General features: G+C 60.0%; 57 protein-coding genes (2 of these 57 only partly in view). 31 read left to right on the top strand and 26 right to left on the bottom strand.

Features of this window, described 5'->3' with window-relative positions; translation table 11 throughout:
- From ACMG4N_RS04835 to ACMG4N_RS04810, 6 genes are all read right to left on the bottom strand, one after another.
- Nucleotides 1-776, bottom strand: the 5' portion of a protein-coding gene (locus ACMG4N_RS04835; protein ID WP_297765195.1) for a uroporphyrinogen-III C-methyltransferase. It extends 190 nt beyond the left edge of the window; only the first 776 of its 966 coding nucleotides appear in the window; its start codon is at nt 774-776; the stop codon falls past the left edge of the window.
- Nucleotides 777-1,269: 493 nt separating this feature from the next.
- Entirely contained in the window at nt 1,270-1,968 is a 699-nt protein-coding gene (locus ACMG4N_RS04830) for a uroporphyrinogen-III synthase (RefSeq protein WP_414433019.1), read from the bottom strand.
- A 5-nt stretch (nt 1,969-1,973) separates the two neighbouring features.
- Nucleotides 1,974-2,906 (bottom strand): hydroxymethylbilane synthase, encoded by a 933-nt coding sequence (hemC, locus tag ACMG4N_RS04825; protein ID WP_297765189.1) that lies wholly within the window; start codon nt 2,904-2,906, stop codon nt 1,974-1,976.
- A 216-nt stretch (nt 2,907-3,122) separates the two neighbouring features.
- Entirely contained in the window at nt 3,123-3,434 is a 312-nt protein-coding gene (locus tag ACMG4N_RS04820) for a TRL-like family protein (RefSeq protein ID WP_035245269.1), read from the bottom strand.
- Between the two features lie 83 nt (nt 3,435-3,517).
- Nucleotides 3,518-4,258, bottom strand: a complete 741-nt coding sequence (locus ACMG4N_RS04815) for a LytR/AlgR family response regulator transcription factor (RefSeq protein WP_297765186.1) — start codon at nt 4,256-4,258, stop codon at nt 3,518-3,520.
- 15 nt (nt 4,259-4,273) lie between these two features.
- Nucleotides 4,274-5,311: a sensor histidine kinase gene (locus tag ACMG4N_RS04810; protein ID WP_297765182.1), complete on the bottom strand. Its 1,038-nt coding sequence runs from the start codon at nt 5,309-5,311 to the stop codon at nt 4,274-4,276.
- 149 nt (nt 5,312-5,460) lie between these two features.
- On the opposite strand from ACMG4N_RS04810, the gene argH reads away from it, so the two are divergent.
- From argH to lysA, 3 genes are all read left to right on the top strand, one after another.
- On the top strand, nt 5,461-6,861 hold the full coding sequence (gene argH, locus ACMG4N_RS04805; protein ID WP_414433018.1) for an argininosuccinate lyase: 1,401 nt from the start codon (nt 5,461-5,463) through the stop codon (nt 6,859-6,861).
- 95 nt (nt 6,862-6,956) lie between these two features.
- Entirely contained in the window at nt 6,957-7,124 is a 168-nt protein-coding gene (gene lptM, locus ACMG4N_RS04800; protein ID WP_297765177.1) for an LPS translocon maturation chaperone LptM, read from the top strand.
- 2 nt (nt 7,125-7,126) lie between these two features.
- Nucleotides 7,127-8,368, top strand: coding sequence for a diaminopimelate decarboxylase (gene lysA, locus ACMG4N_RS04795; RefSeq protein WP_297765175.1), 1,242 nt, complete (start codon nt 7,127-7,129; stop codon nt 8,366-8,368).
- A gap of 174 nt (nt 8,369-8,542) precedes the next feature.
- On the opposite strand, the gene nhaC is transcribed toward lysA, so the two are convergent.
- Together nhaC and ACMG4N_RS04785 are read right to left on the bottom strand one after the other, a co-directional pair.
- Entirely contained in the window at nt 8,543-10,036 is a 1,494-nt protein-coding gene (gene nhaC / locus ACMG4N_RS04790; protein ID WP_297765172.1) for a Na+/H+ antiporter NhaC, read from the bottom strand.
- Between the two features lie 214 nt (nt 10,037-10,250).
- The gene (locus ACMG4N_RS04785) at nt 10,251-11,093 is read right to left on the bottom strand and encodes a 23S rRNA (adenine(2030)-N(6))-methyltransferase RlmJ (protein ID WP_297765169.1); all 843 of its coding nucleotides are present in this window, start codon (nt 11,091-11,093) and stop codon (nt 10,251-10,253) included.
- A gap of 359 nt (nt 11,094-11,452) precedes the next feature.
- Here ACMG4N_RS04785 and dapF point away from each other — a divergent pair, with 359 nt between their 5' ends.
- From dapF to ACMG4N_RS04760, 5 genes are all read left to right on the top strand, one after another.
- Nucleotides 11,453-12,307: a diaminopimelate epimerase gene (gene dapF / locus ACMG4N_RS04780; protein WP_366516905.1), complete on the top strand. Its 855-nt coding sequence runs from the start codon at nt 11,453-11,455 to the stop codon at nt 12,305-12,307.
- Between the two features lie 10 nt (nt 12,308-12,317).
- Entirely contained in the window at nt 12,318-13,040 is a 723-nt protein-coding gene (locus tag ACMG4N_RS04775) for a DUF484 family protein (protein WP_297765166.1), read from the top strand.
- Nucleotides 13,037-13,966 (top strand): tyrosine recombinase XerC, encoded by a 930-nt coding sequence (xerC, locus tag ACMG4N_RS04770; protein WP_297765163.1) that lies wholly within the window; start codon nt 13,037-13,039, stop codon nt 13,964-13,966. Before ACMG4N_RS04775 ends, xerC begins: the two co-directional genes overlap by 4 nt.
- A 220-nt stretch (nt 13,967-14,186) precedes the next feature.
- Complete coding sequence (locus ACMG4N_RS04765) at nt 14,187-14,894, top strand: HAD family hydrolase (protein ID WP_297765161.1); 708 nt, start codon at nt 14,187-14,189, stop codon at nt 14,892-14,894.
- Nucleotides 14,887-15,201 carry a YqcC family protein gene (locus ACMG4N_RS04760; protein WP_297765158.1) on the top strand — a complete coding sequence of 105 codons (315 nt, stop codon included), beginning with the start codon at nt 14,887-14,889 and terminating at the stop codon, nt 15,199-15,201. The genes ACMG4N_RS04765 and ACMG4N_RS04760 overlap by 8 nt, the downstream gene beginning before the upstream one ends.
- Before the next feature lie 409 nt (nt 15,202-15,610).
- Here the strand turns inward: ACMG4N_RS04760 and ACMG4N_RS04755 are convergent, their stop codons facing one another.
- Both ACMG4N_RS04755 and hemP read right to left on the bottom strand, forming a co-directional pair.
- A complete protein-coding gene (locus tag ACMG4N_RS04755) occupies nt 15,611-16,573 on the bottom strand; it encodes a ChuX/HutX family heme-like substrate-binding protein (protein WP_297765155.1) in 963 nt (320 codons plus the stop codon).
- 296 nt (nt 16,574-16,869) lie between these two features.
- Entirely contained in the window at nt 16,870-17,046 is a 177-nt protein-coding gene (gene hemP, locus ACMG4N_RS04750) for a hemin uptake protein HemP (RefSeq protein WP_035245286.1), read from the bottom strand.
- Nucleotides 17,047-17,328: 282 nt separating this feature from the next.
- On the opposite strand from hemP, the gene ACMG4N_RS04745 reads away from it, so the two are divergent.
- The 3 genes from ACMG4N_RS04745 to ACMG4N_RS04735 all read left to right on the top strand — a co-directional run bounded on the left by ACMG4N_RS04745 (nt 17,329) and on the right by ACMG4N_RS04735 (nt 19,421).
- On the top strand, nt 17,329-17,823 hold the full coding sequence (locus ACMG4N_RS04745; RefSeq protein ID WP_232221997.1) for a DUF6231 family protein: 495 nt from the start codon (nt 17,329-17,331) through the stop codon (nt 17,821-17,823).
- 296 nt (nt 17,824-18,119) lie between these two features.
- Nucleotides 18,120-18,800: a hypothetical protein gene (locus ACMG4N_RS04740; RefSeq protein ID WP_297765150.1), complete on the top strand. Its 681-nt coding sequence runs from the start codon at nt 18,120-18,122 to the stop codon at nt 18,798-18,800.
- Nucleotides 18,801-19,001: 201 nt separating this feature from the next.
- Nucleotides 19,002-19,421 carry an OsmC family protein gene (locus ACMG4N_RS04735; protein WP_297765147.1) on the top strand — a complete coding sequence of 140 codons (420 nt, stop codon included), beginning with the start codon at nt 19,002-19,004 and terminating at the stop codon, nt 19,419-19,421.
- Nucleotides 19,422-19,641: 220 nt separating this feature from the next.
- Here the strand turns inward: ACMG4N_RS04735 and ACMG4N_RS04730 are convergent, their stop codons facing one another.
- The 4 genes from ACMG4N_RS04730 to ACMG4N_RS04715 form a co-directional block, all read right to left on the bottom strand.
- Nucleotides 19,642-20,151: a dihydrofolate reductase gene (locus ACMG4N_RS04730; RefSeq protein ID WP_297765144.1), complete on the bottom strand. Its 510-nt coding sequence runs from the start codon at nt 20,149-20,151 to the stop codon at nt 19,642-19,644.
- 77 nt (nt 20,152-20,228) lie between these two features.
- Nucleotides 20,229-21,062, bottom strand: coding sequence for a thymidylate synthase (locus ACMG4N_RS04725; protein ID WP_297765141.1), 834 nt, complete (start codon nt 21,060-21,062; stop codon nt 20,229-20,231).
- Nucleotides 21,059-21,871, bottom strand: a complete 813-nt coding sequence (gene lgt / locus ACMG4N_RS04720; protein ID WP_297765139.1) for a prolipoprotein diacylglyceryl transferase — start codon at nt 21,869-21,871, stop codon at nt 21,059-21,061. The genes ACMG4N_RS04725 and lgt overlap by 4 nt, the downstream gene beginning before the upstream one ends.
- A gap of 5 nt (nt 21,872-21,876) precedes the next feature.
- The gene (locus ACMG4N_RS04715; protein WP_297765137.1) at nt 21,877-22,680 is read right to left on the bottom strand and encodes a sulfite exporter TauE/SafE family protein; all 804 of its coding nucleotides are present in this window, start codon (nt 22,678-22,680) and stop codon (nt 21,877-21,879) included.
- Nucleotides 22,681-22,872: 192 nt separating this feature from the next.
- On the opposite strand from ACMG4N_RS04715, the gene ACMG4N_RS04710 reads away from it, so the two are divergent.
- The 8 genes from ACMG4N_RS04710 to ACMG4N_RS04675 all read left to right on the top strand — a co-directional run bounded on the left by ACMG4N_RS04710 (nt 22,873) and on the right by ACMG4N_RS04675 (nt 31,236).
- Complete coding sequence (locus ACMG4N_RS04710) at nt 22,873-23,616, top strand: NRDE family protein (protein ID WP_297765135.1); 744 nt, start codon at nt 22,873-22,875, stop codon at nt 23,614-23,616.
- Nucleotides 23,617-23,729: 113 nt separating this feature from the next.
- Nucleotides 23,730-24,170: a hypothetical protein gene (locus tag ACMG4N_RS04705; protein ID WP_297765133.1), complete on the top strand. Its 441-nt coding sequence runs from the start codon at nt 23,730-23,732 to the stop codon at nt 24,168-24,170.
- 6 nt (nt 24,171-24,176) lie between these two features.
- Nucleotides 24,177-25,304, top strand: a complete 1,128-nt coding sequence (locus ACMG4N_RS04700; RefSeq protein ID WP_297765130.1) for a hypothetical protein — start codon at nt 24,177-24,179, stop codon at nt 25,302-25,304.
- Nucleotides 25,297-25,824: a DUF4150 domain-containing protein gene (locus tag ACMG4N_RS04695; RefSeq protein WP_414433017.1), complete on the top strand. Its 528-nt coding sequence runs from the start codon at nt 25,297-25,299 to the stop codon at nt 25,822-25,824. Before ACMG4N_RS04700 ends, ACMG4N_RS04695 begins: the two co-directional genes overlap by 8 nt.
- The gene (locus ACMG4N_RS04690; RefSeq protein ID WP_414433016.1) at nt 25,821-27,470 is read left to right on the top strand and encodes a hypothetical protein; all 1,650 of its coding nucleotides are present in this window, start codon (nt 25,821-25,823) and stop codon (nt 27,468-27,470) included. Before ACMG4N_RS04695 ends, ACMG4N_RS04690 begins: the two co-directional genes overlap by 4 nt.
- Complete coding sequence (locus ACMG4N_RS04685; protein WP_414433015.1) at nt 27,385-29,163, top strand: hypothetical protein; 1,779 nt, start codon at nt 27,385-27,387, stop codon at nt 29,161-29,163. The genes ACMG4N_RS04690 and ACMG4N_RS04685 overlap by 86 nt, the downstream gene beginning before the upstream one ends.
- Nucleotides 29,164-29,197: 34 nt before the next feature.
- A complete protein-coding gene (locus tag ACMG4N_RS04680) occupies nt 29,198-30,199 on the top strand; it encodes a hypothetical protein (RefSeq protein WP_297765122.1) in 1,002 nt (333 codons plus the stop codon).
- Nucleotides 30,196-31,236, top strand: a complete 1,041-nt coding sequence (locus ACMG4N_RS04675) for a hypothetical protein (protein WP_297765121.1) — start codon at nt 30,196-30,198, stop codon at nt 31,234-31,236. Before ACMG4N_RS04680 ends, ACMG4N_RS04675 begins: the two co-directional genes overlap by 4 nt.
- Before the next feature lie 290 nt (nt 31,237-31,526).
- On the opposite strand, the gene ACMG4N_RS04670 is transcribed toward ACMG4N_RS04675, so the two are convergent.
- Genes ACMG4N_RS04670 through ACMG4N_RS04655 form a run of 4 tightly spaced genes read right to left on the bottom strand, consistent with a single transcriptional unit; the run spans nt 31,527 to nt 36,301 of the window.
- On the bottom strand, nt 31,527-32,957 hold the full coding sequence (locus tag ACMG4N_RS04670) for a M20/M25/M40 family metallo-hydrolase (protein WP_297765119.1): 1,431 nt from the start codon (nt 32,955-32,957) through the stop codon (nt 31,527-31,529).
- Between the two features lie 33 nt (nt 32,958-32,990).
- Complete coding sequence (locus tag ACMG4N_RS04665) at nt 32,991-33,491, bottom strand: AAA family ATPase (RefSeq protein WP_297765115.1); 501 nt, start codon at nt 33,489-33,491, stop codon at nt 32,991-32,993.
- 7 nt (nt 33,492-33,498) lie between these two features.
- Entirely contained in the window at nt 33,499-35,775 is a 2,277-nt protein-coding gene (ptsP, locus tag ACMG4N_RS04660) for a phosphoenolpyruvate--protein phosphotransferase (protein WP_297765112.1), read from the bottom strand.
- Nucleotides 35,768-36,301 carry an RNA pyrophosphohydrolase gene (locus ACMG4N_RS04655; RefSeq protein WP_297765231.1) on the bottom strand — a complete coding sequence of 178 codons (534 nt, stop codon included), beginning with the start codon at nt 36,299-36,301 and terminating at the stop codon, nt 35,768-35,770. The genes ptsP and ACMG4N_RS04655 overlap by 8 nt, the downstream gene beginning before the upstream one ends.
- A 200-nt stretch (nt 36,302-36,501) precedes the next feature.
- Here ACMG4N_RS04655 and ACMG4N_RS04650 point away from each other — a divergent pair, with 200 nt between their 5' ends.
- Nucleotides 36,502-37,155 (top strand): HAD family hydrolase, encoded by a 654-nt coding sequence (locus tag ACMG4N_RS04650; RefSeq protein ID WP_272975546.1) that lies wholly within the window; start codon nt 36,502-36,504, stop codon nt 37,153-37,155.
- A gap of 26 nt (nt 37,156-37,181) precedes the next feature.
- On the top strand, nt 37,182-38,090 hold the full coding sequence (locus tag ACMG4N_RS04645) for a hypothetical protein (protein ID WP_297765105.1): 909 nt from the start codon (nt 37,182-37,184) through the stop codon (nt 38,088-38,090).
- Between the two features lie 213 nt (nt 38,091-38,303).
- Here the strand turns inward: ACMG4N_RS04645 and ACMG4N_RS04640 are convergent, their stop codons facing one another.
- Nucleotides 38,304-38,915, bottom strand: coding sequence for an outer membrane beta-barrel protein (locus ACMG4N_RS04640; RefSeq protein WP_297765102.1), 612 nt, complete (start codon nt 38,913-38,915; stop codon nt 38,304-38,306).
- 291 nt (nt 38,916-39,206) lie between these two features.
- Between ACMG4N_RS04640 and ACMG4N_RS04635 the strand changes: the two genes are divergently transcribed.
- The 8 genes from ACMG4N_RS04635 (at nt 39,207) to ACMG4N_RS04600 (ending at nt 47,164) form a co-directional block, all read left to right on the top strand.
- Nucleotides 39,207-41,663, top strand: coding sequence for a heavy metal translocating P-type ATPase (locus ACMG4N_RS04635; RefSeq protein ID WP_297765098.1), 2,457 nt, complete (start codon nt 39,207-39,209; stop codon nt 41,661-41,663).
- Nucleotides 41,660-42,310 carry a class I SAM-dependent methyltransferase gene (locus ACMG4N_RS04630; protein WP_297765095.1) on the top strand — a complete coding sequence of 217 codons (651 nt, stop codon included), beginning with the start codon at nt 41,660-41,662 and terminating at the stop codon, nt 42,308-42,310. Before ACMG4N_RS04635 ends, ACMG4N_RS04630 begins: the two co-directional genes overlap by 4 nt.
- A complete protein-coding gene (locus tag ACMG4N_RS04625; RefSeq protein WP_297765092.1) occupies nt 42,307-42,669 on the top strand; it encodes a cupredoxin domain-containing protein in 363 nt (120 codons plus the stop codon). The genes ACMG4N_RS04630 and ACMG4N_RS04625 overlap by 4 nt, the downstream gene beginning before the upstream one ends.
- 47 nt (nt 42,670-42,716) lie before the next feature.
- Nucleotides 42,717-43,220 carry a DUF411 domain-containing protein gene (locus ACMG4N_RS04620; protein ID WP_297765089.1) on the top strand — a complete coding sequence of 168 codons (504 nt, stop codon included), beginning with the start codon at nt 42,717-42,719 and terminating at the stop codon, nt 43,218-43,220.
- Between the two features lie 265 nt (nt 43,221-43,485).
- Nucleotides 43,486-44,109: a LysE family translocator gene (locus ACMG4N_RS04615; RefSeq protein WP_297765086.1), complete on the top strand. Its 624-nt coding sequence runs from the start codon at nt 43,486-43,488 to the stop codon at nt 44,107-44,109.
- 62 nt (nt 44,110-44,171) lie between these two features.
- Nucleotides 44,172-44,534, top strand: coding sequence for a hypothetical protein (locus tag ACMG4N_RS04610; protein WP_297765083.1), 363 nt, complete (start codon nt 44,172-44,174; stop codon nt 44,532-44,534).
- 36 nt (nt 44,535-44,570) lie between these two features.
- On the top strand, nt 44,571-46,430 hold the full coding sequence (locus ACMG4N_RS04605) for a copper resistance system multicopper oxidase (RefSeq protein WP_297765081.1): 1,860 nt from the start codon (nt 44,571-44,573) through the stop codon (nt 46,428-46,430).
- Nucleotides 46,427-47,164, top strand: coding sequence for a copper resistance protein B (locus tag ACMG4N_RS04600; RefSeq protein WP_297765078.1), 738 nt, complete (start codon nt 46,427-46,429; stop codon nt 47,162-47,164). The genes ACMG4N_RS04605 and ACMG4N_RS04600 overlap by 4 nt, the downstream gene beginning before the upstream one ends.
- A 128-nt stretch (nt 47,165-47,292) precedes the next feature.
- Here ACMG4N_RS04600 and can read toward each other — a convergent pair whose 3' ends face one another.
- Both can and moaA read right to left on the bottom strand, forming a co-directional pair.
- The gene (can, locus tag ACMG4N_RS04595; RefSeq protein WP_297765075.1) at nt 47,293-47,940 is read right to left on the bottom strand and encodes a carbonate dehydratase; all 648 of its coding nucleotides are present in this window, start codon (nt 47,938-47,940) and stop codon (nt 47,293-47,295) included.
- 51 nt (nt 47,941-47,991) lie between these two features.
- Complete coding sequence (gene moaA, locus ACMG4N_RS04590; protein ID WP_297765073.1) at nt 47,992-49,005, bottom strand: GTP 3',8-cyclase MoaA; 1,014 nt, start codon at nt 49,003-49,005, stop codon at nt 47,992-47,994.
- Nucleotides 49,006-49,276: 271 nt separating this feature from the next.
- On the opposite strand from moaA, the gene ACMG4N_RS04585 reads away from it, so the two are divergent.
- Together ACMG4N_RS04585 and ACMG4N_RS04580 are read left to right on the top strand one after the other, a co-directional pair.
- Complete coding sequence (locus tag ACMG4N_RS04585; RefSeq protein ID WP_297765071.1) at nt 49,277-49,765, top strand: FKBP-type peptidyl-prolyl cis-trans isomerase; 489 nt, start codon at nt 49,277-49,279, stop codon at nt 49,763-49,765.
- A 273-nt stretch (nt 49,766-50,038) separates the two neighbouring features.
- The gene (locus ACMG4N_RS04580; protein WP_297765068.1) at nt 50,039-51,046 is read left to right on the top strand and encodes a putative solute-binding protein; all 1,008 of its coding nucleotides are present in this window, start codon (nt 50,039-50,041) and stop codon (nt 51,044-51,046) included.
- Nucleotides 51,047-51,109: 63 nt separating this feature from the next.
- Here ACMG4N_RS04580 and ACMG4N_RS04575 read toward each other — a convergent pair whose 3' ends face one another.
- From ACMG4N_RS04575 to ACMG4N_RS04555, 5 genes are all read right to left on the bottom strand, one after another.
- Nucleotides 51,110-51,766, bottom strand: a complete 657-nt coding sequence (locus ACMG4N_RS04575; RefSeq protein ID WP_414433014.1) for a class I SAM-dependent methyltransferase — start codon at nt 51,764-51,766, stop codon at nt 51,110-51,112.
- Between the two features lie 47 nt (nt 51,767-51,813).
- Nucleotides 51,814-53,241 carry a cobyric acid synthase gene (locus ACMG4N_RS04570; protein ID WP_414433013.1) on the bottom strand — a complete coding sequence of 476 codons (1,428 nt, stop codon included), beginning with the start codon at nt 53,239-53,241 and terminating at the stop codon, nt 51,814-51,816.
- Nucleotides 53,242-53,309: 68 nt separating this feature from the next.
- Nucleotides 53,310-53,921 (bottom strand): cob(I)yrinic acid a,c-diamide adenosyltransferase, encoded by a 612-nt coding sequence (cobO, locus tag ACMG4N_RS04565; protein ID WP_272975444.1) that lies wholly within the window; start codon nt 53,919-53,921, stop codon nt 53,310-53,312.
- Nucleotides 53,922-54,000: 79 nt separating this feature from the next.
- A complete protein-coding gene (locus ACMG4N_RS04560) occupies nt 54,001-54,765 on the bottom strand; it encodes an ABC transporter ATP-binding protein (protein ID WP_335626897.1) in 765 nt (254 codons plus the stop codon).
- Nucleotides 54,765-55,550, bottom strand: partial view of a FecCD family ABC transporter permease gene (locus tag ACMG4N_RS04555; protein WP_297765226.1) — the 3' portion only. It continues 156 nt past the right edge of the window; 786 of the gene's 942 nt are visible here — the last part of the coding sequence; its start codon lies beyond the right edge, outside the window; it ends in the stop codon at nt 54,765-54,767. Before ACMG4N_RS04555 ends, ACMG4N_RS04560 begins: the two co-directional genes overlap by 1 nt.

Raw genomic sequence — 55,550 nt, 5'->3', positions numbered from 1 at the left:
GCCTTGGCACGTCCTTGCATCAGCGCCAGCTGCGCCTGCTGCAGACTGCCATCAAGGGTCAGCCGCACCAGCGACGCCTGCTCGGCAGACAACGGCAAGGGCACGGCCCCTTCGTGATGACGCACGTTGATCGGCAGGCGGTCGAGCACGTCTTGCCACCAGGGCTGATTCACTTCAGGTAAATCCCGCTCGGGAGGGGCTTCCTCCACCGGCACCGCCAGCTCAGCGGTAATCTGACGCAGGGCGCCCAGGCGCAGCACCATGCCTTGCACATCCACCTGACCGGCACCGCTGAGTTTTTCCATGTCCATGGCCAGCGCCTGACGGGCCGGCAGTACTTTGGGATCATCAAGACGGGCCAGGGTTTCATCCGCGGCTTTCAACAGTCGCCGCGCGGCAGAGGCATCCTGGGTCAGCAGCAGTCGCTGGCTGGCCAGGCTGGCCAGTGCCCGGGCTTCATTAACCAGCCACAGTGTCTGCCCACCACTCTGCATATCGCTGAGCACGGCGCGATCCTTGACCATACGGGCGGACAGCTCCGCCTGTTTTTTCTCGAAGGAAGACAACGCGCCCTGCACGTCACTGCGTTGGCTGGCCATGGCCGCTTTCAATTCGCTGATCTGACCGGCAAGACCGGCTTTTTCTTTCTGCATCTGCTGGAACTGTTGCCAGCCCCACCAGCCACCGGCCCCCAGGGCCGCCAGAACCACCAACACCACAAGTACAACCCAGACGCTCTTGCCTGTCTGGCGGGAATAAAGACGTTCCTGCGTCATGTCAGCTCCATGTTCTGATTATCTGGCACCCCCAAACGGGCGATCCGTAGAGCCTATTTAAGATCTATACGCAGCCGCGTTGCCGCTGAAAATGGCGCCAGGCAAGGCGTGAACCGCAGGGCCTGACGGGTCAAGTTCAAGGTTCACAACACCGCATGGCGCCATTTTCAGCGGCAACCCGAAGGGCCGCGCCCTTTAACCGTCAGCCCGTGAATGCGCTTGCTTATATCAAACGATTGCACCACACAATCGCATTCACGGCCCGCCCAAAAAAAACAGATTCCGGCGCGGCTGCGTATAGATCTTAAATAGGCTCTCAGCGAAAACCTTAATTGGGGCTGCGCTGAGTGTCCATTAAACAATGTAATAGGAGGGGCAAACAGGGCATGAAATCGCGAGATGGATTACAAAACACTACCTTCGCGATATGAAAGGTCCGTTCTTTGCTCCGCCCCCGCAAGGGAACGAAAAAGAGATCGACTATGCACGTTCTTCAAACGGAGGTCAGCGCGGCCAGCATGTCTTCATCGTGGGCACTGACCGCCACTCGCATTGGTCCGGTATGTTGCGCACGAATATGTGCAGCCACTCGCTCTCCTGCAGCCACTATTCCAGCGCCAGCGGGGATTTTTCCGCTGATCGCCTGCCAGCTTTCCACACTGGTCACCATGATCCAGTCACATTGCGCCGGGCAATGAAACGCCGGGTTGGGCAAACGACGGTAGAACGGCAGGGTGACAACTTCCGCTCCTCGCTCGGCAAGAGTCTGTGCCAGCAATTCCCGACCGCTTTCGCCACGGCACAGCAACACTTTCTTTTCCGTCAGTTGCTGCAGACAGGCCAGCGATAGCACCGCTTCGGAATTGAAACCACCGTCGGGAACGGTGGGCTGCAGATGCCAGCGGGTAATTTCTGCCGCAGTGGCCTTGCCCACCGCCAGCCAGTTGACGCCCACCGGCCATTGGGGCCAGATATCCGCCATGGCAGCCAGGGCCAGGCGGGCGGCATTACTGCTGGCGAAGAAAACGGCGTGGAACAGGTCCAGATCCATGAGAACCCGGCGGCTGGCATCGCTGACCGGCAGCGGCTCGATATGCAGGGCCGGGCTGTGGAGCGGCTGATACCCGGCATCATGCAGAGCATCCATTAACGCCTGCTGCTGCCCCAGGGGACGGGTGACCAGCACCTGCATGATAATCAGCCCCGCTCGTAGAGCGCCTTGAGAATGACATCCGCCCCCTGGGCCAGCAGTTGCTCGGCAATCTCCACACCCAGTTCGGCACCGCGCTCGCGCGGGGCGCGCCCTTCTGCGCGGAGCACCTGTTTGCCGTTTTCCTCGGCGACCAGACCACGCAACCAGAGCTGATCATCTTCCAGCAGGGCAAAGCCGGCGATGGGCACCTGGCAGCCGCCTTCCAGGCGCCGATTCATGGCCCGTTCCGCCACTACCCGGTCCCAGGTATCCACATCGCTGAGCGGACTCAGCAGTGCGATGGTGCGCTCATCGCCTTCGCGGCATTCGATGCCGACCGCACCCTGCCCCACCGCCGGCAGGGATTCCTCCGGCGGCATTTCATAACGGATCCGCTCGTGCATCTCCAGCCGCTTGAGACCGGCAGCGGCGAGGATAATGGCGTCGAACTCGCCGGCATCCAGCTTACCCAGGCGGGTCTGCACATTACCGCGCAGGCTTTTCACCACCAGGTCCGGACGATTGGCCTGTACCTGGGCTTGACGGCGCAGGCTCGACGTCCCCACACAGGCACCATGTGGCAGAGCAGACAGGCTGTCATGGTGATTGGAAACGAAGGCATCACGAGGATCTTCCCGCTCACAGATCACCGGCAGCGCAAAGCCTTCCGGTAATTCCATGGGCACATCCTTCATGGAATGCACGGCAATATCCGCACGGCCGTCCATGATCGCCTCTTCCAGCTCCTTCACGAACAGGCCCTTGCCGCCAATCTTGGCCAGCGGGGTATCGAGAATCTTGTCCCCCTGGGTCTTGATCCGCACCAGCTCCACGCTCAGCCCCTCGTGTAAACCTTCCAGACGCTGCTGAACGTATTCCGCCTGCCAGATGGCAAGGGGGCTGGAACGGGTGGCTATACGCAAGACTTCGCGGGACATGGGGCATCCTGTTTTCGTTAGGTCAATGTGGGGCCTAGTCTACAGGAAATGGAGCTGCAAGCCTCAAGCTGCAAGCTACAACACGCCGGAAAGGCTGTTGTGATTTTAAACGACCGGGGCCGCGCCCAGACTATGGACGCGGCCCCGATACTTGCAGAGCATTCAAACCGTTAAGCCGCGTTGTAGCTTGCAGCTTGAAGCTTGTAGCTGGTCTTTTCAGTTGCCGTAAACCACCACGGTAAACTCCGCCAGCACGCCGAAGAAGTTCTGGGACTCGTAGTCCACATGATGGATTTCGGTGATGCCGCCGTTACGGGCGGCGGTCTGGATGCTGGCATCGCCGGAGGCAATGATGCCGAGAATCGAACGGGTACTGGCTCGGCCAACCCGGGTGGGTTTCTCGGTGGAAGCGGTGGCGGTGAGCGGCGCCTTCACGTTGCCGTAAAGCAGACCGGTGACCGGCATGGTAGCGGAGGCACAGCCGCTCAGCGCTGCGGCGCTGACCAGCAGAAGAAGAAGCTTTTTCATGGCAGGTTTCCTGTTCTTGTTATTGGATTGCTGGGAACATAGAGAGATCCAAGGCTAGCATGCCGATGAACCTCTGTTAACGACTACAGATTCTGCAGCACCCGGCGCAAGCCGGCCACATGACGGCGGCTGACAGTGAGCCTTTCATCAATGCCGCGCAGGCGTACCTGGTGGTGGCCGGCGGTGGCCATCTCCATACCCTCGATAAACTTCAACGCCACTAGGGCATTGCGGTGAATACGCACGAACTGGTCACCGAATTCGGTCTCCAGCTCCTTGAGAGTTTCATCGATCAGCACTTCGCCCTCGCCGGAGCAGACGGTGACGTATTTCTGGTCAGCCAGGAAATAACGCACCTCATCCACCGGCACCAGCTCCAGACCCCGGTGGGTACGAGCACTGATATGCCCACGCCGGCGCGGTTTTTCTTCACTAACGTCCCTGCCGATTTCCGCCAGCTGCACCCGATTCAGGGTCCGGGCCTTGCCCAGTGCCGTGGCCAGATCATCGGCACTGACCGGCTTGAGCAGATAATCCACCGCATGGACCTTGAAAGCCTGCAGGGCATGTTCGTCATAGGCGGTACAGAAGATCAGCGCCGGGGGATTATCCATCTTGCTGAGATGCTCGGCGGCTTCCATACCGTCCATTTCCGGCATGCGAATATCCATCAGGATCACGTCTGGTCTGCTGATTTGAGCCTGATCCACAGCCTCGCGGCCGTTGGCCGCTTCTGCCACCACTTCAACACCCTCGGTTTTCTCTACCAGCCGCTTCAGCCGGTCCCGAGCCAGTTGTTCGTCGTCGCACACAAGCACCCGCATAATTCCCATCCTTTTTTATTGCAGCGGATATCGGATTTCGATTTCGTATTCTTTTTGTTGCGGCCGTGATTCCACCGCCACCTCGTCACCATACAACGCTTCCAGTCGATGACGAATATTCTCCAGCGCCATTCGGTTGCCGTTGTGGTGCCCGTCGCCTTCCGGCTTGGGGTTACTCACCGATAATACCAGCTCGCCATGTTCTGCCAGGGCCCGGATCGTCACCACGCCGCCCGCAGCTAATGGCTGTATGCCATGATAAATGGCATTTTCGAGCAAGGGTTGCAAGGTTAACAGCGGAATCATCACGCTTTTTGCCTCTACGCGGATGTCCCATTCCACCTGCAGACGCTCGCCCATGCGCAATTGCTCAATATGAATATAGCGTCGACACAGCTCCAGTTCCTCATCCAGAGAGACCTCATTGCCGATATTCTTCAGGCTGGCCCTGAACAGCACAGAGAGATCCTCCACCACTTTCTCGGCCGTATCCGGATCCACCGCAATGAGGCTGGCAATGATGTTCATGGAATTAAACAGGAAATGCGGGCGAATCCGCGATTGCAGGGCCTGTATTCGCGCCTGCAATTCCGCCTGCCCCTTCTGGCGAAGCTGCTCCTGCACATAGAAATAGCGCATCACCAGGCCGGCAATAATGGCAGCGATCAGGCCGTTGACCAGAATTTCCATGGACCACAGGGAGCCCGGCATCAGGGTCCCGGTCACCCAGCTCATCACCAGGGCAGCCACCACGCTGAACACCAGGGTGTCGACCACCACCAGCAAGACCACTGCCACGGCTGCCACGGATGGCGCCAGGCGATTTAGCCTGGGACGTAGTTGGCAGACCAGCGCCGCCGAGGTGAGCCCCACCCATTGCACAAACAGTGAGGTGATCGCCAGCCTGCCCATGCTGAAATCGCTGTAATAGGTGGCCACCAGGTTGATCACCAGAGCCATTAGCTCTGCCACGACAACCACTACCAGCACCGCGCGGGTGCTGCACAAGTCGGGCAGGAAGCTTGAATTGGGCTGGTCGTCCGTGGCCGCCATTGAATCTCCGGTCAGTAAAAATCACTAGTTACAAGCAGTTATACATTAAGCGAGCAGATCACCCAAGCAATACCGATTGTTCAGGGGCTCCCCGGTCCCTGCTATACTGCGCGCCTCGCAAATCCGGCTTTATGCATGGGAACCGTACGATGACCGACAAGCAGCAGAACAAACTCTGGGGCGGCCGCTTCAGCGAATCCACCGATCAGTTCGTTCAGGAATTCACCGCCAGCGTGAATTTCGACCGGCGCATGTACCGCCAGGACATCTTCGGCTCCCAGGCTCATGCCACCATGCTGGCAGAAGTGGGCGTGCTCACCGATGAGGAACGCGACGCTATCATCAACGGCTTGGCGGAAATCCAGAAGGAAATCGAAGCCGGTGAATTCCAGTGGTCCGTGGCCCTGGAAGACGTGCACATGAACATCGAGGCGCGGCTCACCGACAAGATCGGCATCACCGGCAAGAAGCTGCACACCGGCCGCAGCCGCAACGACCAGGTGGCCACGGATATCCGCCTGTGGCTGCGTGATGAAATGCTGATCATGGAAGAGCAGTATCTGCACCTGATGACCGGCCTTCTGAACCTGGCCGAGCGTGAAGCCGCCACTATCATGCCCGGCTTCACCCACCTGCAGACCGCTCAGCCGGTGACCTTCGGCCACCACCTGCTGGCCTGGTTCGAGATGCTCAAGCGCGACCGCGAACGCCTGCTGGACTGCAAGAAGCGCGTCAACCGCATGCCCCTGGGCGCCGCTGCCCTGGCCGGCACCACCTACCCGATCAACCGGGAACGGACCTGCGAATTGCTGGGCTTCGACGGCGTCTGCGAAAACTCCCTTGATGCCGTCAGCGACCGGGACTTCGCCATCGAATTCTGCGCCCTGGCGGCCCTGACCATGACTCACCTGTCACGGATCAGCGAAGAGCTGGTGTTGTGGACCAGCGCCCAGTTCAACTTTATCAACCTGCCCGACCGCTTCTGCACCGGCAGCTCCATCATGCCGCAGAAGAAAAACCCGGACGTGCCGGAGCTGGTGCGCGGCAAGACCGGCCGCGTCAACGGCCACCTGATCAGCCTGCTGACCCTGATGAAGAGCCAGCCGCTGGCCTACAACAAGGACAACCAGGAAGACAAAGAGCCGCTCTATGACGCCGTGGACACCATCAAAGGCAGCCTGCGCGCCTTCGGCGACATGATCCCGGCCCTGGAACCCAATCGCGAGGTGATGCGCGAAGCGGCCCGTCGCGGTTTCGCCACCGCCACCGACCTGGCCGATTATCTGGTGCGCAAGGGCATTGCCTTCCGCGACTCCCACGAAATCGTTGGCAAGGCCGTGGCCTACGGCGTAGAAAAGAAGAAGGACCTGAGCGACATGTCCCTGTCGGAACTGAAGCAATTCAGTGACCAGATCGAAGACGACGTGTTCGACGTGCTGACCCTGGAAGGCTCGGTGAGCGCCCGTAACCATATCGGTGGCACCGCCCCGGATCAGGTGCGTGCCGCAGTTGCCCGTGCCCGGCAAGCGCTGGACAATACCGGAAACTGATCAACCTCGGGCGGACAGGGCACGGCCCTTTCCGCCACCCTTCGTCGAGGGGGAAGCACCACGCTATCCGCCTTCGCTCGCACATTCGGAGCTTGATGATGCGCATCATCGCCCTGCTATTTGTCGTTCTGCTGGCTGGCTGCGGCCAGAAAGGCCCGCTGTACTTTGCCCCCCAGGAACCCGCCGCCGAGCCCACAGAGGTGCAGGACGACAACGCCGACCAACCCGCCGCATCCGACCAGGATGACGGTGAACAGGAATAATCATGGACCACTTTCAGTACCGCGATGGCGAGCTGTTCGCCGAAGAATTGCCGGTAGAACAACTGGCTGACCGTTTCGGCACACCGCTGTATCTCTATTCCCGCGCCACCCTGGAGCGTCACTTCCAGGCCTTCGATGAGGCCTTCGGTGATCACCCTCACCAGGTCTGTTATGCGGTGAAAGCCAACTCCAACCTGGCGGTACTGAACGTGCTGGCCCGTTGCGGCGCCGGCTTTGATATCGTCTCCGGCGGCGAGCTGGAGCGAGTACTGCGGGCCGGCGGCGATCCCGACAAGATCGTATTTTCCGGCGTCGGCAAGACCGCCGATGAAATGGCCGCCGCACTGAAAGCCAACATCCATTGCTTCAACGTGGAGTCCGCCGCCGAGCTGGAACTGCTGAACCTGGTGGCCGGCGAACTGGATCGGGAAGCGCCCATCGCCATCCGCGTAAATCCGGATGTGGACGCCCAGACCCACCCCTATATTTCCACCGGCCTGAAGGACAACAAGTTCGGGGTGGATATCGCCAAGGCACCCGCACTTTATCAACGCGCCGCCGAACTGCCGCACATCAAGGTACTGGGTATCGACTGCCACATCGGCAGCCAGCTCACCAAGCTGTCGCCCTTTGAAGATGCGCTGGAGCGCGTGCTCAAGCTGCTGGAGCAACTGCAGCATCTGGGTATCGAGATTCACCACCTGGATCTGGGCGGCGGCCTGGGCGTGACCTATAACGACGAAGTGCCACCGGCTCCGGAAGATTATGTGCAGGCCCTGCTCAAGCACATCCCCGGCGACCTGCCGGTACACATCGAGCCGGGCCGGGCCATTGCCGCCAACGCCGGCATCTTTGTTACCCAGGTGTTGTTCCTCAAGCCCACCGAGCACAAGAACTTCGCCATCGTCGACGGCGCCATGAACGATCTGATCCGCCCCAGCCTGTATTCGGCCTGGCAGAATATCGTGCCGGTGAAACCCCATGATGCGGATTGTCGGGACTGGGATATCGTCGGCCCGGTCTGCGAGACCGGTGACTTCCTCGGCAAGGACCGGGCCCTGTCCCTGGAGACCGGCGACCTGCTGGCGATTCGCAGCGCCGGTGCCTACGGCTTTGCCATGGCCAGCAACTACAACAGCCGCAACCGCCCCGCTGAAGTGATGGTGGATGGCGACCAGGCCTTTGTGGTGCGCCAACGGGAAACCGTTGAGGACCAACTGAAACTGGAGTCGCTGCTGCCCTGACACCCGCGGGTAGCAATGAAATCAAAAGGCGGACATACCAGACAGGTATCTCCGCCTTTTTTTATCACCGCGTTTTGGTAGGGCCGCTGCCAGCATTAACGCACGAGTTACGACAAGGCCAGAGAGGCTGGATTCTCCTGCAGACGCTCCGCGCTTGCACGCGGTTCGCGGCGCCTACAGGGATTTCGAAGAAGGCCCGTGGGCCACATCCCCTGCCGCCGGCGGGGTCAGGCGCAGCACCTTGATCCCCAGCCAGGCATAGACCAGCGCCAGCAGCGGGTTGATCAGATTGAAAAACGCGTAGAACAGATAGTCCGTCACCGGCACCAGCAACACCGACTGCATGTACGCCCCGCAGGTATTCCAGGGAATCAGCGGGCTGGTGATGGTGCCGCCGTCTTCCAGGGCCCGGGACAGATTCACCGGCGCCAGCCCTTCCTTTTCATAGGCCTCGCGGAACATGCGCCCGGGCATGATGATGGAAATATACTGGTCTGCAGTGAGGATGTTGCTGCCCAGACAGGTGGCCAGGGTGGCCGTAATCAACCCCGCCGCGCCCTTCACCATCGCCAGCAGCCCTTCGATCAGCTTCGCCAGCAAACCGGCATGCTCCATCACCGCCCCGAAGGTCATGGCGCAGAGAATCAGCCAGACCGTGTTGAGCATGGAGGCCATACCGCCACCGGACAGCAGATCATTGAGCGCCGCATCGCCGGTTTCCACGGTGATACCGCCATAGAAGGTCTGCCACACCACTTTCAGTGACGCCACCAGATCCGCCTGTGCCACGCCCGCCTGGGCGGCAATGGCCTCGGGCTGGAACAGCAATGCCCAGACGCCACCCAGCAAGGCTCCCAGAAAGATCGCCGGCAGCGCCGGCATGCGTTTGAGCGCCAGCACCAGCAGCACCAACAGGGGAATCAGGTGCAGAAAGGAAATATGAAACTGGTTATCCAGACCGGCCAGTAACGGGCGGATGCGGTTCACCGTGTCACCGGCCACTTCCGCATTGAGCCCCATAAACAGGAAAATCAGCAGAGCAATGACAATGGAAGGCACCGTGGTCCACAGCATCAGGCGGATATGTTCGAACAGATCCGAGCCGGCCACCGCCGGTGCCAGATTGGTGGTTTCCGACAGCGGCGAAATCTTGTCGCCGAAATAGGCCCCGGACACCACCGCCCCGGCAGCCACCGGCAACGACAACCCCAGACCGTTGGCCACCCCGATCAGCGCCACCCCCACGGTGGCCGCTACCGTCCAGCTGGAACCGATACTCAGGGCGATAATGGCGCAGATCAGGCAGGCCGCTGCATAGAACAGGGCCGGGTTCATCAGCTCCAGTCCGAAATAGATCAGCGACGGCACAATGCCGGCCAGCCGCCAGGTACCAATTAATGCCCCTACACTGAGCAGAATCAGCACCGCGCCCAGGGCCACGGCAATGCCCTTGATCATGGCGGTCTCGATCTCCCGCCAGGACATACCATTCTTGAAAGCAATCAGCGAGGCCAGCCCGGCACAAAGCAACAGGGCAATCTGGTTGGGCCCGGAAGAAGCACTGTCGCCGAACAGGTACACCGCCGCCGCCAACAGCGCCACCAGCACGACTATAGGCAGCAGGGCATCGAACAGGCTGGGGCGACGATGTGAAGAGGACTGTGTCATGGCAGGCTTACCGACGGCTGTCTGTCCGGTTGCTCTCTTTCCCGTTATGGGCCTTCGCCGGCGAGTAAACACTTACCGGCGGCGCGAAAAGCGGCGCAGTCTACCAGCACCCTGGCGAAGGCGCATTGCCGGTGGTCGGCCTGACAGGCGAGTGCCTGATTCTCCCGCCCAGTGCGATTCACGTGCCCCATCGCACCCTATTTTGTTAAGGCTGTCAGGCCTCGCCGGTCAGCTCTCTTACCAGAGTGTGGCCGTTGGGCTCGCACAGGGCATTCTTGAGCACAGGCATGGCCTGGGCCATATGCTGGGCCAGCGTGTAAGGCGGATTGACGATCAGCATGCCGGAGCCGGTCATGCCACGGCCAGAGGCATCCGGGCGCGGGCAACACTCCACTCGCAGCATATTGGGAATCTCTGCCTTGACGAAACGGCGGATGAAACTCTCGGTGCGGTTACGGTCCAGCACCGGATACCAGATGGCATAGGTAGCGGTGGAGAAGCGATCCATGGCCATCTGCAACGCCGGCAACAGGCCAAGGTAATCCGCTTCCATTTCATAGGAAGGATCGATCAGCACCAAGCCACGGCGATGCTGGGGCGGCAACATGGCCTTGAATCCCTGCCAGGCATCCAGTTTTTCCACGCGCACCCGCTTGTCATCGGCAAAGCGACGCTGCAGCAACTCGAAATCGGTACTGTGCAGCTCGGAACACTGCAGCCGGTCCTGCTCGCGCAACAGGCTGGCGCTGATCAGCGGCGAACCCGGATACTCGGTGAGCTTGCCCACCGGGTTGAGTTTTTTCACCAGCGCCACGTACTGGTCAATCACCCCCACACCGGTGCGGTTATCCAACAATCGGGCAATGCCGTCCCGGTATTCCCCGGTCTTCTGCATGTGATCACTGGCAATGGCATAGCTGCCGGCCCCGGCATGGGTATCGTGCACCGTGAAGGGCTTATCCTTCTTTTTCAGGTACTCGATGATCGCCACCTGGACGATGTGCTTGAGAACATCGGCAAAGTTGCCGGCGTGGTAGCTGTGGCGATAGGAAAGCATGGTGACAACCTGAAGAAGTGTAAGGGCGCATTGTACACCGAATGCCCCCCACCATAGGAACGTCGCTGGCTGAACGATATGGATGTTTCTACAGGGCTCACTGTAGGAGCGCCTCTTGAGGCGCGAATCCGAGCTTAGGCGAAAGAAAAATCGCTAGGCACACCCCAAAGTTTGTAGATGGTTTGTTGCCACCCGGAACCCCATCCCTCGCTTGGGCTCAGGTTCGCGCCTCAAGAGGCGCTCCTACAGTGGCTTCGTGGCCAAGCCTGAACGCTTCTGCAACATCGCTAATACGCCATCACCTGACGTCGCTCGCATCCCGGAGTACAATGGCCTTTTACCCGTACCGGACACCTCGCATGAACCTGCGCTTTACCAAAATGCACGGCCTGGGCAACGATTTCATGGTCATCGACGGCATCAGCCAGTCGCTGCCGGAAACCGGTGTGCCGTTTGCCGTCGACGAGATCCGCCGCCTGGGCGACCGGCATTTCGGCGTGGGCTTTGACCAGATGCTGATCGTTCAACCGGCCCGTGCCGCCGGTGCGGATTTCCGTTACCGCATCCTCAATGCAGACGGTTCCGAGGTCAGCCAGTGTGGCAACGGCGCCCGTTGCTTTGCCCGCTTCGTGCGCGATCACGGGCTTACCGACAAGGCCGAAATCGTGGTGGAAACCGCCGCCGGGCAGATGACCCTGGCAGTGACCGACGACGAGCAGGTCACCGTGGACATGGGCGCGCCGCGCTGGGCGCCGGAAGCGATCCCCCTGAGCGCCAAGGGCGAGCAGGACACCTACTTCCTGATGGCTGACAGCAATGCCTACGAAGTCGGTGCCGTCGGCCTGGGCAATCCGCACTGCACCCTGCTGGTGGAGAATGTGGACACGGCACCAGTCGAGACCGTGGGACCGCTGCTGGAAAGCCACGAGCAGTTCCCGGAGCGGGTCAACGTGGGCTTCATGCAGATCGTCAGCCGCAATGAAATCCGCCTGCGCGTCTATGAACGGGGCGCCGGGGAAACCCTGGCCTGTGGCTCCGGTGCCTGCGCCGCCGTGGTGATCGGCCAGCGCCGGGGATTTCTGGATCAGGACGTCACCGTGCACCTGCCCGGTGGCACCTTGCAGATTCGCTATACCGGCCAGGGTGGCATCCGGATGACAGGCCCTGCCAGCCATGTCTATGATGGCAGCATTGATGTAACAGCGGCCGTATAAGGACGGACTCATGACGGAGAACACCAAAGCCAGCGCCGACCAGGTTGCCGCCTACCTGCGCGACAACCCGGATTATTTCCAGCACCGCCCGGAGCTGCTGGAGTTGCTGCGCCTGCCAGACTCCAAAGGGGAAGCCGTCTCACTGCTGGAACGCCAGGCCTCCATTCTCCGCGACCGTAATAACGAGCTGCGTGACCGCCTCAACGGCCTGTTGGACGTGGCCCGGGAAAACGATCACCTGTTCGACAAGACCCGCCGCCTGACCCTGTCTCTGCTGGAAGCGCGGGGGGCGGAAAAACTGTTCCGCAACCTGCTCGGCAGCCTCGGTGACGATTTTCACTGCGACCGGGTGGCGCTGATGCTCTACGACCGGGAACTGCCCATCCTTGGCGATCTGCGCAATCAGATTCGTTGCGTGGACAGCGATGCTCTGCCCAGCGCCCTCAACCATCTGCTGCGCAACGGCAAGGCGGTCTGCGGCGCCATGCGCGAAGAGGAAATGCAGGCCCTGTTCCAGGAACATGCCACCGACATCCGCTCCGCCGCCATGGTGCCGCTGGAATACCAGGGCAAGCTGGGCCTGCTGGCCATCGGCAGCAAAAGCGCCATGCACTTCCGCAGCTCTCTGGGCACCCTGTTCATCACCCACATCGGCCAGGTACTCAGCCGCCGCCTGCACGAAGTCCTGCGGCAATACCCGCATCAGGCAGCCAAAAAGATCAATGAACAGTGAACAGCGGAAGCCGCGATAAAGACACCGTTACTGCCTTCCTGCAACATCTGGAGTTCGAGCGCCGCCTCTCCCCCCACACCGTCAGCAATTACCAGCGTGACCTGAAAGAAGCCTTCCGCCTCACCGGGCAGCGGGACTGGGCCACGCTCACCGTGCACGACATGCGCTCGCTGGTGGCCACCCTGCATCGGCAGGGAAAAGGCGGCAAGACCATTGCCCGGCTGCTGTCCACACTGCGCACCTTTTACAGTTATCTGATGCGGGAAGGGCTGGCCCGGGATAACCCGGCGGTGGATGTGCGGCCACCGAAAAGTGGCAAGCGCCTGCCCAAGGCCCTGGATGCGGATCAGGTGGGCCAGCTGCTGGACGCAGGCATGAAAAAAGGCGACCCACTGAGCCTGCGCGACCAGGCCATCATGGAACTGTTTTACGCCTGCGGCCTGCGCCTGGCAGAACTGCTGAGCCTGAACCTGGACAGCCTGGACCTGAGCGCCGGCCAGTTGCTGGTCACCGGTAAAGGCAACAAGACCCGCCAGCTCCCCATCGGCAAACCGGCCCTCACTGCCGTGCGCCGCTGGCTCAAGGCCCGCACCCTGTTTATCAAGGACAGCGAAGAGAAAGCGCTATTTCTGAGCAAGAATGGCCGGCGACTGTCCCCCTCCAGCGTGCAACAACGGCTGAAACGTCACGCCCTGGAACGGGGCCTGGATGACCACCTGCACCCCCACAAGCTGCGCCATTCCTTCGCCACCCATTTACTGGAATCCTCCGGCGACCTGCGCGCGGTACAGGAACTGCTGGGCCACGCGGACCTGGCTACCACCCAGGTCTACACCCATCTGGATTTCCAGCACCTGGCGCAGGTTTATGATGGCGCTCACCCCAGAGCGCAACGCCGCAACAGGGATGACGAGGAATCGTCCTGACGTCTGCCGCTTCCTGTAGGCGTTCCCTTCCAGGGGACGAACCTCGCGCAGCGAGGCACCCAAAGGGGGCCATTTTCAAGGACCTATGGAGTCTGGAGATCCCAGATCGCCCTATGGCCGATTCCGTGCTGCGCACGGTTCGCCCCCTGGAAGGGAGCTCCTACAGCAGGGTCGTAGCCATCGCCGGGCCTCAGCCCCTGCCATGCGTTACAATAGCGCCATGAGCCGACTCAAACTGATTACCTTTGATCTGGACAATACCCTCTGGCCGGTGGACGAAGTGATTCGCCGGGCGGAGAAGGCATGCAGTGACTGGATCATCGACCGCCATCCGGAAGCCGCCCAGGCGCTGAGCGCCGAGCGAGTCCGCGCGGTACGCACTGCCCTACTGCGGGAGCGGCCGGATTATCTGGATAACCTGACCGCACTGCGCCAGGACGCCATGGCACGGGCCTTTACCGAGCATGGCTACAGCACCGGCGAGGCGCGCAAGATTGCCGAACAAGCCTTTCTGGTTTTCCACCGCGCCCGTAATCAGGTGACGTTTTTCCCCGGCGCCCTGGAGGTTCTCGAACAGCTGGCCGACAGCTATCAGCTGGGCGCCCTGACCAATGGCAACGCGGACCTGCAGCAAATCGGCATCGCCGAGCTGTTCACCTTCCACCATTCCGCGGAAACCATCGGCAAGCGCAAACCCGCACCGGACATGTTCCTGGCGGCACTGACCTCTGCCGGGGTCGATGCCAGCCAGGCCGTCCATGTGGGCGACCACCCCCTGGAGGATGTGCATGCTGCTCGCGAACACGGCATGCATGCCATCTGGGCCAACCTGATTGATCTGGACTGGCCGGTTGATCTGGCTCACCCCCGTCACCATATTCACAACCTTCACGAACTCCCGGACCTGGTACCTCTTTTCGATGACTAAGCGCGCACAACTTATCTGTCTTCTGGACAACCTGCAGACCGAGATGGACCAGCAGGGCCTGTGGGAACAGCAAGCCCCGGCGCCCTCTGCCTTCGACAGCAGCACCCCCTTCTTTGCCGACACCATGGCGTTCAGCCAGTGGCTGCAGTGGGTTTTTATCGCCCGCTTCCGCGCCATTCTCGACGCCGACCATCCCCTGCCCGGCCAGTGCGACGTGAGCCCCATGGCGGAAGAAGCACTAAAAGGAATGGAGCAGGATGTCAGCGAGATCATTGATCTGCTCAAGCAGTTCGACGAGCACTTTTGAGGGGAGTGGCAAGCGGAGCCAGATGCACATATCTGTAGGAGGCTGCCTGCAGGCGAACCGACACACTGTAGAAGCGTCGCTGGCGGCGTGATTCAGGCCTTGCCAAAGGACTGTGGCTTTTATGTAGGAGCTATGCTTGCATGGCGAACCGAGCGTAGCGAGACAACAGACCCCCAGATCTGCCCGTCTTTTCTGAAAACCTGTCGAGCTCTGATATCCCTGATCGCCCTACGGTCGATTTCCGCGCAAGCGCGGTTCGCACCTCAAGAGGTGTTATTCGCTGCGCTCACCCTTCGGGCCGCACTGCAAAACGTGCGTTACTCCGCTACGCTCCGTTTCTACAGCGGCTTCGTAGAAATGCCGAGGTCCGAGGAACTTTCCACCCTTTCCAATCGAGCGTAGCTCGTAGCTAGCGAATCACGCTATCCCTCAATAACGCCCGCCAGTCTGACTCTGCTTCCCCTGCCGAGAGCGTCCACAGCCAGTTGCCGTTTTCATCCAGCGCTTCCAGAGCCGTCAACACCTGACCATCACCGGGCTTACGCAGGCGCCACAGGCTGTGCATCTTTGCCATGTCCAGGGACACCAGCGCGCCGTTGTGGGCCAGATGGCAATGACTGCCCTGCCAGCGCGGCGACGACCAGGGTGCGGTCATGCACAAACGCACCCCCTGATTACCCACACACAAGGTGGTCGCCTTATCGCAACGCGACGCATCCGCCAGCACCGCCGGCAAGGTTTCCGGGCGCACCCGGCAGGCAAAGCTGTCACGCACCGACCGATACAGCACATCTCTCTGATTGTGGCAGCGCTGCAACAGCTGGGAAAAATCCTCCTCATCGACACTGGCGGCCCAGTCGCGTTCCAGCTGCGATAGTGACCCCAACTCACCCGCCACAATGTGCGGCAGGCCGGCAGGCGGCGTTAGCGTCTGCTGATCCGGATGCAGCATGGCACAGACCAGTTCCTCAAAGGCAAGGCCGCCACTGTCCGGGGCCACTGCCATCTGTTGCAGCGGTTGCCCCTGACGATCGAAAAACACCAGGCTGCGGGCCGGCAAGGCGCCGGTAGGTTCCAGTACAGCCAGCACGGAATGCCACTGGGATACCTGCAGACTTTGTCGTAATCGACAACGGTCGCCGACTGACTCCAGCCACCACTCACCCTCATGGAACGCCGGGTAGTGCATGTTCTGGGAAACCCGGGAACCACTGGTAAAGGTGGTCACCACCAGGGAGCCGAGTCGATAGAGGGCCTTGAGAATGGCCAGCGGCTCGTCCTGCAATCGCAAAACCCGATCACCGAGTGCAGCGCCGCACTGCCGAAGCAGAGGAGATGCCGCCGGCGCCGGGGACCACGCCATCACTGACATGCTACCTCCAGATCGCCGCACCAACGGTCAAGGAACCGCTGAATAACCCTGTGCATGTTCAGCAAGGTGTTATTCAGAAGCGCCTTAATGGTCGATGGTGCTTGTTGTTAGGTGTGGAAAGCTGGCGGCGGCTGGCGATCCACGTCAGGGAGAAAAGAAAGCGCGGTATGCAACACGTCCCGGACAACAACGCGAAACAAGAATCCCGGGAGTTGGCGTAACTGACTCCGCGCTGGACCGCTTGGCGCAGCGCAAAGGCGTTAAATGTTGTTGCGTAAAGCGTGTTGCGTACCGCGTTATTTTGTCAGAATCAGCCGGTTATTGGAGGTGCGTCGCAACTGGTAACGCTCACCGGCATGCTCAATCCAGAGCTTGCCCTGATGATTGAGCAGCAAGCTGCTGGCAACACTGCTTTCTGCATTGATGGCAACCCGGCGGGTCGTCGTGGTGACGTTCTTCTTGAGCTGAGTCATGCTGGCCTCCTTGTCTGTATATGAGAATCATTATCATTACTGATTGAGGGTCCGTCAATCCTCTTCCCGAATTTTCTGACGGGAATCACAAAGCAGGCCTGAGTGTGTCTTTTTACGTGAACCCTTTACCTTGTCTGGCGTCCGCGATCAGACGTCTGCGCGCGTTGCTTTTCTTCGTCCGCCGTCCAGCATTCCCACCGGCAAGTGTTTTTACGTTCCCCTATCGAAAGCCCTGCACAACCGCGCTAGACTGAATTCATGAATACCGCGATGGCACACCCCATGACTGAATCCCCCCAGGAACGTCTGGCCGCTATCCTGGATAGCCACCAGCCTTCCTCCATTGTTACCGTCAGCCTCAACCCCATCCCCGTCGTCAGCCAATGGTGCAAAGACCATGACTGCAATCTGGTGGAAATCCAGGAGCAGGATCCCTTTGCGGCACTGGATGATATCGAGCGGGTAGATATGGCGATTGTGGCCGACCAGCTGGAGTACATGAGCCAGCGGGACGGCGAGGCGCTGATGGGCCTGCTGCGAAACCTGCACACCGATTCCATGGTGGCGGTGTACCAGCCCACCCTGGCCCCGCAGAAACTGCGCTGGCCCAGCAATGGATTTCTGGCACTGGGTTGCCGGGAACAGGGGCACTTTGCCCAGGATGGCCGCGAGCTGAACATCTACAGCTACGACCTGGACAACTACAACTTCGAGCGCAAATGGAACAACCCGCGTTTCTGGGCCAACCCGGAAAACTGGGGCAAATACTGGTGGTGAACACCCCCAAGCCCGACTGTAACGTAGGGTGGATTAGCCGAAGGCGTAATCCACAACCCTCCCTCTGCCGTTGACTCCAAAGCTATGGAGGCGCGACATCAACTCGCTGGCGAGTTAAAGGGAGGCCTGGATTTATCTCCACTGTGGGCAGGTGGATTACGCCTGCGGCTAATCCACCCTACTGGCCACCAAACGTCCCACCTGCAACGACCGACACGAATATTGCCGCCTTTCCCTGTGCACATCCCGCCCGCTGTGGTGAAATAGCGCCTTTCCGGCTACACCTTACAACCGACATGATCAGCCAACGTTTTCGCGAAATCCTCTATTTCTGGTGGCGCAACCTGGGGCCCATTTTCCTGGTCACGGCCCCCTTTGCGCTGCTCACCGAAGCCAGCCAGTGGCTGTTTGGGCCCAGCTTTGTGTTTCCGGAAGAAGCCGGCGGCGCCCTGCAGTTCAGCGGCATCAGCCTGGCTATCGTGCTACTCAGCCGGCCCCTGGCGGAAGGCGCGTTGATCGCCCAGCTCGCTGCCGCGCGCACCGGCAAACCGGCAGGGCTGCTGCAGTGTCTGGCCGCCGCCTTGCTGGTCTATCCGATGCTGTTGGCCACCTATGCCATCATGGCCGTGGGTGTCTCACTGGGCTGGCTGGCGTTTTTCTTCCCTGCGCTGTGGGTCTACACCCGCCTATGTTTCGCGCCTTTCCTGGTCGTCCTGAAGCGCCGCAACCCCATCGATGCGCTGCGTCAGTCCTTCGCCATGACAGAAGCCCAGCAGTGGCCGCTACTGCTGATACTGGTGCTGGTATTCCTTGCCTATCTGCTGATGAGCAGCATCCTGGCCAGCCTGGTCACGTCCATCATCAGCCAGCCCCAGGCTACCGCTCTGCTGGTGGGTTTGCCGATCAGCCTGATGAGCGCACTGGTGAATGTAGCCGTATTCCGCTATTGGGAAATGGCACAGGACAGTGCCACGTAGAACCGGTAAGAGGTGACGGTAATGTTTTGACTTTCCCGCCACCACCATTGCCCGCTTTTTGGCCATGCCGACGCTCGCCCTTGCGGATACACCCGACACCGCCCACTGACGTTTTGTCACCGACTTCGACCAAAGCCGCCATGGCAAGTGGCTGTTTTGATGGCATACTGCCCTGAAGAATAAACCAACCGGGGATATCGCGTGCCACAACACACTATGCATCTGAGCTGGAACGCCCATGGCGAGGATCACTACCTCTGGCACCTGGCCGATGGCAATGAAGTCCGTGTGGTGGATGGCCATCATGGCCAGCAGGAATTCATGGAACCGGAAGAGGCCTTTATTGCCGCCCTGGCCAGCTGCCACCTGTTGTCGTTTCTCACCGAAGCGGCCCGCGAAGGCCTTTCCGTGACCAGCTACGATGACGCCCCCGAAGCTGTCCTTGGCCAGAACGAGCAGGCAATGATTTATGTGCGGCAGGTATTGCTGCAGCCGCTGGTGACTTTCAGCGGCGAACAACCGGACGCCGGCAAGATCCAGGCCCTGCACCAGCGCGCCCACGAGAAATGCTTTATTGCCCAGTCGGTGAAAAGTGAAGTGCTGATCAAACCGAGAGGATAAGAGTTGTAGGAGCGGCGCTTGAGCCGCGAACCGCGCTTGCGAGGAAATCGACCGCAGGGCGATCAGGACTTTCCGCGCTCGACAGACTCAAGAAAGAATGGCGGACAGACGTTGGTCTTTGTCGTCTCGCTGCACTCGGTTCGCACCTCAAGCGGTGCTCCTACAGCAGCTTCGTAGAGGTGGCGAACCTTTTGCTTTCAAGCCGAGCTTAACTCGTCCCTCATTTCCGCTCGTAAACCACGAACGAATAATCGTACGGATTCGGCCCTTCCGCGGAAAAATCTTCCCGGCCGATCTCTTTCCATTCAGCGGTGTCGTACTCCGGAAACCAGGTATCGCCGTCCACCTCCGCATGCACTTCGGTGAGATAGAGCCGGTCCGTTTTCGGCAGGGCCAGCGCATAGATCTCTGAGCCCCCCATCACCACTGCCTCGTCCTGCCCTTCGATAAAGGCCACGTTTTCCGCCATGGTCACCGCCTCTTCCAGCGTCGCCACCACCTTGGCGCCTTCCGCCTGAAAATCCGGCTGGCGAGTGATGACGATATTGGTGCGACCGGGTAATGGCTTGCCCAGAGAATCCCAGGTTTTGCGGCCCATGATCACTGGCTTGCCAAAGGTGACCTGCTTGAAGTACTTCAGGTCGTTGGGCAAATACCAGGGCAGCTTGTTATTGCGGCCGATCACATTATTGCTGGCCTTGGCGACCATCAGGGAAAGACGAATGGACATGCAAACCTCACTGACACGCAGCACGCTTGCATGCACCACGCGTGGCGGCGTGTTGCGTGAAGCGCAAAAGCGTTTTTTTAAATCGCCACCGGCGCCTTGATATGGGCGTGGGGCTCGTAATCGCTCACGGTGAAATCGTCAAAGGTAAAAGCGAACAGGTCTTTCACCTCCGGGTTCAACGTCATGGTGGGCAGCGGACGCGGATCCCGGGCCAGCTGGGTATCTGCCTGCTCCAGATGATTGGAATACAGGTGCGCATCACCCAGGGTATGCACGAAATCACCAGGCTCCAGACCACAGACCTGCGCCATCATCAACGTCAACAACGCATAGGAAGCGATGTTGAACGGCACGCCCAGAAAGATATCGCCGCTGCGTTGGTACAGCTGACAGCTCAACTTGCCGTCTGCCACATAGAACTGGAACAGACAATGACACGGCGGCAGCGCCTGCTTGCCGGCGGCCGCATTGGCGTCCGGGGAAATGGACGGATCCGGCAGCACCGCCGGATTCCAGGCACTGACCACCAGGCGACGGGAATCCGGGTTACGCTTGATCTCCGCCAGCACCTCACTGATCTGGTCAATCACCTGGCCATCATGGGTTTTCCAGCTGCGCCACTGCTCGCCATAGACCGGCCCCAGCTCACCCTCCGGGGTCGCCCAGCCATCCCAGATCGACACCCCGTTTTCCTTCAAATAACGGATATTGGTGTCGCCGGAAAGAAACCACAGCAGCTCGTGAATGATGGAGCGCAGGTGCAGCTTCTTGGTGGTGACCATGGGAAAGCCTTCACTCAGATCAAAACGCATCTGGTGACCGAACACCGCATAGGTACCGGTACCGGTACGGTCTTCCTTGAAGGTGCCATGCTCACGCACGTGGCGTAGCAGATCGAGATATTGCTTCATGAACGACTCCGGGAAGGGGTAGCGACACGATCATCATGGCGGTAGGCCCACACCATCATGGCGGCACCGAGAATGATCATCGGGATGCTCAATAACATCCCCATGGTCAGCCAGCCACCGCTCAGGTAACCAAGGTGGGCATCCGGTTCACGGAAAAATTCCACAAAGGTTCGGCCCAGACCATAACCCACCCCAAACAGCCCGGTCACCGCCCCGGCCGGGCGGGGCTTGGCCGAATAGAACCACAGCACGAGAAACAGCAGCACCCCTTCCAGCGCAAATTCATACAGCTGGGAAGGGTGCCGTGGCAGGCGATCAGGATCAGTGGGGAACACCATGGCCCAGGGCGCATCACTGGTGCGCCCCCACAACTCTGCATTGATGAAATTACCCAGGCGTCCGGTGGCCAGGCCGATCGGCACCATGGGCACCATGAAATCTGCCACCTGGAAAAACCGTTTGTTGGTCTTGCGGCCGAACAACCAGAACGCCACCAGCACCCCAATGGCGCCACCGTGGAAGCTCATGCCACCATCCCACAGCTTGAACAACCAGATCGGATCATCGAGAAACTTGCCGAAGTTATAGAACAGCACATAACCCAGCCGGCCACCCAGGATCACCCCCATGGCGCCGTAGAAGACCAAATCGCCCACCTGATCCTTGGTCCAGCCAGAGTTCGGCTGTTTGGCGCGATACACCCCCAGCAACCAGGCAGCGGCGAAGCCGATCATGTACATCAGGCCGTACCAGTGCACCTGAAGGGGACCAATGGCGATCGCCACCGGATCAATCTGCGGAAATTCCATAATGCCTATCCCAAAACCAGCCTGAGGCCGATGACAAACAACACCACCGCGAACACCTTCCTAAGCATCGCCGAAGGAAGCCGGTGGCTGAGTCGCGCCGCCAGTCTCGCGAACGGAAAACTGGTGAGCACTATACCGGCTGTTGCCGGCAAAAACACATAGCCCAGCGCCCCTTCGGGGAGCCGGGTTTCCTGCCAGCCGGCCACCGCAAAACCCAGGGTGCCGGCAATGGCGATGGGCAAACCACAGGCGGAGGCGATAGCCACTGCCTCCTGCATTTTCAGGCGACACCAGCTCAAAAAGGGCACCGTCAACGAACCGCCGCCAATACCAAAAATGGCAGACCCGGTACCAATCAACACCCCGGCCACACCCAGACCCGCCGCCCCGGGCACCCGCTCCGGCAGGTTACCGTCCGGCGCCTTGCGGCCCGTCAGTGCCATCTGCAAGGCAATCACCATGGCAAACAGACCAAACAAACGGGTCAGCAGTTCCCCTTTCATGGCATCGGCGATAAAGGCCCCGGCGAAGGCACCCAGCACAATGCCCACGCCCAGCCGCAACACCACCGGCCAGCGTACAAAGCCGGCCGTGTGGTGGGTACACACCGCGCTGATGGAAGTAATCATGATAGTGCTCAGGGAGGTGGCCACCGCCATCTTCGCCACCAGATCAGCGGGAAAACCGAGCCCGTGAAACAGAAAGATCAGCGCCGGCACAATCACCACGCCACCGCCCAGGCCCAGCGCCCCGGCCAGCAGGCCAGCACCCACGCCGACCCCCAGACAAATCAGAAACAGTTCCCACATTGGCCGGCCCTTATGCCAATCACTCGCAAGGCAGGTATGCTAGCACGGTGTGACGCCAGACGCCGGACGCTGACCACCTTTCAGGAGCCCACATCAGGCCGCGGAGCAAGCGGATTCGCCTGCAAGCAGGCTCCTACAATCACCGAAAATGCACGGCAACGATTAACCCTGAACCGCTGCAGGAAAGTTTGAATGTGTATTGTACTACTGGACTGGCAACCAGATTCTCCCACCCCCCTGCGGATGGCCGCCAACCGGGATGAATTCCACGCCCGCCCCGCCGAGCCCGCCCGCTGGCGCGGCGATATCTTCTGCGGTCTGGACCTGACCGCCGGCGGCACCTGGCTGGGCATCCACCGCAACGGCCGCGTCGCCGTGGTCACCAACTACCGGGAACCCATCACCGACCGGCAAACCGGCGAACGCTCCCGGGGCCTGCTGCCCCTGGCATTCCTGGAAGGCAGCGACTCCCCGGAACAGTTCTGCCGGGAGCTGGCCGAAGAACAACACCACTACGGCGCCTTCAACCTGCTGGTAGGCACCCCGGAAAGCCTCTGGTATCTGGGCAATCGCGGCGCCGCCCCGCAAGCGGTCACCCCCGGCATTCACGGCCTGTGCAACGGCCTGCTGGACGACCCCTGGCCCAAGGTACAGCGGGCCAAACAACGCCTGGCCAACGCCATCACCGCCGACTGCAGCACAGAACAGCTCATGGACGTGGTCAACGATCACTACCAGCCCCCGGACAGCGAACTCCCCGATACCGGCGTCGGCCTGGATCTGGAACGACTGGTGGCACCGGTCTTTATCCAGTCCCCCACCTACGGCACCCGCGCCAGCAGCGTGGTCGAGCTGCATCGCGACCACGACCCGATCATGCTGGAACAGGGCTGGCTGCCGGACGGCAGTGCCAACGGGAGCATCCAACGTAGCTGAATTGCGTTAAACGGCTCTCACTGGCGACAACTGTCAGCGATTTCCTACAGATATCCACTGGGCGGCCTGTTAGCGTTCCCTGCTTTGATCCGGCAAGGAAGCAGGAGAGGCTCATGGTCACGTCATCATTACGGGCAGCGGACCCGTTGCCCGGCACATCATCCCCTTACATCGCCACCATCATTTGCCGGGATGGCGCCCTTCTGGTCACCACCCCGAATCACGACAATCCGCAGCCGGTCCGTCACGTCGCCGAAACCGTCACCACCCTGCAGGAAGGTGACCGGGTACTTTGCCTGCTTGATGACACTATCGGGGTGGTGGTCACCGACCGCATCGTTCCACTGGCCGATAGCCACCCGGGCGCGGATCTGGTCACCGAACTGGACAATGGCCAGCTCCTCTTCGATGCCCCCAAAGGCCTGCTACTGCGTACCGGCGACGCCCAGATAGAGCTGCGCCCGGATGGCACCCTGCTGCTTGATGGGCGGGAAATCCACGCCATCGCCGACGGCATCAACCGCCTGCTTGGCGCCCGTATCGAACTCAACTGACCGCCCATGCCCGCAGCCATCCGCCTCAGCCACTATGCGCTCAACGCCCCCACCGGCACTCACCCGGCCGGGGTCTATTTGGCCTGCCAGGCCGGAATACCGGCGTATCAGGCCGACAGAAACCTGTGCATTCCCGACCCTACCAGCGGCAACTCCGACCCGGTCATGCTGGGACGAATCCCCGCTGAACACGACGAGGCCCCGTTCAACCCCCAGCGCCTGATCCCGGCCCTGGATGCCCTGCTGGACGAGAACAGCCCAGCCCTGACAGACAGCCGGATACTGCTTTGCCTGCCGGCGCCGGACCGGGCACGTCATGAACGCCTGCAGCAGGCCCTACTCACCTGGCTACACAATCGGCTGGCAGAGGTATCCCCTGCCGGCGAAATACGGGTGACCTGCCCCCGCACCCTGCCCGAAGCGCTGGCGGAAGAGTGGCAGCATCTGCAGCAAGGGCACCTCACCGCGCTCACCCTGCTCGGGGTCGACAGCCTGCTTAACGAGGAAACCCTGAACGAACGGCAGCCCGCTAACGACGTACGCACCCATAGCTGGAGCCATGGCCGGATACTCTCGGAGGCCATCGCCCTGGTGAGATTCGAAGCAAGCGACACCCTGCAACCCGGCGACATTAGTTGCACCGGCCTTGGCAGCCACTCGGCATCCGCAACGGATCACCCCCATCAACAGGGCCAGGCCCTGGCCACCGCCGCCCGACAGGCCGTAGAAAATGAGGCCGTTTCCCGTCCGGATCGGCTGGTACTGGCGCACGCACAAACCCGCGACCATGAACTCAGCTGGCATTCCACCCAGACAAGCCTGTGGCCGGTGCGTCTTTCCAACCGCGACAACCTGGCCATGCGAAAAGGGGAAAAAGAAGCGCCGCAACCGACACTGCCAGCACCACTGCATATCCTGCGCCCGGCGCTCACCATCGGCGATAGCGGAGCAGCCACCCTGCCAGTGGGCCTGATCACCGCCTGTGAAGCGCTGCGTTTTCGCATCTGCCCGGCGGATACCGCCCTGGTACTGGACAGCCCCGGCGGCCCGCAGCACCTGGCCATGCAACTGCACCATCAACGACAAGACATCGCACAACACCCCGGTTCAATGGAAGGAACCCGCCATGAGTAATATCCTGATCAACGGCCTCACCGCTGTTCACGCCGGCTCCGGTGGCACCCTTGTCACCATGGATATCTGCAAGACCCCGCCTTTCTGTCAGCCCATTCCCTACAGCAACGTGGCCATGAGCACGGATGCCGCCGGCACCGCCAGCTCCGTTCTGGTCAACGGCAATCCGGTTTGCCATGTGGCCTCCACCTTCGCCAAAAGCAGCGGCGACATGGCGGGAACCTGCGGCGGGATCATGTCCGGCACCATTGCCGGGCAAGCGGAATTTCTCACCTTCTCACCCAACGTCTTCGTGGAAGGCCAGCCCGCCGTGCGCCAGAGCGACATGATGGTGTCCAACATGCGCAACACCGCACCCGCCCCGCTTCAGCAGGCCGGCGCCGGCCTGCCCCAAGGGCTCACACCGCAAGAAACCGAAGAACAAACCATCGCACCGACCCATCGTCTTGATGTGGACAACCAGGCTCCCGCCCAGCCCCGTCGTCGCCACTTCGTGCGCCTGCGCAGGAGGGTAAAATGAACGCCCAAACCCGCTTCCTGGCCGACAATGAAACCGTCGGCAACAGAACTACCGCCTCTTTCTACGTCAACGGGGAAGACGCTTCGGAACTGTTTCTGGAATTCAACGACAACCGCACCCGCTATCCGGATGCCGTTGCAAAAGGCCTGAAAGAAAGCGGTTACCTGAGCAAAGACAGCGACAACCTATATCTGGTGCCACTGGGGCAAGGGCTGCCTGTAGTCCGGGACGACACCAGCACAGACGCCCTCACCGCCCTCGGCCACATCAAACCCGTGCGCTTTGCGGACCCGGAAGGCCAGCATCTTGCGCCCCTTCGCGACAACGGCAGACTGTATATTTTTGTCGGTGGCTACCTGTGGCGGGAACTGGTGGTCAGCGATGACGGTAACACCTTCCGCGACATCAACCTGGCCAAGTACCAGGGCTGCGACCAGCGCCCACCGGACGACGGCATGGAAACCGAAATCGGCGCCATCACCGTCCCCCACCGCCTCAATGGCGGCCCGGTACTACTGCAAATCGCCTTCTCGGAAATCCCCTGGAGCTGGGCCCTGATCGAAATCCTCGGCGGCCTGGCCGATGAAGACCCCCGTTACCTGCCCAGCCTGCCGGAACACGCCCCCTACCAGTGGCATCGCGACAACGTGGACCACGCCCTGCGCCTGCAGCGGACCACGCTGTTAAATGTGAATAGTTTCGATGGCCAGGGCTCGCCGGACACCCTCAAACAAACCGCCCTGATCGGCGCCCAGCAAGCCAACGACCTCTACAACCAGCCCGACGAAAACGGGCTGCTAGCCCTGCCCCAATTGAGCCGCGCAGATATTCAGGACAACCTGCCAGTGGCCGCCCTGCAGGACCCGCTGGGGATTGCCTTTGAAGGAGTCGGCAAACTCACCCTGCTGATGAATGAGCTATGCCAGCATGTAATGGAAATCGACCGGCATGAACATGCCAAAAGTGCGGTGTATGCCTATCAGACGTTTTTCAACCAATCCCTGCACCAACGAGAAACCTACATAGCGGGCCGAGCAGGCGAGCAGAGCCGCTATGTACAACACTCCGACTCCGCCGACAATCTCCGAGATGCCGCCGACAGGTTGGACCGGGACCATCTGGAAGCGATTTTGCGCGTGAAAGAACGCCGCGAACTGCGCCAGACAATCCGCCAGCAACGCCGGGAAACCATCGCTTGGCTGGATAGCAAAACCCCGGAGGGCAACGACGCCAGCCAGGGCTTCCAATACTTCCTCTCCCCCTGGGAAGCCCTGCGGGACTACGCCTGGCTACCCGTTCCCGGTGACGAGCAACGCCACACCCTGAACCCGGACGAAGACCATGCCACCCCGGACTACAGCGCCTTCTGGAAAGCCATCTCCGGCCTGCTGTCCGGCCTGGGCTCGGATCCGTCCGTCATCGACAGTGCCTACGATGCCGACCCGGATCCGGAATGGGATGACGATAACGACCCCGTGCATGCACTGAGAAGTCAGCTCCTGAAGCCAGATCATCCCCTCCACGCCGCCCTGATCCCCGGCGCAGATCAGATCCCTGTGGATGACGACTACCTACCGGAACTGGAAGAAGCAAAAAAACCTGCCACGGACAGCAACTTCCGTCACGCGGCCTATGCCGCCCGGTAGCCACCCGGACTGGTGGTACTGGCAGCAGACCCGCAACCAGACCGAGAGCATCGTCGCCAGCCTGCTTTTCGGTTTCCAGAAGCAATGGCAAGACGCTCTGGCCAACCAACAAGAAGACACCATTGAAATACTGATGCGCCTGGGAAAAGGGTCCGGCCCGCCGGATCTGCACGGCGCCCGGCTGTTCAAGACAGGCAGCGTCATCCCCGAAGGCTGGATGATCATTGATGCCAAGGAACGCGTCTTCGAACCCCTGAAACGCTCACAACGGCGCGACATCATTCGCCAGGGCGGCCTGGACGCAGAAGGCCGGGTCAAGGTGCTCGACCCCACCGACCCCGGCAAGGTACTCGGCAGCAGCGACGCCACGGAACTGACCTATAACCGGGGCATCCCACGCCAACTGACTAATCAAAACTGGACCGACCTGTATCAGGAAGTCGGCCAGGACGGCTTGACCCGCGTAAAACAGACCGTCATGGCCGTACCGCCCACCAGTGAATATGCACGGCACTGGAATCAGCCGGACAGTCAGGCGAGTACTGGTGCAAGACTCACAACCGGAGCCATCAAGGTAGCGAACAAGACCTTGCCGCCTGCGATGGGGCTTTTGGAGGTTTTTAATTTACTTTCTGTATATGAGAACGGAAAAAAAAATGGCTGGGGTATACGCAACGCCTCTCAATTCTTTATTGGAGGAATTGCATTAACTTACTGCATAGCAGATACCGCAGTCCAGTTAGCCGGGGAGGATAGAGTAGCGAACTGGTTGACCTTTAAAAAATGGAAAAGGGTTTCCAGATTCACCAAAAATATAATTACCGGAACAAAAAACTTTAGAACATTCAAGGTCTATAACTTCAAAATGATAGGGGTGGGACTAACCGGGTTTGGTGCTTTCTTAAGCGCCTGGGATGCCGGCATACAACTGGAGAAGGGAAATTACGAAAGCGCCGCAGCCCATGGAGTGGCCGCCGGGGCCATGGCAGGCGCAACCTTTTCACAACTGGGCCGCTCCCTGGTATTAAACTCCATTAAAAGCACCATGTTCACCCGGGCACTGGTAGTGCTGGGCCCCTGGGGCTGGGCCTTTACCGCCGTAAGCATCATTGCGGTCATTACCGCCGAGTGGCTCAAGCTGAGCCCCTTGGAACGCTGGGCCCAGTTCGGCCCCTTCGGCGACGACCCGGAAGACCGCTTTAAGGAAGAATACCGTGACCTGACAGTCGGGCAGGTCTATCAATCCCTGCTGTCCCTGCTGATGACTCCCAAACCCATCATTACCGAAAGCCAAAATCCGTCGAACCAGTTCAAGGTTGAAGTCCATGCCCCGGTGGCCGGCGAAAACGGCAAGATCCACCATGCCGTAGTCTATCAGGATCGACATGGCGACCTGCAAACGCTCAAGTCCCTCGCCTGGGTGCCCATACTGGCGAATAAAGAAGACCCGCAAAGCCGTACCGGCCTGATCGCCTGGTACGAAAAACCGGAATTCTTTGGCACTTGCACTTTCTATGTGCGCGCCCGCTTCTTCCATGAAGAGGAGGAATGCTGGCTTCCGTTCAGGCCCGAAGACGTCGCCCTGGACAGTGGTAATGATCACACAGCGTTAGACCCGGACACCGCCCCAAGAGGCTGGGCTCAGGCCACCCTGACACTGAAGAAAGCTGATCCCAGAACTTTCGCCTTCTAACGCAACCCATGGCTATTGCAAATATTTAATCGATATGGATAGAGAAAGCACTTACCAACCCTCGGCCTACAACAGCCAGATCCCTCGTGATTTACCCAAGGGGAAATCACCGGATGAGCGCGGCGGTTACTTCACCCGAACAGCCTACGGCACACCGCTGCCTCTTCCTGGCGCCCAATGTCGGGAATATATCGCCGAAGCCCAATGCGATGTATTTGACCTGGAGAAAATACAGAATAATGGCTCCGATGAGAAAAAATGTCGTTATATGCGGAATCCACATCTGATGGATTTCTGGCCTACCCTTTTTGAATGGCCGGTTATGGCAAGTACACTCTGTTACGTCGCAGGGTGGTTTTGCTTTGGGGGAGGGTTATCAGTAACAGTTTTATTATTTCTAATGGGGGGAACTGAGGAGCTATTGAAAGCGCTACCCCACATGATGCCTATATTCCTGTTTTTTTTCCTTTCTTGGGTAATATTAATGCTATTAACAAGAGGTGAACCAAAACTAAAAAAAGACACCCGCTTCTACCGCCGCTCCGGCATGGTCAGCATCTACCAGAAAGACGAAGACCGCCTGGAAGTGCCATTCGATGAGTTCGATCCTCATCTGACCCCCCGCACCGGCCCCACCGGCTCAACGGGCTTCCTGCTTCAACTCGTTCACCGTTACTCCGACCTGTTGATTCAGCATATCAACGTCTATAACGAAGAATTCGAGGTTTATCTGGAATGGGAGCGGCTGCATCAATTCATGGATATTTCTCAGCCCATTCCGGACCGCGTGATCACCGAACCCGCCCGTCAGTTCGACCCGGTCACCGCCGAATACGACGAGAAACACGATCGACCCAAACACTTCTGGCGCGACATGAGTGATGAAGAGTTTGAAATACGCCGCGAAGCCGCCAGAAAAGCCGCCAAGGACTTCCCCTGGGGAAAAACCCGGAAACAGGCCCTGGCCAGTGGATGGAAACCCTCAGAGCATCGCATCGACTGGCAGGTCCTGAAGGAAAAGCAACAGACCGCATGACTGAAGCCCAATCCACAAAGTCTGTTGCGTACAGCATGGAGCATGAATCGGTTTACGCTGTCACTGCTTACAACAGTCAAAATGAAAATCTCCCTAAGCGTGAGAAGAGCAGAAACAATGACAGTTATTTCACCAAGGTTGCCCGCGGCAACCCGCTTGGCCTTCCAACAGGTACGCACTGCCAGGAATATCTGGCAGAATGGCAATGCAATACTTTCCAGCAAGATGCTTTACAAACCAAAAAATCCGACGAGCAACAATGCCTGGAAATGCGAAACCCCCACCTTATGGAGTTTTGGCCGACACTATTTGAGTGGCCTGTATTTTCACATATTTTAAAACACGGATTCGCATGGCTTACATTTGGAGGAGGAATATCAAGCACAATATTTTTATTTATAATGGGAGGAACTGAAAGCGTAAAACAAGCCGCACCGCACATAGCTCCTCTCTTGTTGTTTTGTCTATCCATATGGCTACTATTAAAAACAATCACTCGAGGGTCTCCAAAACTAAAAAAGGACACCCGCTTCTTCCGCCGCACCGGCATGGTTAGCATTTATCGGAAAGGTCAGGATCGACTGGAAATCCCCTTCGAGGAATTCGAACCTACCATGACATACCGAACCGGGGCTGCCGGCTCTACGGGCTTTATGCTGCAACTGACCCATCGGCAGTCGGATATCGTTATCAGTCATATCAACGATTACCCTGAAGAGTATCAGGTCTATCTGGAGTGGGAACGACTCCACCAGTTCATGGATATATCGCAACCCCTGCCTGACAGAATCGTTACTGAACCTGCCCGCCAATTTGACCCTGTCACTGCTGAATACGACCGGAAAACAGGACGCCCAAAACACTTGTGGCGAGACATGAGCCGAGAAGAGCTCCGTGAGCGCCGTGAAGCAGCCAAGAAAGCAGCCAAAGATTTCCCCTGGGGAAAAACCCGCGCACAGGCCCTAGCCAGTGGATGGAAACCCTCCGAGCAGCGCATAGACTGGAAAGCCCTCGAAGCAACTCGGCAGGAAACCTGAAAGGTCATTCAGGCTGATCATTTTTCTGGATCACCACCGCCACAAAAACGGGCTATTCGCAAAATGGTGTAGAGGAACAATACGCCCGTAGCTGAATCATGCCGTCTGTGTAGGGTGGATTAGCCGCAGGCGTAATCCACAATCCTCTCTCTGCCGGTGGCTCCACGGGTTGGGGATCTGATCACAACTCGTTGGTGGGGACTTGAGGTTGGCGTTACCGGCAGCAAGGTGGATTACGCCTGTGGCTAATCCACCCTACGTATAAACAGGTCTTTGCCGACAAACCAGTGTCACTGCCCCAGCATCAGCCCCGCATAAAACCGCACCATGTGCGGGTACTGCTCACGGGGCAGGCGTTCGTTGTGGCCGTGGAAGCGGGCCAGGTCGTCCTGGCCGAGGGAGACCGGCATAAAGCGGAACACCTGGTCGGACAGGTGCTGGTAGTGGCGGGCGTCGGTGCCGGCGATAAGCAAGTAAGGGGCGACCACCGGTTGTTCCGGTAACGCCCGCGCCAATGCCGCCAGACGGTCAAAGGTGGCTGAGGGAATGTCGGTGACGGCCGATGGGTCGGACAGGAAGGCGCCCCTGGACGTCACGCTGATATTTTCCGGTAATTCGTTTTGCAAATAGGCCTGCAGGCTGTCACGGGTCTCTCCGGGGGCCAACCGGAAATTCAGGGTGGCGCTGGCGGTAGCCGGCAGTACGTTTTCCTTTATCCCGGCTTCCAGCAAGGTAGGTGACATGGTGGTGCGAACCAGAGCATTGGTTTCCGGTTTGCCTTCCAGTTGGCGAATGATCAGCGGCTCGAACAGCCACAAGTTGGCGAACACCAGCCGCTTGGCGAAGGGTTGGTGGGGCGCCACCTGTTCCAGCATCTGCCGGGTGGGCAAACTCAAAGAAGCCGGGCGGGGGTGGGTCTGCAGATGATTGATGGCTGCCGCCAGATCACCGATGGCGGTTCTCTCTGGCGGCCGTGACGAATGCCCCGGCTCGGCCTCTGCCTGCAGCTCCACTGTCATGTAGCCTTTCTCGGCAATGCCCATTAATGCCACCGGGCGATCAAGGCCCAGAGTGCTGCCAGGTAGCATCATGCCGCCCTCGTCCAGGATCAGACCAAACCGCAGGCCCTGCTGTTCCAACCAGGCGGCAATCTTCACTGCGCCCTCGCGGCCACCGATTTCCTCATCGTGACCGAATGCCAGATACACATCACAGGCGGGCGTCTGGCCGTTTTGCAGCAAGGCTTCCGTGGCTTCCAGAATCGCCATCAGGCTGCCCTTATCATCCAGAGCGCCGCGCCCCCAGACAAAGTCGTCATCCACTACTCCGGCAAACGGTGGGTGCTGCCATTGTTCCGGGGACGACACCGGCACCACATCCTGATGGGCCAGCAGCAACTGTGGCGGGCAGTCGTTCTGGCTGTCCCAGTGATACAGCAGGCTGTGATCGAAGGTTTTCAGGGAAAGGGTCTGGTGGGTCAGCGGAAAGCTGGCGCGCAGAAAATCATGGAAGCCCACAAAAGCATCGGGCTGCTCCGGCAGCGTCGCAAAACGCAGGGCGCTGGCCAGTCGCTCCACCATGGCGTCCTCATCCATGGCCTGGTGCAATTCGGGCAGGTCGGCAACGCGGTTATCCGCCTGCGGCAATGTCAGGGTGTTGTAGAGCAGGACTGCGAGCAGAATCAGTACGGCCAATACCAGCAATTGTAGCAAGCGCTTCATGTTTTCCCCGCCTTTATTGATGCGTTGTTATTATCACACTCCCAGACTAGCGAAGAGTTCTTCGCTGCAGGCCTGCGCAGACTTTCCCGCCGTATCAATACCAATAACCGGCACCAACCAGGCTTCATACTCCCGGGCCTGAACCGCTGACCAGGTCGGCACAATCAGGCCAGGTAGAGAGGATTCCCGATTTTCCACTCGGCAACGGTGTTCTTCAGCATCGGAACAGATGACTTCGATATTGATGCACGCGGCCCCAGCCGCGTCTGCCGCCTGCTGCCAGCCAACCCGAGAGGCTGCTACCGTGTTGCAGGAATCGCAGATCACCGACAAGCCCTGTTTCAGACAGTCCGTGGCCATGTAGGCCGCCAACTCATAGCCCTCGGCATGGATATGCAGCCCGCAGGTATCGCGCAAGCCCTGCTCCACAGCATCCACACGCAGATAGGTGGCGCCCGTGCGTTGCGCCAGCGCTATGGCCAGTGTGGTTTTACCCACACCGGGCAAACCGGCAAACGCATAGAGCACTGCCATCTGCGGGTCAGACCAGCGCCTTGCGATTGCGCAGCAATTCGCCCAGCCCGGCCTTGTCCAGTTGCAGGTCCACGTAGGCGGCGATGACTTCGCCGTTGTCCATGGCCAGCACTTCGTTGAGCAGCTGGCGGGTGAAGCTGGCTTTGACCTGGCGCACGGCGGCTTTCACCTTGAGCAGGTTGGAAGCATTCATGGACAGGGCATTGACGCCCATGGCCATCAACAGCAGCGCCGAACCCACTTCCCCGGCCATCTCACCGCACACGGACACCGGCACGCCTTCTTCATGGGCCTGCTCGACCACATGCAAAATGGCATGCAGCACCGCCGGGTGATAGGAGTTATACAGCGACGCCACCTGGCGGTTGTTACGATCCACCGCCAGCAGATACTGGGTCAGGTCGTTGGTGCCGATGGACAGGAAATCCACCCGCTGGGCCAGGGCTCGGGCCTGGTAAACGGCGGCGGGGACTTCGATCATCACCCCCACCTGGGGCATGGCAATGTCGAGGCCTTCGTCGCGCACTTCCAGCCAGGCACGGTGAATCAGATGCTGGGCCTCTTCCGCTTCGATCACGCTGGTGACCATGGGCAGCATGATGTGCAGGTTATTCAGACCATCGCTGGCCTTGAGCATGGCGCGCACCTGCACCATGAAAATTTCCGGATGGTCCAGGGTGACACGGATACCCCGCCAGCCCAGGAAGGGGTTGTCTTCCTCGATGGGAAAATAGCTCAACGACTTGTCGCCGCCGATATCCAGGGTACGCATGGTTACCGGGTGCGGCGCAAAAGCGGCGAGCTGCTCCCGGTAGATCACCCGCTGCTCCTCTTCGGAAGGAAAGCGGTCACGCACCATGAAGGGAATTTCCGTGCGATACAGACCCACCCCTTCGGCACCACGCTCGATGGAGCGGTTGATGTCGGTCATCAGGCCGGTGTTCACCTGCAGGGGGATACGGACACCATCCAGGGTTTCTGCCGGCTCATCGCGCAGCTTTTCCAGGCCCGCCTGAAGATTGGCTTCCTCGGCGATGATTTCTTCGAACTGTTCCTTGAGCTCCGGCGAGGCATTGGCCACCACCCGGCCGCGGAAACCATCAACGATGATTTCCTTGTCGTCCATTTGTTTCAGCGGCAGGTTCTGGGCACCCACCACGGTAGGAATACCCATGGCACGGGCGACGATGGCCATGTGCGAGTTGCGCGAACCACGGGTGGTGACGATGCCGCGAATCCGCTCACGGGGGACTTCCATCAGCATGGGCGCGGAAATGTCTTCGCCCAGCAGGATACAGTCATCCGGGAACACGATATGCCGGCGATTCTGGCTCTGCAGTTGCGCCAGTACCCGTCGCCCCAGGTCGCGCACATCCGCTGCCCGTTCGCGCAGATAGGGGTCATCCATCATCTCGAAATTACGCACGTGGGCATCCACCACGGTGCGCAGGGCACCCTGGGCCCACTGCCCCTCGCGAATATGAACGATCACTTCGGCGGGTAACGCATGCCGATCCAGCATGCGCAGATAAACATCAAACAGCGCCTGCTCTTCGGTACCCAGGCTCTTGGATGCGCGCTCGGCAAGATCTCGCACTTCCTGGCGCACGCGCACCAGCGCATCGTCCAGGCGGGCGATTTCCGCGCTGACATCCTCCACCAGACGATCCGGGACGGCAGACAGATCCGCTGCCGGAAACAACAGCACGCCGAAGCCGATGGCCGCACCAGCACAGCCGGGCAGACCATCATAAAAACTGGGCAGGTCTGCCCCTCCCGGATCCAGCTGATCGAACAGCACCCCGGAGGCATGGGCGTGAGCAATCACCGCCGACAACTGGGCGGAGATGGTCACCAGAAAGGCTTCTTCACTCTGATCGAAACGGCGCACATCACGCTGCTGCACCACCATCACGCCAAGCACCTTGCCATGGTGCATCACCGGCACGCCGAGAAAGGCATGGAACGGGTCTTCGCCGGTTTCCGCCAGATAATGGAATTTCGGATGGCTGAAGGCATCTTCCAGGTTCACCGGCTCTTCGCGCAAGCCAACCTGACCCACCAGACCTTCCGACAACCCCAGGCTGACATGCCCAACGGCCTCCTGCTTGAGGCCTTCAGACGCCATCAACACATAACGCTGCTCTTCTTCGTTACGCAGATAAATGGAGCACACCTCGGTGCCCATGGCATCCCGGACCCGTTTGGCCATCAGGTTCAGCGCGGAGGGAATATCCGCCGCGTTGTTCACTTCCTGGACAATGCGTCGCAGGGTATCAAGCATTGGGGTTGTCTCCCGGTGAAATCCGGTTCTTTTCCTGCTCTTCCCGTTCTCCCTTCAGGGCCGGGGCCAGTTCACGCAGGGCGCGGGCATAAACGCCGCGTTTGAAATGCACCACCTTGCGAATCGGATACCAGTAATTGACCCAGCGCCAGGCCTTGAATTCAGGGCTGTCGCTGGCGAACAGATCAATGGCTGCCTCTTCCGCCGTCAGCCGCAACAGAAACCACTTCTGCCGCTGACCAATACAATGGGGACGATTGCGAGGCCGACGCAGAAAGCGGCGCGGCAGACGATAAGTCAGCCACCCTTCAGTGCTGGCCACAATCTCCACATGTTCACGACGCAGACCGACCTCTTCTTCCAGCTCGCGAAAAAGCGTTTCCTCCGGGGTTTCTCCGGGCATCATGCCCCCCTGGGGAAACTGCCAGGCATCGCGGTTACCCACGCGGCGACCCCAGAATACCCGGCCATCCTCGCCGGCAATGATGATCCCGACGTTCAGCCGGAATCCCTTGTCATCAATAATGCCTGTCATGGTGTCTCTACGAGCCGGCACACCATTGCCGACTCTGGCTCCTTGTTGGCCCATTAAACCTTGCCGGGCAACCCGCAATCAATGCACAACCGTGCAACATCTGGTCCAGAAACGCTGTTAGCACGCCTGGCCACTCCCTATAACTTGTCATTCGCTTCGCATAAAATGTGCTGTTCACGTAAGGAGAGGCCATGACGCTCGCAATTTTCGACCTGGACAACACCCTGATCGCCGGCGATTCCGACCACTTGTGGGGGGACTGGCTGGTAGAAAAAGGCATTGTCGACCAGCAACATTACAAGGACACCAACGACCAGTTCTACGTGGATTACCAGAATGGCCGTCTGGATATCATGGCTTACCTGCGTTTTTCCCTGAACGTGCTGGCCGAGCATGACATGGCACAGCTGCATTTCTGGCGTGAGCAGTTCCTGGCAGAAAAGCTGGATGCCATGTGGCTACCCAAGGCAGAAGCCCTGCTGCAGAAGCACCGCGACCAGGGCCATACCCTGATGATCATCACCGCCACCAACGATTTCGTCACCGCACCGCTGGCGGACCGCCTGGGCGTGGATCACCTGATCGCCACCGTGGCCGAGTGCAAGCGTGAGCGCTATACCGGTAACGTGGCCGGCATTCCCAGCTACCGGGACGGCAAGGTGGAACGGCTGGCAGAATGGCTGCGTGCCAACAACGAAAGCCTTGCCGGCAGCTGGTTCTATAGTGATTCCCATAATGACTTGCCGTTGCTCCGAAAAGTGGACAACCCGGTGGCGGTGGACCCGGATGCCACCCTGGACCGGGAAGCACGGGAACAAGGCTGGCCGGTCATCAGCCTGCGCTGAGATTCATAGAAAGGGGAAGGGGAACCATGCGTTATTTTTTGGCCGCACTGCTGGCACTGGTGTTAAGCGGCTGCGACAGCAACACACCGGAGCCGGCGCCGGCCGAAGAGGCCGATCTGTCGGCCACGATGGCGGACATTCCGGCCACCGACTGGCAGCAAAGTGCGGACAAGGCCTTTCAGGACAATGCCGCCGCATGGCAGCAGGCCCTGGACGATTTCACGCAGAATCGCGAGCAGGCGCAACTGGATGAACTGCGCGATCGCCTGCAAAGCTGGTATGCCGCTTTTGTCGACCATTACCTGCTCGCGGCCAGCCGCTCCTGCCAGCTCGGGCAGCAGGAATTGCTCAACCGCATGGACACCTGGCCGCTCTACCCCGGCTATCTGGATGCCCTGCCGCAATGGCCGGAATCTGGCCTGATCAGTGACCCCTATCTGGAAATGACGCGTAAATCCCTGCGCACCCAACACGGCGCCACCGATGCCAGCGAAGCCAGCCTGGGCTTCGCCGCCCTGTTTGTGGCACTCAATGGCACGGAAGAAGCCCCCAAGGCATTGCCCTTGCTGGCCGGCGATGACGAGATCGCCCTGCGCCGGCGACAATATCTTCAGCTCGCCGCCGAGCAACTGGTGACCGATGCCAAGCTGCTGTCCGTGGAGGCGCCCCTTGATTCACAGGCCCTGAAATGCGGCCTGGAACAAACCCTGGCACGCCACGCCCGTAAAGACAGCAGCGATCTGGAAGCAGAAGGCCTGTTTATCCCGGCAACCGTGCGCGACGTGAATGCACAACGGTTGCTGAAGGGTGTGCGCAATATGGATCAGACCACTCTGGAGGCCTGGTCAGAAAAAGCGCCGGGGATTAAAGAGTCCATTGCGGCATCGGAAGAAGCAGGCAGCGAGGCGCTATCAGCCTGGTTGAACCAGCCCTGAAAGAGTAAAGCCTTTGTAGGAGCGGCGCTCGAGCCGCGAACCTGCTTGCGAAAACGCTGGTGAATCTGTTTCCCCTAGCTTCCCTCGGTTCGCGGCTCGAGCGCCGCTCCTACGAAGACAATCAACGCAGGACTGCACGCAGGGACAAACCATCAACCACAAAAAAAGCCCGCCGGACTCTCATCCGGCGGGCTTTTTTTGTGCTGAACGCTATTAGAAATTGTAGCGGCCGAACACACCGTAGGTATCACGGTCGCCACCGACGATAACGCGGGCGCCCAGATCCACCACCGGGGTCAGTTTGAACAGACCCTGGCCGTAAACACCCAGATCATCGTCGTACAGATCCATGTAGGTCAGGCCACCGGACAGTTCCAGCTGTTCAGTAGTGGCATGACGCAGACCACCACGCAGCTCGAAACCGATCTCGTCATCGGAATTGCCCGGATCAAAATCACGGTCATCGTAGATGATGTCGGCAGTCGTCACGAAGTCCAGGCCCCGCTGCAACGGCGTATGGAAGCCGGCACCGGCAGAAAGGCGAGTGCCATCCACATCGCCATCACGGAACGGTCCACGGTCATAATCACCGTCAAAGAAACCCAAGCCACCGCGCAGGAAGATGTGCTCGTCGAGGGCAAATGAGCCCTCTGCGGTCAGCGCATCCACGTCCACATCGTTATCCAGATCCCAACGATCATAGGCCAGCTGGCCGTAGGTGTAGGAAAAACCGTTATCACGGACCATGGACGTCCGCTGCTCAGCCATGGCCGGTGCAGCAACAGCCAGGGCGATCCCTGACACAAGCAAAGTTTTCTTAAACATAGAAAAGGTCCTCTCAATATCGATGAACGGCATCAATGTGCTCGCACTGTAATAGGAACATGGAGTCTCTTTCGCGCGAGCGGTTCCGTCTTTTTGACGGTTTTATAAAAATTTTCAATGCCGTTGGGTCTGCCAAAGCTGCTGTGGCGCTTTCAACCACAGCGGAAGTCTTCTTTATAAGCCTTAACAGGTGCACCCTTATAGCACAGGCTTGACCTTGGGGTTACCCTTAAGTTTGACAATCTGTGACAACACGCATGGTTCCGCCTTTGCAGGCCTATGGAGATCCCGATGCAGACACAGAGGTTCGATATTCAGGGCGCCAGCTGCCAGGGCTGCGTCCGCAAGATTCGCCAAGCGCTTGATCCTGTTGCTGGTGTCGACGATGTGCAGGTGGATCTGGACGCTCAGCAGGTGACTGTCACCGGCACCCCCGACAGTGCCGACGTGCAGGCGGCGCTGGCCAAGGCCGGTTATGCCGCCGAAGACAAACAGCAGACGGCACCATCATCGCCCGCCAGCACCGATCAGGAGCAGCAACTCGCCATTACCGGCGCCACCTGCGCCGCCTGCGTGCGCACCATCGAAAACGCCCTGCGCAACACGCCTGGGGTCACCCAGGCACAAATGAATTTTGCCGACCGCACTGCAAGAGTCAGTGGATCGGCAGACAGCCAGGCCTTGATCGACGCCGTGGAAAAAGCAGGCTATGGCGCCAGCCCGCTGGACGACAGCGATGACGGTAACGCCCGCGAGGAGCAGGAGCAGCAACACTATCGCAGGCTGTTACGTCATATGTGGCTGGGTCTGGGGCTAGGCGTACCGTTAATGGCCTGGGGGCTGCTCGGCGGTGACATGATGGTGCGCCCCGGTGAAGCCAGTCAGTGGGTCTGGCTGGGCATCGGCCTGCTGACCCTGGCGGTGCTGGCCACCGCCGGCCGCCACTTCTTTGTCGGTGCCTGGAAGGCATTTCGCAATCACAACGCCAACATGGATACCCTGATTGCTCTGGGCACCGGCGCCGCCTGGCTCTACTCCATGGCCGTGGTGCTGATTCCCGCTGCCCTGCCGGAAGCCGCCCGGCATGTGTACTTTGAAGCCAGTGCCATGATCATTGGCCTGATCAATCTGGGCCAGGCACTGGAAGTGCGTGCCCGGGGCAAAACCAGCGCGGCGGTAAAACGGCTGCTGGACCTTGGCGCCAAAACCGCCCGGGTGGTCCGCGATGGCAAGGAGCAGGACATTCCGGTGGACCAAGTGCAGACCGACGATATCCTGCGTGTGCGCCCCGGTGAAAAAATTGCCGTGGACGGCATCGTCGAGGAAGGCGAAAGCCGGCTGGATGAATCCATGCTCACCGGCGAACCCATGCCGGTGAGCAAGAGCGCCGGTGACACGGTCAGCGCCGGCACCCTCAACGAAGGCGGCACCCTGCTTTACCGGGCCACCGCCGTGGGCAAGGACACCGCCCTGTCACGCATCGTGGCGCTGGTGAAAAAGGCCCAGGGCAGCAAGCCACCCATCGGCCGCCTGGCCGACGACGTTTCCGCCGTGTTCGTTCCCACCATCATGCTGATCGCCGTGGTCGCTGCCCTGGCCTGGTTCAACCTGGGGCCAGAGCCGCGCATTACCCACATGCTGATCAGTGCTACCACGGTGCTGATCATTGCCTGCCCTTGTGCTCTGGGACTGGCCACGCCCATGTCGATCATGGTCGGCGTCGGCAAGGCTGCCGAGCACGGCATTCTGATTCGTGAAGGCGATGCGCTGCAGACCAGCAGCAAGCTGGACACCATTGTGCTCGACAAGACCGGCACCATCACCGAAGGCAAACCGGCGCTCACCGAGATTCTCTGCGCCGAAGGCCAGCAGGAAGACACCCTGCTGCAGCTGGCTGCCAGCCTGGAGAGCGGCTCTGAACATCCATTGGCACGCGCCATCGTGGAAGCGGCGGAGCAACGTGAGCTTACACCCGACCGTGCCGACAATTTCCAGGCCCTCAACGGCAAAGGCGTCAGCGCCACCCTGGACGGCAAACAATACCGACTCGGCAACCGTCGCTGGCTGGAAAGCGAAGGCATCACCGTCAGCCTGAACAGCGACTCGCTCACCGAGCGTGGCGCCACCCCCCTGTTCCTGGCCGAAGACAACAGCCTGCTCGGCATCCTTGGCGTGGCCGACCGTATCAAGGAGGACTCCCGGGAGGCCATTGCCCGTCTGAAAGATCAGGGCCTCACCGTGGTGATGATTACCGGCGACATCCAGGCCAGCGCCGACGCCATCGCCAAACAGGTGGGCGTGGACCAGGTCATGGCGGAAGTGCTGCCCGAGGACAAGGCGAAAAAAGTGCAGTCTCTGCAGGAAGAGGGACGCATCGTGGCCATGGTGGGCGACGGCATCAACGATGCCCCGGCGCTGGCCCAGGCGGATGTGGGCTTTGCCATCGGCACTGGCACCGACGTGGCCATCGAATCTGCCGCCATCACGCTGATGGGCGGCTCCCTGCACGGTGTGGCCGATGCCATGGCGATCTCCTCCGCCACGGTACGCAACATCAAGCAGAACCTGTTCGGCGCCTTTATCTACAACAGCCTTGGCGTGCCCGTGGCCGCCGGGGTGCTCTACCCCCTCACCGGCAGCCTGCTCAGCCCGGTGATCGCCGGCGCGGCCATGTCGCTCAGCTCAGTCACCGTGGTCAGCAATGCCAACCGGTTGCGGCTGTTCAAAACCCAGCGAGACAAGCGATGACCCCGGAACAACTGGCTGCCCAACTGCGCTGCCCCAGTGGCGATGACGGCGCTCAGGTCGCCGACAACATGAATCAGCATAACCAGCCGATCATTGCGGCCAGCTACCAGGCGCTGGCGCCGTCGGCCGGCGATCATATTGTGGAAGTGGGCCCCGGCACGGCGGGCCACCTGCCGGACCTGTTGGCCATGGCCGACGATCTGCACTATACCGGGCTGGACCTGTCACCGGACATGGTGACCCAGGCGCAGCAGCATCATAGCCATCTGGAGCGGGTACGTTTCCTGGCAGGGGATCTGCATGATGCGCCGCTGGCCCCCGGCAGCGCAGACCATGCTGTCGCCATCAATGTGGTGTACTTCTGGGATCCGCTGCTGCCGGCCTTGCGCGCCATCCGCACACTGCTGCGCCCCGGCGGCCAGCTTTGCCTGGGCCTGCGCGATAGACACAGCATGGCCACCCTGCCGGTGTTCCGGCACGGTTTTCTCACCTACGACGGCCCGGATCTACAACAGGCCCTGAAGACGGCGGGCTTTGTCGACGTTCGCCAGCAGATCATTCCAGAGCAAAGTATCAACGTGATGGGCCAGGTCATGCACAAGACCGGCCTGGTCATCACCGCCCGCAACCCGGAGGTCATACCATGACACTGCTGATCAATCTTGCCGGCCTGCTGCTGATGGTGGGGATCGTCTGGTGGTTCTGGCTGTCCAAATCCACAACACAGAGCCAGCCGGTCAGCGACCAGGGCACCACCATTGTGGTCGCCGACGGCGTCTACAATCCGGCCACCCTGCGCGCCAGGGCCGGCGAGACACTCACCCTGCACTTCGACCGACAGGATCCCTCCCCCTGCGCCGAACAGGTAGTGTTTCACGGGCTCGACGTGAGCGAGTTTCTGGAAACGGGTACCATCACCACCGTGACCCTGAACAACCCGCCCGCCGGCGAATACCGTTTCACCTGTCAGATGCAGATGTATCAGGGCAGATTAATTGTCAGTTGACGGCGGCATACCCACGCAACTGCCGCACGCACAGAAGAGGAAACATCATGAAAGTCTTTTCGGCACTCCTGCTGGCTTTTCTGGTCACCGCCTGCGGCGACGACGGCCCGCCCGAGCCCCAGGCAACAGAAACCACAGCCCCGGCCTCTGAAGAAATGAAAACCGCCAGCACCGACCCGGTCCTGGAAGTGTACAAATCCCCCACCTGTGGCTGCTGTGGCGCCTGGGTGGATCACATGAAAGAAAACGGCTATGACGTGGTGGTTCATGAGCAGCAGAACCTGCAGTCCATCAAGGAAAAGGCCGGCATCCTCCCCGGACAGGGCTCCTGTCATACCGCCTTTATCGGTGACTACGTGATTGAAGGCCATGTGCCCGCCAGCGACGTGGATCGTCTGCTCGCCGAGCGACCGGACGCCAAGGGGCTCACCGTTCCCGGCATGCCGGTGGGTTCCCCGGGCATGGAAATGGGCGACCGCGTGGATGCCTATGACGTGCTGCTGTTCGATGAAGAAGGCACCGAAGTGTTCAGTCACCACCCGGGGAACTGATCCTCCCCTGCAGGAACAGAGCGTAGCGGGGTAACGCCCGGAGGGCGGCCCCGAAGGGGTGAGCGAAGCGAATACAGCCTCTCGAGGTGCGAACCCGAGCTCAGGCGAGGGAAATCTCCGGTAACGTCAAACCTGCTAACCGGTTCGCACCTCGAGAGGTGCTCCTACAGCGGCTTCGTGGACACGGCTGCAAAGCCCTTGCCTGTGCTTCAACCTGTCACACCAACCCGTTACAGTTTCCCCTTTGCGTGTATCGAGACCCTGAATGCTTCCTCTCCACGACTGGCTGCTGCTGGCCAGCGTCTGCGCCCTGGGTGCCATGGCGCCGGGCATCAGCCTGGCGGTGATTACCCGCCACACCCTCCATGGTGGTCCCCGTGCCGGGGCTATCGCCGGCATAACCCATGCCCTGGGGATCGGCATCTGGGCCACCGCTACCGTCACCGGGCTGGCAGTACTCTTTCACCGCTACCCGCCCCTGGAACTGGCATTCAGTCTGACCGGTGCCCTGTTCCTGCTATGGATGGCCTGGAAAAGCTGGCAGGCGGGCAAGCAGCCATTGGCACCGGCCAATGCCGACAGCCAGTTCAACGTCCTGCACGGCGCCGCCCGGGACGGTTTCCTGGTAGCGTTTCTGAATCCGAAAGTGGCGCTGTTTTTCCTGGCTCTGTTCAGCCAGTTTCTGCAAGCGGACATGGCCCAGGCCGCGCGCATCCAGATGGTACTGACCTCCATGTTCATCGATGGCGGCTGGTATGTACTGGTGGCCGTACTGCTGGGCCGAAGCCGTTTCCTGCCCTGGCTGCGGGCCCACCATCACTGGGTGGAAAAAGGCACCGCCGTGTTGCTGGTCGTCATCGCCGCCAGTGTGGTGTGGCAGGCGGCGTAACGTCGGGCGTGCCGCAATTTCCCCTTTGACCTTGGGGTAGCCCCGAGGTTAATAATGGTTTCATGAAACGGTATCTGCGCCTCGATTACCGGTCGTTACTGGCCGGTCTGCTTGCCACCCTGATGTTGGTGGTGACAAGCAGTGTGTCTGCGCAGGTTTCCCTCGGTCATCTGGATACCGCTCCCCAGACCCACTGCCATCACCATGCAGAGATGGCACAGGCGGATCATGGCGAAGACAGCCAGCACTGTCCCCAGGATGATGGCTGCCAGTGCCTGACCCTGTGCCAGATCAGTGCCACCACCGTGGCCCTGTTCAGTGGCCAGGCGGATATCCCCGATCGCCCCTGGCACTCCGGCCTGGAGTCCGGCCTTCACGATGGCATCCACCACCTGCCGTTACGGCCACCGTCCCTGACTGTTTGAGTTCACCCTTCCACTCAAACAATCAGGAGATACATCATGAAAACCGCACACCCGTTTTCCCTGCCGCGACGCCGTTTCGTGCAGGGCCTGGCGCTCGGCGCCACCGGGCTGGGGCTGGGGCTGACACCCGCCCAGCTGCTGGCCCGTCAGGGCCACACCGGTGCCCCCACGCTGACCGGTGACACCTTCCACCTGACCCTGGGTGGCGCCGACGTCAACATCACCGGCAAGACCCGCCCGGCCACCACCATCAACGGCATCGTCCCTGGCCCCACCCTGCGCTGGCGCGAAGGCGACACCGTCACCCTCAAGGTCACCAACCTGCTGCCGGAAACCAGCTCCATCCACTGGCATGGCCTGCTGCTGCCGTTCGAGATGGATGGCGTGCCCGGCTTGTCATTCGATGGAATCAAACCCGGTGAAACCTTCACCTACCGTTTCCCGGTCAAACAGAGCGGCACTTATTGGTATCACAGCCATTCAGGCTTTCAGGAACAGACCGGTCTCTACGGTTCCATCATCATTGATCCGAAAACCCCTGAGCCGCACGCCGTGGACCGGGACCAGGTCATCGTGCTGTCAGACTGGAGTGACGAGGACCCGAAGCACATCTTCGCCACCCTGAAAAAGCTCAGCCACTACTACAATTTCAACGAGCGCACCGTGTTCGATACCCTGCGCGATTTCCGCCACAAGGGCGTAATCCAGACCCTCAAGGATCGCCACATGTGGAACACCATGCGCATGAGCGACCGGGACCTGTCCGACGTGACCGGCTACACCTACACCTACCTGATGAATGGCCAGAGCCCCAACGGCAACTGGACCTGCCAGTTCAACCCGGGCGAGCGCATCCGCCTGCGCTTTATCAACGCCAGCGCCATGACCTTCTTCGACATCCGCATTCCCGGCCTGGACATGACGGTGATTGAAATGGATGGCCAGCCAGTCAAACCGGTGCCTTTCCACGAGGTGCGCCTGGGTGTGGCAGAAACCCTGGACGTGATCGTGGAACCCAAAGCGGACCAGGCCTACACCCTGTTTGCCCAGAGTATCGACCGCAGCGGCTTTGCCCGCGGCACCCTGACGCCGAACCCGTCGATGTCAGCGCCGGTGCCGGACATGGACCCGCCACCCTTACTGGGCCATACCGAAATGGGCATGAGTGCCATGCAGCACAGCGACAACCATGAAGGCATGGATCACGGCCAGATGAACCATGGGCAGATGAACCACGACATGGCAGGCATGGAGCACAGCGATCACGGCAACGCCGTCCCCTTTGCCGTCGATCCCAACAACCCGGACCTGCCTCCCAGAGACAACGCCACCGACCATGCCGACAGCGAATACGGCCCCGGCGTGGACATGCGCGCCATGGCCCCCGGCGAGATGCTTGCCGACCCGGGCATCGGCCTGCGCGACCGGGACTGGAAAGTGCTCACCTATGCGGACATGGAAACCGCAGGCGGGCCACCGGACAGCCTGCACCCGGACCGGGAAATCGTGTTGCACCTGACCGGCAACATGTCCCGCTACATGTGGAGCTTCAACGGTATTCCGTTTGCCGATGCCGTACCGCTTGAGCTGTACCACAACGAACGGGTACGCATCACCCTGGTCAACGACACCATGATGACCCACCCCATCCACCTGCATGGCCTGTGGAGCGATCTGGAAGTGGGCGATGGCAAGCTGCTGCGCAAGCACACCGTCACCGTCAAACCCGGCGAAAAGCTCAGCTACCTGGTACGCGCCGATACCCTGGGCCGCTGGGCCTATCACTGCCACCTGCTCTACCACATGGACGCGGGCATGTTCCGGGAAGTGCGCGTGGTCAAGGCGCAGGTCGACGGTGACCACTCACACCATGGCGCACACGGGGAGGACGCATGATGAAAACACCGACTTTTCTGCTCAGCGCCCTGACAGCCATGATCGTCGCCACGCCGGCTTGGTCCATGAGCGAACACCCGCCCCGCTTCAGCAAAGTACTGGTGGACCAGCTTGAGCTGCGTGACAGCGACGAAGGGACGGTGCTGGGCTGGGATGCCAGCGCCTGGTATGGCGGCGACCTGAACAAGCTTTACCTGTCCACGGAAGGCGAACGGCTGATGGACCCGGAGCACAGCGACGAAGACGCCGGCACGGAAAGCGCACAAACCCGCCTGGCCTGGAGTCACGCCTTCGCCCCCTACTGGGACTGGCAACTGGGCTGGCGCCGCGACTGGCAACCGGACGATCCCAACCGGGACTGGGCCAGCCTGGGTATCCAGGGCCTGGCACCCTACTGGTTCGAGGTGGACGGCCAGCTCTTTCTGGGCGAAGACGGCCTCAGCGAACTGCGTCTGGAGGCGGAGTACGAGCTGATGCTGACCCAGCGTCTGGCGCTGGTGCCGGAGGTGGAAGCCAGCTTTTACGGCAAGGACGATGACGAGCTGGGTATCGGCGACGGTCTTGTCGCCATCGAATCCGGCCTGCGACTACGCTACGAAATCCGCCGGGAGCTGGCGCCCTACATCGGCGTGCACTGGGAAAAACAGTACGGCGATACCGCCGACAGGACCCGGGCAGCAGGCGGTGATCCGGAGGAGGCATCGCTGGTAGCAGGGATCTACTTCTGGTTCTGAATAACCCGAAGGCAGCAATCTTGCGTAGGGTGCCACTGAGCCTGAGGCGAACTGCACCAACCATCACCGGCAAATGGTGCAGTTCGCCTTAGGCTCAGTGGCACCCTGCGGGGATCCTTGCAGACACCTTATGCCGAGGAATTATCGTATTCCTCGTTTTCCAGCGTCCGCAATTCCTGGTTGTTCTGGATCTGGATATCCAGGTCGCGCAGGCGGCCATCGCCGATACCGTAAATCCAGCCGTGGATGGTCAGTGGCTGGTCACGACGCCAGGCTTCCTGAACCACGGTGGTGTTGGAGACGTTGATCACCTGACGGGCCACGTTCAGTTCGCACATGCGATCCAGTTGAGCCTTGTCATCCGGCAGCTTGACCAGATGCTTGCGATTACGCAGATACAGTTCGCGCACCTGCCGCAGCCAGTTGTCGATCAGGCCATGGGGCACATCTTCCATGGACGCCTTTACCCCGCCGCAGCCGTAATGGCCCACCACCATGATGTGCTTCACTTTCAACACGTCTACCGCAAATTGCAGCACCGACAGCAGGTTCAGGTCGGTGTGATTCACCAGGTTGGCCACATTGCGATGCACGAACAGCTCACCGGGCATCAGCCCCACCACCTCATTGGCGGGCACGCGGGAATCCGCGCAGCCGATCCACAGATACTGGGGACTCTGCTGTTCGCCCAGCGCCTTGAAGAAGCCGGGATGCTCCTTCTCGATGTCATGACGCCACTGTTCGTTGTTGGTAAAGAGTTCAGGAAGGGATTTCATGGTCTCTCGCTACATTCATTTGCTGGACGCCGGACGCTTGCGGCCTGACGTTTAACCACCGGTCATATTCATGAACCGTACCAATTGCTCACCCGGGGCCAGATTGAAGTCGTGCCGCTCCGGTTTGATGGCCATGGCATCAATGATTGCCTGACGCAGGGGGGCATCGTCCGTGGGGTGCGCCCGCAGTACTGCCCGCAGGTCCACACTGTGCTCGTGCCCCAGGCACAGAAGCATACGGCCCTCGGCGGTAATTCGCACCCGATTACACAAATGGCAAAAGTTTTGCGAGTGGGGAGAGATAAACCCGATGCGGCTGTCGCTGCCCGGCACCTGCCAGTAACGGGACGGCCCACCGGTCTTTTCCGCCATGGGCACCAGGGTCAGGCGCTCGGACAGCTGATCTCGCAGCTCCTGGGAAGACACAAACTCCAGCCCCCTGTCGTGCTCGCTGATGGCGCCCAGGGGCATCTCCTCGATAAAGGAGATATCCAGCCCCCGCGCCAGGGCAAAATCCACCAGTGCTGGCACCTCATCCTGATTACGCCCGCGCAGGATCACGCTGTTCAGCTTGATACGCCGGAAGCCGGCCCGGCGGGCCGCCTCGATCCCCGCCAGCACCTTGTTCAACTCGCCCGTGCGCGTGAGGGCACGAAACCGCTGCGGGTCCAGGGAGTCCAGGCTGATATTGAGCCGATCCAGCCCACCAGCCTTCAGCTCACCGGCAAAACGGCCCAGCCCCGCGCCGTTGGTGGTCATATTCAGTTCATCCAGCCCCGCAAGCGCACCAAGATCGCTCACCAGGTGCGCCACATCACGGCGCACCAACGGCTCGCCACCGGTCAGGCGGATCCGTCGTACCCCCAGCGACACCAGCACCCGTCCCAGCCGCCCCATCTCCTCCAGAGTCAGCACCTGGGCCCGGGGCACAAAGGTCATATCCTCCGCCATGCAGTACACACAGCGGAAATCACAGCGGTCCGTCACCGACAGCCGCACATAGTCGATGGTGCGGCCGAAACGGTCCTGCAGTAGCGGATTGTCAGTCAAAGTGTCAGCGGCCATGCCGGTACTGTAGCAAATGCGGGGCCAAGCCGGGGAACCGCTGCTGACTCAGACAATAACCTCCGGATTTCGCCCTCCAGCCGAGCTCTTCGTGGCGCCTCAGCCCTATTGGCGACCCCACGCCCGTCGGCCGGGACTGGCTCCGGTTGGTCAGGCCCTTGCCGGTCTTGTTAGAATGTTCGCCGACCTGAATGCGGGGCGCTGCCGGACCATGAAACGCCATGTCCGCCATACCCCTTATTCCGAATTCATCTACCCCTAAAGGGTTTCCATGCAAATTTCAGAAAACTCCGTAGTGTCCATCCACTACACGCTCACTAACAAAGCCGGCGAGACCATTGATTCTTCTATCGAGCGTGGCGAGCCCCTGGCCTACCTGCACGGCGCGGGCAACATCATCCCCGGCCTGGAAAATGCCCTGGTGGGCAAGGCCGCCGGCGACAAGCTGGACGTAACCGTCACCCCGGAAGAAGGCTACGGCGAGCGTCACGAGCAGCTGATCCAGCAAGTGCCGAAAACCGCCTTTGAAGGCAACGAAGAAAATCTGCAGCCGGGCATGCAGTTCCAGGCTCAGACTGAAGCCGGTCCGCGTATCTTCACCATCACCGCTGTGGAAGGTGAGGAAGTGACCGTTGATGGCAACCACCCGCTGGCAGGTGAAACCCTGAACTTCGCCGTGGAAGTCACCGAAGTGCGTGAAGCCTCCGACGAAGAAAAAGAACACGGCCACGTACACGGCCCGGAAGGTCACGACCACTAAGGTCTTTACCTCCCGAAAAAAAGGCGCCTCTGGCGCCTTTTTTATTGCCCCTTGCTCTTCAGGGCCTCCCCAAAAACTCGCCTGACAGTGAAAACCAGGTGAAAATTACACCGTTTTCTCCCTTCTTTTTTATCAAACTGGCTTTCAACCCGAACTTACTTCAGCTTCTTGTTGTGGATTGTGCACAATTTTGTAAAGCCATATTGAATGTATACTCAGCGCCCAAATAGGATCGATGCTCTTTGATATTTCTGTGTTTCACGGGAGAGCGTCATGCGCTACATAACGATACTAATTCTTTCTGCTTTGCTTTCGAGTATTTCCTTTTCCGCTCATGCGCTGGAAAAACGAAAATTCTGTGTTTTCGACATCATCGGCGCCAACGGCGACATCTATAACATCATGAAGGACTACAAGACCGCCGCCGTTGCATGGGGCGTGGATGTGGAACTGAAACCCTTCACCGATGAAAAGATTGCTGCCGAAGATCTGAAAGCCGGGCAATGTGACGCCGCCGTTCTTACCGGTATCCGCGGCCGCCAGTTCAATAGCTTCACCGGCAGCATGGATTCCATCGGCGCCATTCCCAGCTATGAAGCCATGAGAACGGTCATTTCCGTTATTGCCAGCGACGCCCCGTCCATCAAGAAGCAACTGGTTTCCGGCCCCTATGAAGTGGGCGGTGTCGTTCCCATGGGCGCCGCCTTTCTTTTTCTGAAAGATCAGGAAATCGATACCGTTGAAGAACTCTCCGGTAAATCCATTGCTGTTCTGGAATATGACAGTGCCCAGGCAAGCATGGCATCCCGGGTGGGAATGTCGCCGGTGATGTCCGACATCACCAATTTCTCTACTCGCTTCAACAATGATTCCGTGGATATCTGCTTCGCACCCATCATGGGCTTCTCTGCCCTGGAACTGTACAAGGGCATGGCGCCGGATGGCGGCATTCTGGACTACGTGCTGGGTCAGCTCAGCGCCCAGATCATCCTGAAGAAAGACAAGTTTCCTGCCGGCTATGCCCAGCAGTCCCGGGAATTTATGTTTGGTCAATTTGATCGCGCCATGCGCATGATTGATAACGCCAGCAGTGAAGTGGAAGACAAGTGGTGGGTGCGCATCCCCGATGCCGACAAGCTGCGTTACGATGAAATGATGCGCGAAGCGCGAATTGCTCTGACCCAGGATGGCGTCTACGACAAGTCGATGATGGGCCTGCTCAGAAAGGTGCGTTGCAAGCTGGAGCCGTCACGGGCGGAATGCGTCAACCCCATGGAGTAATGTTACTCGGGCCGGGTTTCCCCCGGCCCTTTCTTCATTCTGCAAAACCTCACATCAAGTGCCTCAAGGCCTGATCCCTGAAAACAGTGCCATGCACCCTTCCACCTGAACCTCCACCTGCTCCAACCGGCTTTCCAGTGCCTGCTTCAGACTGGCCAGCGAATCATTCTGATTGGAAAAGATGCCCTTGCGGTTATACACCTTCATCAACCCTCTGGCGGCAACATTACGGGGCACGTCGCCCTGCAGAATCGTGGCACCAAACACCCGGGCACCGGGAGTCAGCAACGGCAGCAGGTGATCAAACGCGCGCGCTTTCTCCACCATGGTTCCAGGCAGGCAATGCAACAGCAGGTTCATGCCGAGCGAATCGAATTTGCCGCCCTGGTAGTCGATGGGTTCCAGCACATTACGTTGCAGCGTTTCCGGCTGATAGCGACTAATGCGCTGAGCGCAATAGTCGAGGCTATTCGGGTTCAGATCCATCAGTGCCACCCGCGGACTCGGAGAGGGGAAACGCGCCTTGTCCAGAAAGTAGCCACTGCCCACGCCCACATCCAGATGGTTGTCGCTGATGTGTTGCTGGTAGTACGCCAGCAGGGTGGACGCCGGACAGCACCATAACCAGCGGCAGGACAGGCCGAGTACGCCCAGATCATAGAGGGTAAGCACAAAAGGGCTGTACACCGCCTGGCCAGCGTGAGCATCATCCTTGTGCATGGTTTTCTCCCTTTGTTTAGAAAGAAAAACACTCTAGCAGGCCAGCTTTACAAAGCGGAGAGCAGTTTTTCCGTATCCAGATGCTGATCGATCATATCTGCCAGCCTATCCAGATCCTTCTGCCGATGGGCATCGTAATCCACCGCCCGCTCACTGCGCAGTCCCGCCCACTGCAGGATGGCATTGCCCGCCTCGGCGCTGTCGAACAGGCCGTGCAGGTAACAGCCCATGATCTGGCCATCGTCGCTGATGGCGCCTTCGTCACGGACACCCAGTTTCAGCATGGGCCGCGACAGGGCCGGGCCTTCGCTGATGCCATTGTGAATTTCGTAACCGTGGATGGCGGTCTGGGTTGGCAGGAAAACCCCCTGCACATTGCGCAACTGCTTGCCGGCAATCAGCCGGGTACTCATGGGTAACCAGCCAAGACCAGGGCTGCTGCCGGCATCGCTTTCCAGACCGTCAGGATCATCGATCCGTTCACCCAGCATCTGAAAGCCCCCGCAGATACCCAGCACCTTGCCGCCATAACGCAGATGTTTTTCGATCTGTGTGTCCCAGCCCTGCTCACGCAAGAATGCCAGGTCAGCGCGAGTCGCCTTGCTGCCGGGCAGGATTACCAGATCCGCCGCCGGCCAGGCCTCTCCCATTTTCACAAAACGCAGATCCACCTGTGGATGCAATCGCAGCGGATCGAAATCATTGTGATTGCTCATACGCGGCAGCAGCGGCACGACCACCTTGAGCGCATCACGGTCATGGTCACCCTGCTCGGCCACCGCGTCCTCCGCATCCAGGGTCAAACCATGCAGGTAAGGCAGCACCCCGAACACCGGTTTGCCGGTGCGATCTTCCAGCCAGTCCAGCCCGCCCTGCAATAACGACAAATCACCCCGAAAACGGTTGATGATAAACCCTAGGGTGCGTTGCTGTTCGGTTTTGGAAAGAAGATCCAGGGTGCCGGTGAGATGGGCAAAGACGCCGCCGCGATCAATATCCGCCACCAGAATCACCGGGCAATCCACCATTTCGGCAAAGCCCATATTGGCGATATCGTTGTCACGCAGATTGATTTCCGCCGGGCTACCGGCGCCTTCAGCAATGATCACATCATAACGGGCAGACAAATCCTGCCAGGCCGCCAGCACCGCCTCGCGGGCGGTTTTCTTGTAGGCGTGATAATCCAGCGCCTGCATATTCCCCAGTACCTGACCACGGATAATCACCTGGGCGCCCAGGTCAGTCTGCGGTTTGAGCAACACCGGGTTCATATCACTGTGCGGTTCAATCCCGCAGGCCAACGCCTGCAACGCGGTAGACCGCCCGATCTCCCCGCCGTCCACGGTCACTGCACTGTTCAACGCCATGTTCTGCGGCTTGAACGGCGCCACCGAATACCCCCGCCGCGCAAACCACCGACACAACGCCGCCACCACGGTGCTTTTCCCAGCATCCGAGGTACAGCCCTGAACCATCAGTGTTATCGACGAACGACCAGCCATCGCTTTGTTTTCGCTATTAACTATTCACTGTTAACTATTAACTAAAGCTCCACGCCCTTCTGCGCCTTTACTCCAAGATCCTCGAACGCATGCTTCACCACCTTCATCTCGGTGACCGTATCAGCCAGCTCGATCAGCTCTTTCGGCGCATAGCGACCGGTGACAATCGCGTGCTGCATGGCGGGACGGTTTTGCAGATCGTCGAGCACGGTATCCCGGTCCAGATAGTCATAACGCAACGCAATGTTCAGTTCATCCAGCAACACCATGTGGTAGCTGTCGTCCTGCAGCATTTTTTTTGCGATTTCCCAGGCGGCACTGGCAGCGGCCACATCCTTTTCCCGGTCCTGGGTGTCCCAGGTGTAACCCTCACCCATGACGTGATAATCCACGTTGGGCAGGTCACGGAAAAAGGCTTCCTCACCGGTGCTGAACGCCCCCTTGATAAACTGCACCACCCCCACCTTCATACCATGACCCAGGGCCCGGGCCAGCATACCGAAACCGGAACTGCTCTTGCCCTTGCCGGGACCGGTGAGCACCAACAGGATGCCCTGATCCTTGTCAGCATTGGCAATACGCTCACGCATGATTTGTTGTTTCTTTTCCATCCGCCAGGCATGACGCTCAGGACTTTTCGGATCGGGTTTCATACTGTTTTCCATTTTTTGGTTCTTTCTCAACGCTTTTGACTGTCGCTATTAACTATTCACTGTTAACTATTAACTACTCTCATCCCGGCACAAACACCGGCACACCATTGATCTGTCCCACACTGAGTTTCTGGTCATAAAGCCGCTCCAGCGCCTCCGGCACCAACATGGTCTCGGCAGGGCCGAAACACAGTTCGCCATCGGGATAGAGCAGCAGCAGGTGATCACACCAGCGCGCAGCCAGATTCAGATCATGCAGGCACATAAACACTGCCGCGCCCTGCTCCGCCTGGCGATGCAACAACTCCATCACCGCTACCTGATGATGCAGATCCAGATGATTGGTGGGCTCGTCTGCCAGCCAGATGGCCGGCTGCTGGGTCAGGGCCGTGGCGATGGCCACCCGCTGGCGCTCGCCACCGGACAGGGTACTGACCAGTCGCTCGCTGAGCAGACGCAGGGACAGGGCATCCATGGCCTGGTTGGCCAGACGCAGATCGCTGCCACTTTCCCGCTGCCAGGGAGAAAGAAAGGGATGACGGCCAATCAGTACGGTTTCCTGCACTGTGGCCGGAAAACTGTCCTGACGTTCCTGAAACACCACCGCCAGTTTTTGCGCCAGTTGCCGGCGGCGCAGCTGAGTCAGGCAGTCACCATCCAGCAACACCTGACCACTGCGCGGCGGCCTTAACCCCGCCAGGGTATGCAGCAGGGTGGACTTGCCCGCGCCGTTGGGGCCGAGCACGCCCCAGCGCTGGCCCGGCAAGATCCGCGCGGAAAACGGCTGACCTGCCGCACGGCCGGGAATATCCACCACCAGATTGCTGGCTTCGAGAATCGCCATTACCGACTCCGATACAGCAGAAACAGGAAGGTAGGCACTCCGAGCAGCGCCGTGATCACGCCCACCGGCAACTGCTCCGGCGCCATCAAGGTTCGCGCCAGGGTATCGGCGATGGTCAACAAGGCGCCGCCGGCCATGACACTGGCCGGCAGAATGATGCGCTGATCATTACCCAGCACCAGCCGCAACATGTGCGGCACGATCAGCCCCACAAAACCCACACTGCCGGCGGTGGTCACCGCTACCGCCGTCAGCAGGCTGGCCAGCCCATAGACCAGCCAGGCCAGCGGTTTCACTGCTACCCCCAGGGCCGCTGCCTGCAACGGCCCCCGGGCCAGCACATTGAGGCTGCGTCCCAGCGGCAACGTGACAATCAGCACCGGGATCAACACCAGCCAGGCCAGCCACGGCGAGCGGGCGTAACTCAGGTCGCCCATCAACCAGTAGAGCATGCCGGGCAAGCGGTCCGCCGGGCTCAGCGACAGCATGAAGGTAATCACCGCTCCCCAGCCGGCGGCGATAACCACGCCGGTCAACAGCAGGCGTGTGGGCGTCCAGCTGCCTCGCCCCTGGGCCAGGCCAAAGACCAGCAGAGTGGACAGCAGGGCACCGGCAAAGGCAGAGCCGGACACCATCGCCGTCCCCAGGCCCAGCAGCATGGACGCCAACGCCCCCACCGCCGCCCCACCGGAAATACCCAGCACATAGGGATCGGCCAGCGGATTGCGCAACAGCACCTGCATCAGGGCGCCAGCCAATGCCAGCAAGCCACCGGTGGCAAACGC

Source organism: Alcanivorax sp. IL2, assembly GCF_047495475.1.
Lineage (GTDB): Bacteria > Pseudomonadota > Gammaproteobacteria > Pseudomonadales > Alcanivoracaceae > Alcanivorax.
Note: the sequence above shows the minus strand (reverse complement) of the source record. Positions and strands in the feature narration are given on the sequence as shown.

Bases quoted from the DNA above. Each gene is read 5' to 3' on its own strand.
- ACMG4N_RS04650 (WP_272975546.1), top strand. From the start codon at position 36,502: ATGACGCTCGCAATTTTCGACCTGGACAACACCCTGATCGCCGGCGAT.
- ACMG4N_RS04740 (WP_297765150.1), top strand. From the start codon at position 18,120: ATGATCAGCCAACGTTTTCGCGAAATCCTCTATTTCTGGTGGCGCAAC.
- ACMG4N_RS04610 (WP_297765083.1), top strand. From the start codon at position 44,172: ATGAAACGGTATCTGCGCCTCGATTACCGGTCGTTACTGGCCGGTCTG.
- ACMG4N_RS04585 (WP_297765071.1), top strand. From the start codon at position 49,277: ATGCAAATTTCAGAAAACTCCGTAGTGTCCATCCACTACACGCTCACT.
- ACMG4N_RS04745 (WP_232221997.1), top strand. From the start codon at position 17,329: ATGACTGAATCCCCCCAGGAACGTCTGGCCGCTATCCTGGATAGCCAC.
- ACMG4N_RS04560 (WP_335626897.1), bottom strand. From the start codon at position 54,765: ATGGCGATTCTCGAAGCCAGCAATCTGGTGGTGGATATTCCCGGCCGT.
- ACMG4N_RS04620 (WP_297765089.1), top strand. From the start codon at position 42,717: ATGAAAGTCTTTTCGGCACTCCTGCTGGCTTTTCTGGTCACCGCCTGC.
- argH (WP_414433018.1), top strand. From the start codon at position 5,461: ATGACCGACAAGCAGCAGAACAAACTCTGGGGCGGCCGCTTCAGCGAA.
- can (WP_297765075.1), bottom strand. From the start codon at position 47,940: ATGAAATCCCTTCCTGAACTCTTTACCAACAACGAACAGTGGCGTCAT.
- ACMG4N_RS04675 (WP_297765121.1), top strand. From the start codon at position 30,196: ATGACTGAAGCCCAATCCACAAAGTCTGTTGCGTACAGCATGGAGCAT.
- ACMG4N_RS04670 (WP_297765119.1), bottom strand. From the start codon at position 32,957: ATGAAGCGCTTGCTACAATTGCTGGTATTGGCCGTACTGATTCTGCTC.
- hemP (WP_035245286.1), bottom strand. From the start codon at position 17,046: ATGACTCAGCTCAAGAAGAACGTCACCACGACGACCCGCCGGGTTGCC.
- ACMG4N_RS04580 (WP_297765068.1), top strand. From the start codon at position 50,039: ATGCGCTACATAACGATACTAATTCTTTCTGCTTTGCTTTCGAGTATT.
- ACMG4N_RS04715 (WP_297765137.1), bottom strand. From the start codon at position 22,680: ATGTGGGAACTGTTTCTGATTTGTCTGGGGGTCGGCGTGGGTGCTGGC.
- ACMG4N_RS04645 (WP_297765105.1), top strand. From the start codon at position 37,182: ATGCGTTATTTTTTGGCCGCACTGCTGGCACTGGTGTTAAGCGGCTGC.
- ACMG4N_RS04665 (WP_297765115.1), bottom strand. From the start codon at position 33,491: ATGGCAGTGCTCTATGCGTTTGCCGGTTTGCCCGGTGTGGGTAAAACC.
- ACMG4N_RS04680 (WP_297765122.1), top strand. From the start codon at position 29,198: ATGGATAGAGAAAGCACTTACCAACCCTCGGCCTACAACAGCCAGATC.
- lysA (WP_297765175.1), top strand. From the start codon at position 7,127: ATGGACCACTTTCAGTACCGCGATGGCGAGCTGTTCGCCGAAGAATTG.
- ACMG4N_RS04635 (WP_297765098.1), top strand. From the start codon at position 39,207: ATGCAGACACAGAGGTTCGATATTCAGGGCGCCAGCTGCCAGGGCTGC.
- hemC (WP_297765189.1), bottom strand. From the start codon at position 2,906: ATGTCCCGCGAAGTCTTGCGTATAGCCACCCGTTCCAGCCCCCTTGCC.
- ACMG4N_RS04690 (WP_414433016.1), top strand. From the start codon at position 25,821: ATGAACGCCCAAACCCGCTTCCTGGCCGACAATGAAACCGTCGGCAAC.
- ACMG4N_RS04685 (WP_414433015.1), top strand. From the start codon at position 27,385: ATGACGACTACCTACCGGAACTGGAAGAAGCAAAAAAACCTGCCACGG.
- ACMG4N_RS04730 (WP_297765144.1), bottom strand. From the start codon at position 20,151: ATGTCCATTCGTCTTTCCCTGATGGTCGCCAAGGCCAGCAATAATGTG.
- ACMG4N_RS04600 (WP_297765078.1), top strand. From the start codon at position 46,427: ATGATGAAAACACCGACTTTTCTGCTCAGCGCCCTGACAGCCATGATC.
- nhaC (WP_297765172.1), bottom strand. From the start codon at position 10,036: ATGACACAGTCCTCTTCACATCGTCGCCCCAGCCTGTTCGATGCCCTG.
- ACMG4N_RS04615 (WP_297765086.1), top strand. From the start codon at position 43,486: ATGCTTCCTCTCCACGACTGGCTGCTGCTGGCCAGCGTCTGCGCCCTG.
- ACMG4N_RS04785 (WP_297765169.1), bottom strand. From the start codon at position 11,093: ATGCTTTCCTATCGCCACAGCTACCACGCCGGCAACTTTGCCGATGTT.
- dapF (WP_366516905.1), top strand. From the start codon at position 11,453: ATGAACCTGCGCTTTACCAAAATGCACGGCCTGGGCAACGATTTCATG.
- ACMG4N_RS04705 (WP_297765133.1), top strand. From the start codon at position 23,730: ATGGTCACGTCATCATTACGGGCAGCGGACCCGTTGCCCGGCACATCA.
- ACMG4N_RS04765 (WP_297765161.1), top strand. From the start codon at position 14,187: ATGAGCCGACTCAAACTGATTACCTTTGATCTGGACAATACCCTCTGG.
- ACMG4N_RS04755 (WP_297765155.1), bottom strand. From the start codon at position 16,573: ATGTCAGTGATGGCGTGGTCCCCGGCGCCGGCGGCATCTCCTCTGCTT.
- ptsP (WP_297765112.1), bottom strand. From the start codon at position 35,775: ATGCTTGATACCCTGCGACGCATTGTCCAGGAAGTGAACAACGCGGCG.
- ACMG4N_RS04820 (WP_035245269.1), bottom strand. From the start codon at position 3,434: ATGAAAAAGCTTCTTCTTCTGCTGGTCAGCGCCGCAGCGCTGAGCGGC.
- lgt (WP_297765139.1), bottom strand. From the start codon at position 21,871: ATGGAATTTCCGCAGATTGATCCGGTGGCGATCGCCATTGGTCCCCTT.
- ACMG4N_RS04830 (WP_414433019.1), bottom strand. From the start codon at position 1,968: ATGCAGGTGCTGGTCACCCGTCCCCTGGGGCAGCAGCAGGCGTTAATG.
- ACMG4N_RS04605 (WP_297765081.1), top strand. From the start codon at position 44,571: ATGAAAACCGCACACCCGTTTTCCCTGCCGCGACGCCGTTTCGTGCAG.
- ACMG4N_RS04570 (WP_414433013.1), bottom strand. From the start codon at position 53,241: ATGGTTCAGGGCTGTACCTCGGATGCTGGGAAAAGCACCGTGGTGGCG.
- ACMG4N_RS04695 (WP_414433017.1), top strand. From the start codon at position 25,297: ATGAGTAATATCCTGATCAACGGCCTCACCGCTGTTCACGCCGGCTCC.
- ACMG4N_RS04775 (WP_297765166.1), top strand. From the start codon at position 12,318: ATGACGGAGAACACCAAAGCCAGCGCCGACCAGGTTGCCGCCTACCTG.
- cobO (WP_272975444.1), bottom strand. From the start codon at position 53,921: ATGAAACCCGATCCGAAAAGTCCTGAGCGTCATGCCTGGCGGATGGAA.
- ACMG4N_RS04760 (WP_297765158.1), top strand. From the start codon at position 14,887: ATGACTAAGCGCGCACAACTTATCTGTCTTCTGGACAACCTGCAGACC.
- ACMG4N_RS04640 (WP_297765102.1), bottom strand. From the start codon at position 38,915: ATGTTTAAGAAAACTTTGCTTGTGTCAGGGATCGCCCTGGCTGTTGCT.
- ACMG4N_RS04810 (WP_297765182.1), bottom strand. From the start codon at position 5,311: ATGGCGGCCACGGACGACCAGCCCAATTCAAGCTTCCTGCCCGACTTG.
- ACMG4N_RS04815 (WP_297765186.1), bottom strand. From the start codon at position 4,258: ATGCGGGTGCTTGTGTGCGACGACGAACAACTGGCTCGGGACCGGCTG.
- ACMG4N_RS04625 (WP_297765092.1), top strand. From the start codon at position 42,307: ATGACACTGCTGATCAATCTTGCCGGCCTGCTGCTGATGGTGGGGATC.
- lptM (WP_297765177.1), top strand. From the start codon at position 6,957: ATGATGCGCATCATCGCCCTGCTATTTGTCGTTCTGCTGGCTGGCTGC.
- ACMG4N_RS04710 (WP_297765135.1), top strand. From the start codon at position 22,873: ATGTGTATTGTACTACTGGACTGGCAACCAGATTCTCCCACCCCCCTG.
- moaA (WP_297765073.1), bottom strand. From the start codon at position 49,005: ATGGCCGCTGACACTTTGACTGACAATCCGCTACTGCAGGACCGTTTC.
- ACMG4N_RS04725 (WP_297765141.1), bottom strand. From the start codon at position 21,062: ATGAAGCAATATCTCGATCTGCTACGCCACGTGCGTGAGCATGGCACC.
- ACMG4N_RS04630 (WP_297765095.1), top strand. From the start codon at position 41,660: ATGACCCCGGAACAACTGGCTGCCCAACTGCGCTGCCCCAGTGGCGAT.
- ACMG4N_RS04700 (WP_297765130.1), top strand. From the start codon at position 24,177: ATGCCCGCAGCCATCCGCCTCAGCCACTATGCGCTCAACGCCCCCACC.
- ACMG4N_RS04575 (WP_414433014.1), bottom strand. From the start codon at position 51,766: ATGCACAAGGATGATGCTCACGCTGGCCAGGCGGTGTACAGCCCTTTT.